The sequence below is a fragment of the Actinoplanes flavus genome, from assembly GCF_017592555.1.
Lineage (GTDB): Bacteria > Actinomycetota > Actinomycetes > Mycobacteriales > Micromonosporaceae > Actinoplanes > Actinoplanes flavus.
Window position 1 is genome coordinate 382,664 of the sequence record NZ_JAGFNS010000001.1, and the last position, 52,397, is coordinate 435,060.

Here is a 52,397-nt window from a genome sequence, read left to right on the forward strand (position 1 = left end):
GCGGGGGGGGCCCCCCCCCCGGCCCCCCCCCCCCCCCCCCCCCCCCGGGCCGCCCCCCCCCCCCCCCCCCCCCCCCCCCCACGGGGTGGGGCAGCGCCCACGGGATGGGGCAGCGCCGATAGGCGCGGTGACTCCCGGGGGCGCGGTGAGGGTGAGTGGGCAGCTCAGCCCGGCGGGGGCGGCACAGGCTGGAGCCGCGGTCAGGTCGCGTGGCAGGGCGGGACGGGGAAGGTGCGGTCGGGGGCGGCCTCGCGCGTACCGGTCAAAGGGTTTTGCGGGGTCTCGGTTGGCAGCGAGGGCAACTGAACGAGGAGCGGTTCATGAAGTGCTCGCGGCGGATGATCGCGCCGCAGCGGTGGCAGGGCTCGTTCTCGCGGCCGTAGGCGTTGAGGGAGCGGTCGAAATAGCCGCTCTCGCCGTTCACGTTGACGTAGAGCTCGTCGAAGCTGGTGCCGCCGGCCACGATGGCCTCGGACAGGACGTCGCGGACGTGGCCGAGCAGCCGCCCGACCGCGGGGCGGGTGAGCTGGTCGGTGGGGCGGGCGCCGTGCAGTCCGGCACGCCACAGGGCCTCGTCGGCGTAGATGTTGCCGATGCCGGAGATCAGGGTCTGGTCGAGGAGCGCCCGTTTCACCTCGGTGTGGCGGCCCCGGATGCGGGCCGTGAACGCCGCGTCGTCGAAGAGCGGGTCCATCGGGTCGCGGGCGATGTGGGAGATCTCGGCGGGCAACTCGGCGCCGCCCTCGGAGACCGACAGGCCGCCGAAGGTGCGCTGGTCCACGAAGCGCAGCTGCGGGCCGCCGTCGGTGAAGGTGAAGCGGATCCGCAGGTGCTTCTCGTCGGCGGCCTCGGCGGGCTGCATGAGCAGCTGGCCGCTCATGCCGAGGTGGCCGACGATCGCGTCGCCGGAGTCGAGCGGCAGCCACAAATACTTCCCGCGGCGGGAGATGTCCAGCACGGTCCGGTCGGCGAGCACCGCCGAGAAGTGGGCGTCGCCGGGCAGATGGCGGCGGATGGCCCGGGGATGCAGCACCTCGGCGGTGGCGATGGTGCGGCCGGTCACCCACTTGGCCAGGCCCATGCGGACGGTCTCGACCTCGGGAAGCTCGGGCACTGGCGGTGTCCTTTACAACGTGTACGGCCAGACGGTCACCAGGTAGGCGCCGTAGTAGAGACCGAACAGCGCCCAGGCGGCGATCGACAGGACCGCGACCCGGGGGCGGGCGCGGGCGGCGGCCACGACGGCCGGCAGCAGCGTCAACAGTACGGGCAGCAGCAGCCGTGGCTTGGAGTGGTAGAAGCCGGCCTGCCCGTAGACGAGGATCATCGCCACCACGCCGTAGACGACCAGCGGCGGCCACGGCTTCCCCGCCAGTGCCACCCCGGCCGCCACGAGGGCCGCCAGCAGGATGAACGCGACGCTGAGCGGGATCCAGCCGTCGCCCTCGCGCAGCGTCGTCCAGAGGAACTTCCCGGTGCTCTCGCCGTAGTCGAACGAGGTGCCCCACCCCGCCGTCTGGATCTTGAACCAGGCGTCCAGCTCGCCCACCCGGTAGGCGACCCAGCCCAGGTAGAGCGGCACCCCGGCGAGCGCGGCGGCCGCGGCGGCCAGCGGCTTCCACTTCGGCCGGTCGCCGTCGCGGAGCGCGAGCAGGGCGGCCACGGCGAGCCCGAGCGCGGCGGCGGCGCCGGTCGGCCGGGTCAGCGCGGTGGCCAGGCCGAGCAGGCCGGCGGCCCACCACACCCGGCGGTGCGCGGCCACGAACATGCCGGCGACCAGGGCGATGAAGAGACTTTCCGAGTACGCCATGGACAGCACCACGGACGCCGGCGCCGTGAAGCAGATCGCCACCAGCGCCCATCCGGCCCGCTTGCTGTAGAGGCTGGTGCCGAGCAGGTGCAGCGCGATCGCGGCGGCGATCGAGGCGAGCCAGGCCACGCCGAGCGCGGCCGAACGGGGTTCGATGCCGATCGCGGCGCCGGCCCGGATGAGGATCGGGTAGACCGGGAAGAAGGCGAGCTCGTTGCCCTCCAGCTGGCCGGTGTCGCTGTAGGTGTAGCCCTCGGGGTAGCCGTCGACGGCGACCCGGAGGAACCAGCCGGCGTCCCAGACGAGGAGGCGCTCCCAGACGGTCCTCGGCTGGTCGGTGGCGCCGCCCAGCCAGGCGATCATGATGAGCTGGCCGACCCGGGTGAGGGCGAGGATCCCCACCGCGGCGAGGACCCCGTTCCACCCGCCCGCTTTATCCCATAGGGCGGACTCTTTCGTCTCTTCTTCCTCCGCTATGGCGGTCACGACTCGGTCTTCTCGGCCTGCTCGGTGAGCGTCCGCCACGCCGCCGCCGCGGCCCGCTGCTCGGCCTGCTTCTTGCTGCGGCCCTCGGAGCCGCCGTAACGCTCGCCGGCCACCACCACCCAGGCCGTGAAGGTCTTGGCGTGATCCGGGCCGGAGTCCTCGATCTCGTAGTCCGGCACGCCCAGGCCGAGCGCCGCGGTCAGCTCCTGGAGGCTGGTCTTCCAATCCAGGGCCGCGCCCCGGCCGGCCGACTCGGCCATCAGCGGATCGAACAGCCGGTGGATCACCTCACCGGCGATCTCCAGGCCGTGCTCCAGGTAGATGGCGCCGAGCAGGGCCTCCAGCGTGTCGGCCAGGATGCTCGCCTTGTCCCGCCCGCCGGTGGTCTCCTCACCCTTGCCGAGCAGCAGGTGCGGGCCGAGCCCGGCCGGGCCCAGGCCGCGGGCCACGTCGGCGAGCGCGTGCATGTTGACCACGCTGGCCCGCAGCTTGGCGAGCTGCCCCTCGGGCAGATCCGGGTGGTTGTGGAAGAGCGCCGACGTGATCACCACGCCGAGCACCGAGTCGCCCAGGAACTCCAGGCGCTCGTTGGTCGGGAGACCCCCGTTCTCGTACGCGTACGACCGGTGGGTCAGCGCCCGTTCCAGCAGCTCCGGCTTGAACGGGACACCGAACGCCTCCTCGAGTGGCTCGGTGGACGGACGACGGCGCTTGTCAATCATGCGATACCTCGCTGTACCTCAGCAGATCGGCGATCGCCGCGACCGAGGCGCGGCGGTGCAGGTCGGCCGCGAGCGCGATGCCCGCGGCGAGATCCGGGCCGGCGGCGGCGCCGTGGCAGACCACGACCGTGCCGGACACCCCGAGCAGCAGCGCGGCACGGGGTGGCGGAGTCTTGTCCGGGGAGGGTGGCCGGGTCAGGGCGTACGCCGTCTCCAGGCCTTTCAGAAGCACGTTTCCGGTGAAACCGTCGGTCACCACCACGTCGGCGGCGCGGCCCAGGACGATGTCGCCGCCCTCGACCAGTCCGGCGTAGCGGGCGCCGCCGGGCAGCGGCAGATCGACGAGCAGGTTGGGCAGGGCGCGGCGCAGGCGGTCGCCCTTGCCGGGCTCGGTGCCGATGGTGAGCAGGCCGACGCGGGGCGCGGGGACCCGGTGGACGACCGCGGCGTACGCGGCCCCGAGCCGGGCGTGCCAGGCGAGGGTCTCCTCGTCCGGGTCGACGCTGGAGCCGACGTCGAGCAGGACCACCCGGCCGGCCACGGTGGGCAGCACGGCGGCCAGGGCCGGACGTCGAATGCCGGGCCAGCGGCCCAGCTCGCGGGCGGCGGCGAGAACCGTGGCCCGGGTGTCGCCGGCGGAGACCAGCGCGTCGGCGCGGCCCTGGGCGACGGCGGCCATCGCGCCGTTGACGGTGTCGGTGGGCGTGATGGCGGTGGTGATCCGGCGCCGGTCGCCCGGTTTCAGGGCGGCGAGCACCGCGTCGGCGGCATCGGCCGGACCGACGAGAGTCAGGTGGAGGGACGGATCGGCCCGGCAAGCGCGCAGAGCGCCGTCAACCACGACGGCGGGAGCCTGGTCCCCGCCGAGGAGGTCGACGGCGATCCGCGCGGTGCCCGGCTCCCCGACAGTGCGCTGTCCGGGAGCCGTGGCACCGGTGGTTCGCCACCGCTCGGGCACGACCCGCCCGATGATCGGGCGAGTCACGCGCGACGTCAGACCTCGAGGACCTGACGGCCGTTGTAGGTGCCGCAGACGCCACAGGCGGCGTGCGGCAGCTTCGGCGACTTGCACTGGGAGCAGGCCGCGGTAACCACCGCGGTCGCCTTCCAGTTCGCCCGGCGCGAGCGGGTGTTGCTGCGCGACATCTTGCGCTTGGGGACGGCCACGGTTCCTACTCCTCGTTTTTTGACAGATTGCGCAAAGCGGCCCAGCGGGGGTCGACTTCCCCATGGCTGTGATCAGCCGGGAGGTCGTCGAAATGCACCCCACACTCGGGGCACAACCCTGGGCAGTCCGGCCGGCAGAGCGGATTGGTCGGCAGAGTCAGGACGATCGCGTCCCGCACCGCCGGCTCCAGGTCGAGCAGGTCGCCCTGCATCCGGCCGACCTCGTCCTCGTCGGTGGTCTCCTCCGTGGTGCTGTCCGCGTAGGCGAACAGCTCCGCGATCGAGACCTCGAACGACTTGTCGATCTCGTTGAGGCAACGCCCGCACTCGCCGGTGAGCGAGCCGCTGACGGTGCCACTGACGTAGACCCCCTCGGAGACCGACGTCAGGGTCGCATCGACCGTGAGATCGGAGCCCTCGGGGACCGAGATCAGCTCCAGGCCGAGGTCCGCCGGGGCCGGCACCACCCGTTTCAGGGCACGCGTCGCACCAGGCTGCCGGGGGAGCTTCGTCGTGTCGACGACCAGCGGCTGCCTGGGGTCCAGGTGACTCTGCGGTGACTTGGGCATCGTGATTCCTCAGCCATGGTAGGCCGACCGAAAACATTACCTGAGCTTGTCGGACGTCGTCGAATCGGGCTGCGGTCAGAACGGCAACGGGCGCTCGGCATCCTCACCCTGGAAGGTACCGATCTCGCGGAGCGCGTGCATCTTGTCACGTCCCCGCTCGATCGACGCCAGCGCCCGGGTCAGGAACTGCTCGAAGTTGGCCAGCGCGGTGTCGACGTAGTCGTCGACCTCCTCACGCAGACGCTGCGCCTCGGTCCGCGCCTCGGCGATGATCCGGGCGCCCTCGTGCTCGGCCGAGACGGTGATCTCGTTCACGGAGACGAGCCGGGCGTGCTCCGTCTCACCCTCGCTGACGATCCGGTCGGCCTCGCGGCGGCCGGCGTCGACGATCCGGTCGCGCTCGTCCAGGACCGCGGCCGCGCGGCGCAGCGCCTCGGGCAGTTCGGAGCGGAGGATCTCGAGGCGGTCGATCATCTCGGCGCGGTCGAACATGAAGTTCGTCCGGGACATGGGTACGGAGCGCGCGTCCTGCACAAGGTCGATGATCTCGTCGATGCGGTCGAGCGGATCCACCGTGCCTCACTCCCGTCGTCGAACCGCCACCCAGCGTGGTGCGATCACGTTACTTCGCCGCCGCCTAATTCTGCTTCAACCGACCCACGAGGCGGGCCAGCACATTGTCGGGAAGGTAGGAGGAGGCGTCGCCACCCCACTTGACCACGTCTTTGACCAGGCTCGACGACAGGAACGAGTAGAGCGGGTTGGTCGGCATGAACAGGGTCTCCACACCGGAGAGCCCGATGTTCATCTGCGCCATCTGCAACTCGTAGTCGAAGTCGCTGACCGCGCGGAGCCCCTTGACGACCACGGCCGCGCCCTGGTCCCGGCAGAAGTCGACCAGCAGGCCGTGGAAGGACGCCACCCGGACGTTGCTGTACTGCGCCGTCGCCTCGCCGAGCATCTCGAGACGCTCGTCGATGGTGAACAGGCCGGTCTTCGACTGGTTGATGAGGACTCCGATGATGACCTCGTCGAAGAGCCGGCTGGCCCGTCCGATGATGTCGAGGTGCCCGTTGGTGACCGGGTCGAAGGAGCCGGGACACACCGCTCGTCTCATGATCGGCGACCGTACCAAAGCGTGGTCTCGCCATAACGCCGGGTACGGTCGCCCGCCAGACCGTCCACCCAGCTCAACGGTCCACCCCGGGTGGACCGCTCGAAGATCACCACGGCGCCGGGCGCCAGCCAGCCGTTGGCCACCAGTTCCTCCTGGACGGTGTCGATCTCGTCGTCACCGAGCGCGTACGGCGGGTCGGCGAACACCACGTCGTACGGCCCACCGGCCGGCGGGTCGCCGAGGACCTGCACGACCTTGCCGGTGACCAGCCGGGCGGCCGAACCGACCCGCAGGGACACGATGTTGTCCCGCACCACCCGGGCGGCCTTGGCGTCCGACTCGACGAGCAGCGCGTGGTCGGCGCCGCGGGACAGCGCCTCCAGGCCGACGGCGCCGGATCCGGCGTACAGGTCGGCGAACCGCGAGCCGGACAGATCGGTCATCGTCTCCAGTGAGCTGAAGAACGCCTCCCGCACCCGGTCCGATGTGGGCCTCGTGTGCGCGCCGGACGGAGCGGACAGCCGACGGCCGCCGTGCGCACCCGCGATAATCCTGGTCATCAAAGGGGACGCTACTTCACCACCCGGCGTGAGCCACCTTCGCGTGAACAATTCCCTCGTCACGGGCACGACGCGCGACGATACGGTTCCGTTCGGTAAAACGAAGATCACAGATCTGCAACAAGCTCCTTAGCGAGCGCTGAGACGTTTCTTTGATCTCCTGGAATGGCTAGGGTCGGGCAGCCGCGGGGTTAGGCGTCGTCTCTGGATCGGTTTCCATCCACCAGCGACAGTCGGCCGCCTCCCACGCGCTCCCGAACCCCTTTCACAGGAGAAGGCGTGAACCTGTCTAAATCCCCGCTCCGCCGCGTGGCCGGTCTGGCTGCCGGCGCCGTCCTCGGCCTGGCCGGAGTCGCGGTGGCCGCCTCCCCGGCGTACGCCACCGACAGCGTCATCGGTTACTCGACGGACTGCGACACCAAGACCGGCGACTGGGTCGTCACCTGGACCGTCACCGGTAACGCCCCCGACGGCGTCGAGAAGTTCCGCTTCAACGCCGTGAAGGCCGAAGAGGGCAACCCGGTCAAGGAGGTCGAGCTCCCCGACTACGAGGTCGGCAAGGAGTACGACACCAACAAGGCGATCACGGCGACCCAGCGCGTCAGCGGCGACAAGAACTTCGCCCGTCTGGGCGTCGAGGTCGAGTTCGACAACGGGCACAAGGACCTCCCGCGCGAGAACACCGCGACCTTCGAGGGCACCTGCGACAAGGACAAGGAGGAGCCGCCGGCCTCGCCGTCGCCGTCCTCCCCGTCGCCGAGCCCCAGCCTGCCGTCCGAGGAGCCGGAGATTCCGGACGACCTGCCCGGCGAGCCCGAGCCGATCTTCGAGCTCACCTGCGACACGATGACCATCGGGTTCGACAACCCGAAGGACAGCCTGCCGATCAAGCTGGGCTACGAGACCAGCAAGGGCGAGAAGCGCGAGCGCACCATCGCCCCCGGCACCAAGGGCTCGGAGACGTTCTCCGCCAAGGAGGGCTTCTTCGTCAACCTGACGATCACGGTCACCTACGAGGGCGAGACCTACTCGGAGACCGTGAAGGTCGACTACGTCGAGCCCGCGGGCTGCGAGGACGACAGTGAGGAGCCGGAGCTGCCGCTCACCGGCGCCGCCGCGGGTGGCATCGCCGGCGGTGCCGCCGCGCTGCTGGCCATCGGTGGTCTGCTCTTCGTCATGGCGCGTCGCCGCAAGGTGAAGTTCACCGCCTGATCCACAGCACCATGAAAGGGCGCGTCGACTGCGGTCGGCGCGCCCTTTCCGTTACCGCCCGGCCCACTCCGGGAAAGAACCGTCCGGGCGCGGTGGATAGTCGTGAACGGCCACCACCGCGCCCACCTTCAACCCGCCGTAGATGTGCGGGAACTGCCGTCCGTCCGGCTCCGGTGGGACACCGTCCTCCCAGACGACCGGCACGTCGAGAAGCTCCTCGTCGATCTCCAACAGCAGCAGATCGGTACGCCCGCGGAAGAGCAGCGTGGCCGGGACGTGCACCCAGTCCGCCGGGGAGCAGTGGATGAAACCCTCCGGCCCGACCGGGACGAAGCCTTCCGTGGTGGCCTTGGCCCACGCGTCGCGAGGGCAGAGATGAAAGATCAACCCTTCTCCAGGTACTCGGCGCGATCCTCGTCGACCAGCGCGGCGACCGAGGCCGCCAGCGCCGGGTAACGGGACAGGTCGGGGTCGTCGCCGATCAGCGCGGACGCCTCCGCCCGCGCCTCCTTGATCAGCTTCTCGTCCCGCAGCAGCGACAACAGCCGCAGGTGCGAATGCTTGCCGGACTGCGACGCGCCCAGCACGTCACCCTCCCGGCGCTGCTCCAGGTCGATCTCGGACAGCTTGAAACCGTCCGTCGTCGAGGCCACCGCGTCCAGCCGCTCCCGCGCCGCCGACCCCTCCGCGGCCTCGCTGTGCAGCAGGCAGATGCCGGGCGCCGAACCACGCCCCACCCGGCCGCGCAACTGGTGCAGCTGGGAGACACCGAACCGGTCGGCGTCCAGGATCAGCATCACCGTCGAGTTCGGCACGTCCACGCCCACCTCGATCACCGTGGTCGCCACCAGCACGTCCAGGTCACCGGCCGCGAACCGGCGCATCACCGCGTCCTTCTCGTCCGGCGGCATCTTCCCGTGCAGCATGTCGATCCGCAGACCGTGCAGGTACTGGTCGCGCAGCAGCGGCAGGACCTCGGTCACCGCCAGCGGCGGGCGGCGGGCCGGCTCGGCGTCCTTCGGCGGGGACTCCTCGTCCTCCGGGCCCTCGCCGATCCGGGGACACACCACATACGCCTGATGGCCGGCCCGAACCTCCTCCTTGATCCGCTGCCAGGTGCGGTTCACGTACGCCTGGTTGTCGCCGGGGACGACATGCGAGGCGATCGGCGAACGGCCGCGCGGCAGCTGAGACAGGACCGAGGTCTCCAGGTCGCCGTAGACCGTCATGGCCACCGTGCGCGGAATCGGGGTGGCCGTCATCACCAGCACGTGCGGTGGCCGGGCCGCCTTGGCGCGCAGCGCGTCCCGCTGCTCCACCCCGAACCGGTGCTGCTCGTCCACCACCACCAGGCCGAGATCCTTGAAGTCGACACCCTCGTACAGCAGAGCGTGCGTGCCCACGACGATGCCGGCACGCCCGTCCGCCACCTCGGCCAGCGCGGCACGCCGGGCCGCCGCCCCCAGCGACCCGGTGACCAGCGTCAACCGGGTGCCCTCGGGATCACCGTCCAGCTCACCGGCCCGGCCCAGCGCGCCCAACTGGGCGCTGATCCCGCGGAAATGCTGGGTGGCCAGGACCTCGGTCGGCGCGAGCAGGGCGGCCTGCCCGCCCGCGTCCACCACCTGGAGCATCGCGCGCACCGACACCAGCGTCTTGCCGGAACCCACCTCACCCTGCAACAGCCGGTGCATCGGATGCGGCCGGGACAGGTCGGCCGCGATCTCCTCACCCACCTGACGCTGACCCTCGGTCAGCTCATAGGGCAGACCGGCGTCGAACCTCGCCAGCAACCCGGCCTGCACGCGAGGCCGGGCGGTGCCGGGAGCCGCGGCCGCACGTGCCCGGCGTTGCACGAGCGTCAACTGTACGGCGAAGGCCTCGTCCCACTTGAGACGGTGCTTCGCCCGGTACAGCGCCTCCTCCGAGCTCGGCCGGTGGATCTCCCGCAACGCCGTGCTGATGCCGGTGAGGTTCCGTTTCGCCCGCACCTCGGCCGGCATCGGGTCCGGCGGCGGCTCGAACGTGTCCAGCAGCGTCCGCACACACTTGGCGATCACCCACGTCGGCACCGCCTGCGCCGCCGGGTAGACCGGGATCAGGGCGCCCGCGAACTCCTCGATCTCGGCGGCCGCGTCGTCCTGCGTGGCGTCGGCGCTGAGCAGCTGATAGGCCGGGCCGTTCAGCTGGCGCTTGCCGCGGAACTCGGTCACCTTCCCGGCGAACAGCCCCCACACACCCTTGCGCAGCTCCCGCTCCCGCCACGCCTGATTGAAGAAGGTGCAGGTCAGCGTCGCCCCGGAGCCGTCGCCGATGGTCACCTCGAGCATGTTGCCGCGGCGCTGGCGCATCGGCTTCACATTGATCCCCTGCACCTGGCACAGCAGGGTGACCTGCTCGTCCACCTTCAGGCTGCGCAGGTCGGTGTGCTCGCCGCGCTCGTCGTACCGTCGGGGGAAGTGGTAGATCAGATCACCGGCCGTATGCAGATCGAGGTGATCCGCCAAGGCCTTCGCGGTCTTCGCACCCAGAACCTTGGTCAGCGGGGTGTCCGTGGTGGTCATTCGACTCCTGCCAACAGGTGGTACCGGGGCTGGCCGCCGGCGTAGCACTGCAACTCGATGAACGGCCAGGTGCGGTGCACGTGGCCACGCAGATCCGCCTCCAGGCCCGGCGGGGCGGCCGCACCCAGCACCAGGGTGACCAACTCCCCGCCCCCACCCAGCATCCGGTCCAGCAGGCGGTGACTCACCTCGGTCAGGTCGCCGCCGATCACGTGCACCTCGCCGTCGACCAGGCCCAGCAGGTCACCCGCCCGGCACGGGCCGGCCACCGTGAGAGCGTCCCGCTGCGCGGTGCAGACCTCGCCGTACCGGCAGGCGCCGGCCGCCTCGGCCATCGCGATCACATCGTCGGCGAACGGGCGCTGCTCGTCCCGCACCGCCAGCGCGGCCAGCGCCTGCACCGGCGAACGGGTCGGCACCACACTGACACGGACGCCAGCGGCCTCCGCCTCCCGCGCGGCCGAGACGGCGACCGCCTGCGTGTTCGCGTCATTGGGCAGCAGCACCACCGAACCCGCGCCGGTCGAGTGCACAGCCGCCAGCAACTCGGCGGTGGACGGATTACGGTCCACGACGACGGCGCCCTCCGCCTCGAAGAGAGCCGTCAGCCCGTCCCCGGCCGCGACCACCACGGCGGCCCGCCGATCAGGGCCGGGACGGTGGCCCACCAGCGGAGTCACCCGGATCCGGAACGGACGGCCCGCCTCGACACCCGCCTCGATCGCCGGGCCGACGTCGGTGACGTGGACATGCACGTTCCACGTCGGGGGGTCGCCGTCGCCGGTGCCCACGACGACGAGAGAGTCACCCAGGCCGTCCAGGATGCCGCGCAGCCGGGACACGGCCTCCTCGGTGGCCTCCAGCAGGTATTGCACCTCGAACCCGTAACCGGCGCACTCGTCCTCGTGGGCCGGGCCCCCCCAGCCTTCGCCTCTCCAGACCGCGCGGCCCTCACCTGCCCGGCCGAGCTGGCCTTCGCCTGCCGTTTGCCCCTCACCCGCCCGAACCGCGTGCCCCTCGCCTACCCGAATCGCCTGACTCTCGCCTGCCCGATCCGCTTGCTCATCGCTTGCCCGAACCGCCTGACCTTCGCCTACCCGGGCCGCGTGCCCCTCGCCTACCCGAATCGCCTGATCCTCGCCTACCCGGGCCGCGTGCCCCTCGCCTACCCGGGCCGCGTGCCCCTCGCCTACCCGATCCGCTTGCTCATCGCCCGCCCGAACCGCCTGGCCCTCGCCCGCCCGAACCGCGTGCCCTTCGCCTGCCCGGGCCGCTTGCCCCTCGCCTACCCGATCCGCTTGCTCATTGCTTGCCCGAATCGCATGGCCCTCGCCCACTCGGGTCGATTGCTCCCCGTTTGGTTCAATTGCCTGATCATCGCCCATCCAGGCCGTCTGGCCCGGATATTCCTGACCTGCCGGGGTCTCTCCCGCCCGGACCGCCTGGTTCTCGCCCGCTGGAACCGCCTGGGCTGTGTTCTCCCGGCCCGGCCATCGGTTCGGATCTTCCTGAACCACCGGGCCGCTGCGAACCAGCGGCTCAGCGGTCGACGCCGGGCCGCCGATCGGGGCGGCCGGCGTGGTGCGGACGGCTCGATCCGGGTCCGCCGGATCGCCGCTTCCGGAATCAGACGATGCCGGGCCGTTGGCGACCACCGCGTGTGCGCCGCCATGAGCGGTCACCTTTTCGCCGCTGGGCACCACCGAGGGGGCATCGCCACCAGGCACCACCGAGGGCGCATCACCACCGGGCACCGCCGGGGGCGCATCACCACCGGGCATCAGCGGACGCGTGTCGCCGCCAGACACCACCGGACGCGTGTCGCCGCCAGACACCACCGAACGCGTGTCGCCGCCAGACACCACCGGACGCGCATCACCATCGGACACCACCGGACGCGTATCGCCGCCAGACACCGCCGGAGGCGCGTCGCGGCCGGCGACCACCTCGACCAGGGCGTCGAGCAGGAGGCAGAGGCCGCGTCCGCCGGCGTCGACCACGCCCGCGCGGGCGAGCACCGGCAGCTGCTGCGGGGTGCGCTCGAGCGCCTCGGCGGCGGCCCGCGCGGCCGCCCGGGCCACGGTGGCCAGGTCGTCGGACCTGGTCCGCCCGGCGCCCTCGGCCGCCGCGGCCACCACCGACAGCACGGTGCCCTCGACCGGACGGGCCACCGCGGCGTACGCGGCGTCCGTCGCCGTCCGCAAGGCGCGGGCCAGCTCACCGCCGCGCACCGCGACAGCGGCCGCGAAGGCGTCGGCCATGCCGCGCAGAATCTGCGAGACGATGACACCGGAGTTACCCCGGGCGCCGAGCAGGGCGCCACGGGCCATCCGGCGCATCAGCCGGGCCACCGCGGTCGTGCCCTCCGGCCCCGGCTCCGGATCCACCGGACCGGCCACCGCCTCGTGCGCGGCCGTCAGGGTGAGGACAAGGTTGGTGCCGGTGTCACCGTCGGGCACCGGGTAGACGTTCAGATCGTCGATCTCACGCTGATGCGCCCGAAGTGCCTCCAGCCCACCATCGCACCAGCGGCGTACCGCGGCGGCATCGAGGGTCTCCAGCACGCGAAAATCGTACTTGCGACCCCCGACAATCGCGGGGCACGCACGCTGGCCGGGGGCGATTGGCTCCCCCGGCCGGGGATCGGGTAACCTTGCCGGGTTGCCTGGGCGATGCTTGCTTTCCCTGGGCGCCTCCAGTTTCTGGATCAGATGAGTTCCGGTTGCTGGATCAGGTCAGTTTCGTATCAAACCCAGGAGTATCCCGTGGCTAGCGTGTGCGACGTCTGTGGCAAGGGACCGGGCTTCGGCCACAACGTGTCCCACTCGCACCGGCGGACCAACCGCCGCTGGAACCCGAACATCCAGTCGGTGCGCACCCCGGCCGGTGGCGGGACCACCAAGAAGCTCAAGGTCTGCACCTCGTGCATCAAGGCCGGCAAGGTCGTCCGCGCCTGACCGAGCCTTTCTGGCTGACCGAATAGCCGCTGAACCCAGGGTTCAGCGGCTATTCGCTGTTCTACCGCCATCGGCACCGTCCGCCGCACCACCACCCATCGGCACCACAGCCCTCTGATCGCGTGGCCAGCCTCTACCGAGCGCCCTCTCCACCTGACAGCTCCCAAGCAACACCATCGCCGTCAGCAGGCGCCCCACACCCGAAAACTTCCAAGCACTGCCCACGTCACCACACAACCGGCGGAAAACCCCACCGCGCACCCACCACAGCGCCGACCAGTCGTCGTCGTAGTGGTCCGCCATCAGTAGGCCGCCCCGCGCCTGATAAACACCCTCAAACGGCAGCCCACGACACCACACCGCCCGCTCAAACCCCACCGCCATCAGTAGGCCGCCCCGCACCCGAAAACACCCTCAAACGGCAGCCCACGACACCACAGCGCCGGCGGAAACCCCACCGCCATCAGTAGGCCGCCTCGGGCCTCGGAACAACCTCCACTGGACATCACCCGTTCACTGGCTGGGCCCCACCGGACTCGGTCATCCACAGGAGGACCCCGCCGGGAACGGATATCCACAGGGACGGTGGAATTCGTTCGTTCGGTGCGGCCGGGAACGGCAACCTTTCGGCCATGTCCGCCGAGACCGATCCCCCGCTGCGGGAGCTGCTGGCACGACAGGCCGGCGTCCTCAGCCGCTCGCAGGCGCTGCGACATCTCTCCGCCCGAATGGTGGAACGGCGTCTCAGTTCGCGACGTTGGCAGGCCGCACATCGCGGCATCTATGTCGCCCACACCGGCCCGATCGGCCGCGACGCCCGGCGGTGGATCGCGGTCCTGAGCACGGGCGAAGACACGCTGCTCGGTGGCCTGTCCGCACTCGAGACCGTCGGATTCCGTGGTTTCCTCACCGATCGAATCGATGTGCTGGTTCGGGCCGGGAAGACACCGAGCGGTCCCCCGAACGGGGTCGTCGTTCACCGCACCGGCATCCTGCCCGGCTCGGACATCCACCTGATGGGCGGACCGCCGGGAACCATGCCGGCCCGGTCGCTCGTCGACGCCGCCCAATGGGCGATCTCCGATCAGCGAGCCTGGGCCATCATCGCGGCCGGATTCCAGCAACGCCTGGTCTGCGCCGATGACGTCCGGACAGTTCTCACCCGGATGTCCCGCGCCAAACGCCGGTCATTGATCTCCGAGGCGGTCACCTGGTCCTCGGGTGGAGTGCACTCGACGGCCGAAGCCGATTTCCTCCGCCTCTGCCGCCAGGCCGGGCTCCCCGAGCCGCGCCTTCAGCATGCCCGCCGAGGCGCACACGGGCGCCGCAACTACCTGGACGCGTATTTCGAGGAATCCAGGGTGCACGTCGAGATCGACGGTGGCCAGCACATGGACGTCGAGCATTGGTGGGCGGATATGCGCCGTCAGAACGAGCTGTGGATCCCCGGCGATCGCCTCCTCCGCTTCCCGGCCTGGGCGGTCCGCCACCGCCCAGCCGAGATAACGGCCCAACTCCGCGCCGCCCTCCGCCCCATCCCGTTCTTGAACGCTTCGCCCCCCTCTCCCGGCAGCAAAAGCCTCAAGATCCGAAAAGCAAGCGTAAGCACGACCCGCCGAACATCCCCCCACCAGATCTTGGACGACTCACCACCTACCGCGGTCGTCAGACGTCCAAGATCCACGGCAGAAGGGGTGAGCAGGACGCTCGCCGAAAGGCCCGCCGCGCCGCCGCAGCAGCAACACTCGCCAACACTCGCCGCCGCATGCCGATCTTGGACGTTCGCCCACCGCGTCCGGTGGCAATCCGCCCAAGATTCACGGCGCAACGAGAAACACCGCACGTGCCCGCCCAACCCCATCGGATCTTGAACGCTTCACCACCGCAGCGGGTGGCAAAACGTTCAAGATCACCGATGTTGGGTTTGGCTGACCCGACGCGGCACCGGACTGCGGGCGGGGGCGGCTTCCGCCGCGCCAGGCGCGGCGCGGGGCCCGGCGCGAGACGCGGCGCGAGATCCGGCGCGAGACGCGAGGCCCGGCGCGAGACCCGGCGCGAGACCCGGCGCGAGGCGCGAGACGCGAGACGCGGCGCGAGACGCGAGGCCCGGCGCGAGACCCGGCGCGAGACGCGAGACGCGGCGCGAGACGCGAGACGCGGCGCGAAACGCGAGGACCGGCGCGTCCAACACAGCGCACCGCGTCCAGCGAGGCACGCCGCACTCGACGCAGGACGCGCGGCGTCCAGCGAGGCACGCCGCGTCCGACACAGCGCACCGCGTCCAGCGAGGCACGCCGCACTCGACGCAGGACGCGCGGCGTCCAGCGAGGCACGCCGCGTCCGACACAGCACACCGCGTCCAGCGAGGCACGCCGCGTCCGACACAGCACACACCGCGCCCAGCGCGGCAGCCCCTGTTCGGCGCAGGGCACCCGGCGTCCAGCGCAGGGCACGCGGCCTCCAACACGAGGCACGCGGCGTTCGGGTGGGGTGGTTGGGCTACAGGGGCTTGGCGTAGGAGAGGACGTCCGGGTAGCCGGCGTAGTAGCCGAAGTCGGGGATGCGTACGTAGCCGGCGGACTCGTACAGGGCGATGGCCTCCGGCTGGCGGTCGCCGGTTTCCAGGATCATGCGTTTGCAGCCGGCCGCCGCGGCGGAGGCCTCTACGGCGGCGAGCATGCGGCGGGCCACGCCGCGGCCCCGGGCGGCGCTGGTGGTGAACATGCGCTTGAGTTCGGCGTCGTCGCCGTGTCGTCGCCAGCCGGCGCTGGCGATCAGCCGGTCGTTCTCGACGGCGACCAGGAAGTCGCCGTTCGGCGGGGTGAAGTCGGCCGCCGTGATGGGGGTGTCGTCGCCGCTGCCGCCGTACCGGTCGGAGAGGTCTCGCAGGTTTTCGGCGACGAGGGTCTGGACCGCCGGGTCGCCGAAACCCGCGGATTTGATCTTGATGTCCTGCACGCCGGCAAGACTAATCGAGGTCAGCGGAAGTGGTCCCAGCCCGTGCCGCCGGTCCAGGGCTTGCGGTCGACGGTGACGTCGGTGCCGTCGAGCACCGAGCCGATCACCCGCCAGTGTTCGGGGAGGGTCACCCCGGGTGGGAAGGTGGCGGCGAGCGGGTGGTCGTCGCCTCCGGCGAGGAGCCAGACGTACGGGTCGACGCCGAGCGCCTTGGCCGCGTCCAGCATCTGGGTGGGCGGCTCGAAGGAGTCCCGCCGGACGTCGATCCCGACCGCGCTGGCCTCCGCGATGTGCCCGAGGTCCTGGAGCAGCCCGTCGGACACGTCGATCATGGAGGTGGCGCCGAGCCGGGCCGCCTCGGGTCCGGCCGAGTACCGGACGTCCGGCCGCCGGTACGCCTCGACCAGCAGTTTCGGCGTCCGGAAGCCGCGGGACAGCACGGTGAGGCCGGCCGCCGCGTACCCGATCCGCCCGCACAGGGCGACCACGTCACCGGGCCGGGCCCCGTCCCGCCGGACCGGCGCCACCCCGCCCAGGTCACCCAGTGCGGTGACGGCGATGGTGAGCGTCGGGCTGGCCGAGGTGTCCCCGCCGACCACGGTCGCCCCGACCAGCCCGGCTTCGGCGGAGAGGCCGTCGGCGAGCCCTTCGGCCCAGGTGACGTCGAGCCCGGTCGGTACGCACAGCGCCACCAGCAGGGCGGTCGGGGTGGCGCCCATGGCGGCGATGTCGGCGAGGTTGGCGGCGGCGGCGCGGCGGCCGACGTCTTCGGGCCCGCACCAGTCCCGGCGGAAGTGGCGTCCTTCGACCAGTACGTCGGTGGAGGCGACCACCCGTCCGTCGGCGGCACGGACCACCGCGGCGTCGTCGCCGGGGCCGAGCAGGGTGGCGGTTCCGGAGCCGAGCCGGGAGACGATTCGGCCGATCAGCCCGAATTCACCGGCCTCTGCGATGCTCACGTCTAAGTCCTTCGATGGTGGCGACCCGCTGCCGGGCCGCTTCGTACGGTAGTTTCACGACCGGGGATCACCGACGAACTGGCGGATAGGAGTCGATCGTGGTCCAGGCATACATCCTGATTCAAACGGAGGTCGGGAAGGCGCGTGACGTGGCCGCCGCGATCGAGAAGATACCGGGGGTGGTGCGTGTCGACGCCGTGACCGGTCCGTACGACGTGGTCGTGCTGACCGAGGCGCACACCGTGGACGAGTTGGGCGGTCTGATTGTGAGCAAGGTCCAGTACGTGCCGGGCATCACGAGGACGCTCACCTGCTCCGTGGTAAACCTCTGACATGGTGGACCTCGAGACCGCGAAGATCGAAGACGCTCCGGACCGGACCCGCCGGGCCGCCGCGCTGTGGGCGACCGCTGTAGCCGTACCGGTGACTTTGATCGTAGGTCTCGTGGCCTTTTTCTCCTTGATTCCGGAGAAAAAGGATGAACCGGCCAAAGTTCCGCAGGCGATCCCGAGCACCCCGGTGCTCGTCGACGCCCCGCGGCTGGACGAGAAGACCGCTCAGGTCTGCCTCGCGGTGACCTCCCAGCTGCCCCCGAAGATCCGGGATCTGGAGGCACGCAGGGTCTCGGCCGGCCCGGAACAGAACGCGGCCTACGGCGAACCCGCGGTGATCGTCTCCTGTGGCGTCCCGCAGCCGGCCATGTGCACGACACTCGGCGACACGACCCCGGGCTGCGTTCCGTTGAACACCGAGCTGCTGTTCATGGACAACGTGTGCTGGTTCGGGAAGAACGACGGCGGCACGGCCGTCCTCACCACGATGGACCGTGAGGTCCCGGTGCGGGTGACCGTGCCGCCGGCGTACCAGAGCCCGGCGCAGTGGGCCAACGAGTTCTCCGAGACGATCGTGAAGACCGTCAAGTCGAAGCCCGAGGGCGCCATGCCCAGCGGCTGCGCCTGAGACCTAGTGCAGCCCGGTCCCCCGGTGCAGGGCGGTCCGGATGAGACGGTCCACCACCTTCGGGTACTCCAGGCCGGTGGCCGCCCACATCTGCGGGAACATCGAGGTCGGCGTCATGCCCGGCATGGTGTTGATCTCGTTGAGGAAGATCTCGCCGTCCGCCGTGACGAAGAAGTCGACGCGCGCCAGCCCGGCACAGTCCAGCGCGGTGAAGGTCCGCAGCGCGAACTCCCGCACCCGGCGGGTCAGCTCCTCCGGGAGCGGCGCCGGAATCGTGTAGCGGCTGCCGACCAGGTACTTCGTCTCGAAGTCGTACCAGTCGGCGTCGTCGACGTGGATCTCGGCGAGCAGCGACGCCTCCGGGGCGCCACCGGCCTCGCCCTCCAGCACCCCGCACTCGATCTCGCGGCCCACGATCGCGGCCTCGACCAGCACCTTCGGGTCGATCTCACGGGCCGTGGCGATGGCCGCCTCCAGGTCGGCCCAGTCGCTGACCTTGGTGATGCCGGTCGACGACCCGGCCCGGGACGGCTTCACGAAGACCGGCAGGCCGAGCCGCTCCTTGTCGGCCTCGGACAGCGACGTCCCGGCGCGCAACACCGCGTACGGCCCGACCGGGATGCCCTCGGCGGCCGCCAGCTTCTTGGTGAACTCCTTGTCCATGGCCGCCGCCGACGCGAACACGTTCGCGCCCACGTACGGGATACCGGCCATCTCCAGCATGCCCTGGATGGTGCCGTCCTCGCCGTACGCCCCGTGCAGCACCGGGAACACCACGTCCACACCGGCCAGCTCGGAGACACCCTCGGCCGGGTCGCGCACGATCAGCTCGGTCGCCGTCGGGTCGGCCGCGAACACCACGGCGCTGCCCGACTCGGCCGTGATCTCCGGCAGCCGGCGGTCGCTGATCGCCAGCTGGGAGGCGTCACCCGAGGCGAGGACCCAGCGACCCTCACGGGTGATTCCGACGGGCAGCACCTCGTACTGATCCGGGTCCAGGGCGCCCAGGATCGCACCGGCGCTGACACAGGAAATGGCGTGCTCAGTGCTGCGACCACCGAACACGATCGCGACGCGGGTCTTGCGGGGGGACGTCACTCTTCTCTGCGCCTTCCAGCTAGCGGGCATGCCGGGGGTGACCCTACTCTGCGTAAGCCAGATTCGCCGATGGTGGCGGCACCCGTCAAAGACGTGCAAGGCAGGGAGGACGAAGCGTTCATGGCTCCAGCACTCCACGTGATCGCCGGACCCGGTCCGGGGCAGCTGGCGACGATGGCTCATCCGGCCGACGTGCCGTGGTCACCGCAGGAGCTGAGCGCGCTCGCCCGGGCCGGGGTCGAGGTCCTGGTGTCGTCCGCCGAGCCCGGCCCGGACACCGCGGGCATCGAGGTGGTGCCGTTCCCGATCTCCGACGGAACCGCCACCCGCGACGAGGCCAACCGGGTGGTCGCGCTGGCCGTCCGTCTCGCCCGGGAGGTCCGCGCGGGCCGATTCGTGGTCACCCAGTCGGCATCCGACAACGGCCGGTCGACGCTGCTGGCCACCATGACGCTCGCCCTGCTCGGCATCCGCCCCGGCGAGGCGCTGCGCCGCACCGGCCCGTCCGGCACGGCCATCGCCCCCGACTGGCTCCACGACTTCGTCGCCACACACGGCTGATCGGCCGGCCGCCGGCTCCCGTCACACCTTTCAAACCCGTTTCCGGTACGCGGTGAAAAGCCCCGCCGAACCCACCCCGTCCCGCCGTTCAGCTCAAGCTAGGCCGTGGTGAACGTCTGGGGCAGGGCTCCGGCGTCCCAGAGCGAGTCGAGGTGGGCCAGGAAGCCGGTCAGGCTGCGCTCCAGGGCGCGCCGCTCTTCGGCGGGGAGTGTGGCCAGCGGATCGGAGAAGATCAGGCCCTCCGGGTGCCTGGCGCGGGTGCCCACGAACTTGTCGCAGGCTCCGCACCAGACGTAGCTGACCAGGGTGGGCCGCTTGGCGTTGGCCGGCGTCGTGAAGTAGGCGCGCAGCCGCCGCTGCCCGCAAGCCGGACAGTTCCGCTCTCCCGGATCGGCGAAGAAGCTCTCCCCCTGGGTGAGCGCCGCCACCTCGTCACCGCTGAAACTGCTCCAGGCCGTCACGACAGGACAAACGCACGGTCGCGAAGGACGGCCGGGCGGCCGGGAACGGCGGCGGGGACAAGGGCCGGACGGCCGGGAGCGGCCGTCACGCCGACGCGTCCAGGGCGGCGGTGATGTCGGCGAGCAGGTCGACGGTGTCCTCGATGCCGCAGGAGAACCGTAGGAAGCCGGGCGGCGTGTCGTCACCCCACTGGGCCCGCCGGTCCGCCGTGCTGTGCACCCCGCCGAACGACGTGGCCGCGAACACCAGCTTCGCCGCCGACAGGAACCGTCCGGCCCGCTCGGCCGACCCCAGGTCGAACGACACGATGCCGGGCACCCGCCGCATCTGCGCCGAGGCCACCGGGTACGACGGGTCGCCCGCCAGCCCCGGCCACCGCACCCCGGTCACGTCGGTACGGGAGAGCAGCAGCTCGGCGACCGCGGCCGCGTTGGCGCTCTGCCGGGCCAGCCGCAGGTCGAGCGTCGCGATGGACCGGTGCGCCAGCCAGGAGTCGAAGGCGCCGGGCACCGCCCCGGTCTGCTTGCGCCACGTCTCGACCTTGGCCAGCAGTTCCGGATCACCGGCCGACACGTAGCCGAGCAGCACGTCGGAGTGCCCGGTCAGCGCCTTGGTCCCGGACGCGACCACCAGGTCGGCGCCGAGCGCGAGCGGCGTCTGCCCGAGTGGCGTGGCGGTGGTGTTGTCGACCGCCACGAGCGCACCGGCCTCGTGGGCGGCGGCGGACACGGCGGCCACGTCGCACACGTCGAGACCGGGGTTGGCCGGCGTCTCCAGCAGCACGAGCCGCACCCCGGTGAAGTCCGGGTACGGTCCGGCGGTCGGCACCAGGATCGTCTTCACACCCAGGTCACGGAGGGTGCCCTCGGCGAATGCCCGTACCGTGAAATAGCCGTCCGCCGGCAACGCGACCGTGTCGCCGGTGCGCAGCACCGCGAGCAGCAGCGCCGTGATCGCCGCCTGGCCGCTGGCGAAGACCAGCGTGGGCGCGCCCTCCAGGGAGGCGATCGCCGCCTCCAGGGCCCGCCTGGTCGGGTGCTCGGTGCGGGCGTACCCGTTCTCTCCCGGCCCGGTCATCGGGTCCAGGTGGTAGGGCGCCGCGAACACCGGTCCCGGGAGGAACGGCTCACCGACCACCGGAGCGGGCAGGCCGGCGTGCACCGACCGCGTGCCGTCGGAGAAGGAGTCCGAAAACGAGGGGCTCACTCGGGTTTCATCTCCCGTGTCATCAGCAGTTTCACCGCGACCCGCGGGTCCACGCCCTCGTGGCACACCCGCTCGACCTGTTCGACGATCGGCATCTCCACGCCGTTCGCCCGGGCCAGGTCACGGATGGACAGGCAGCTCTTGACGCCCTCGGCGGTCTGCCGGGTGGCGATCTGCGCCTGTTCCAGGGAGTCGCCGCGGCCCAGGTGCTCGCCGAAGGTGCGGTTCCGGGCGAGCGGCGACGAGCAGGAGGCGACCAGGTCGCCGAGGCCGGCCAGGCCGGCGAAGGTGAGCGGGTCGGCGCCGAGCGCCACGCCGAGGCGGGCGGTCTCGGCCAGGCCGCGGGTGATCAGCGAGGCCCGGGTGTTGTCGCCGAGACCGATGGCCACGGCCATCCCGTACGCCAGGGCGATCACGTTCTTGCAGGCGCCCCCGAGTTCGCAGCCGATCACGTCGTCGCTGGTGTAGGGGCGGAAGTAGGGCGTGGCGAGGGCGTGCTGGACCTGCCGGGCACGGCTCTCGTCGGAGCACGCCACCACGGTCGCGGTGGGCTGCCCGGCGGCGATCTCGGGGGCCAGATTGGGCCCGGAGACGACCACGACCCGGTCCGGGGCGACACCGGCCGTCTCCACGATGACCTCGCTCATCCGCTTGAGCGTGCCGAGCTCGATGCCTTTCATGAGGGAGACCACGGTGGCGTCGCCGGGGAACGCGCCGGCCCAGTCGGCCAGGTTGCCGCGCAGGGTCTGGGAGGGCACCGCGATGGCGATCAGCTCGGCGCCGGTGACGGCCTCTTTCAGGTCGGTGGTCCCGGTGACGGTCGGCCCGAGGCGGATGCCGGGGAGCGAGCCCTCGTTGGAGCCCTTCTCCCGGATCTCCGTGGCGACCGCCTCCCGCCGCGCCCACATGCGCACCTCCGACCCGGCCTCGCCGAGCACCTTGGCGAACGCGGTGCCCCAGGATCCGGATCCGATGACGGCCGCCTTCATGGCGCATCCTCCGAGGTCGTGGCCCGACGCACGGGCCGGTCGTAGAGCGCCGGCGGTTCGCCGTCGCGGATCTCAGCGAGCAGGTCCCGGATGCCCAGCATGATCGCCTCGGTCATCTCCTCGAGCACCGCCCGGGTGGGTTCGACGCCGGCCCACCGGCTGAGGTCGATCGGCGCGCCAGTGGTCACCGTGACGTGCGCGCGGCGCAGTTTGAGCTTGTTGGTACGCGGGTCGAAGATCGTCTGGGCGCCCCAGTTGGCGATCGGCACCACCGGGGCGCCGGTCAGCAGCGCGAGCCGGGCCGCGCCGGTCTTGCCCCGCATCGGCCACAGGTCGGGGTGCCGGGTCGTCGTCCCCTCCGGGTAGATCACCACGGCACCGCCCTCGCGTAGCGCCTCGACCAGTGTGTCCAGCGACTTCACCGCCTCCACACTGCCCCGTTCGACCGGGATCTGCCGGGTCTTGCGCAGCAGGAAGCCGATCACCGGCACCTTCCAGACGCTGGCCTTGCCGAGGAACCGCGGCCACCGGCCGGCCCGCCAGACGTAGTGCGCGACGACCAGCGGGTCGAAGTGCGACACGTGGTTCGGGACGAGGATCACCGGCCCGCCGGCCGGGACGTCGTTCATCCGGTGCCAGGTCTTGCGGGTGAGCACGGTCATCACCGGGAGGACCAGCACCACCGCTAGACGCTGCCAGAAACCGAGCTTGAGCTGTGCCACGGCATCCCCCGTCCCTTGATCGGCGACGCACCTGCGTTCACCTGCGACGAAATCATGCCCGCTCCCGCCCGGTGGAACCAGGCAGGGGTCGAACAGCCGCGTCGCAGGTGACGGACACCCCAGGCGCGGCGGCCCGCTCGCGGCGGGACGGAGCCGCCGGGTACGGCAGACTGGCCGGGTGGTGGTGCGGAGTTGGACGGTGGTCATCCCGGTGAAGCGGCTGGGTCTGGCGAAGACGCGGCTGCGCGGAGCGGTTCCGCCGGACCGGCACCCGGATCTGGCGCTCGCCATGGTCCGCGACACCGCCGCCGCGGTGCTGTCCGCCACCGCGGTCGCCGGGCTGATCGTGGTGACCGACGATCCGGCGGTCGGCGGCGCGGTCCGGGAGCTGGGCGCCGAGGTGGTGCCCGATCCGGGTGGCGGGCTGAACGCGGCGATGCGGTTCGGCGCCGATCAGGCGGCCGGGCTCGGCGCGTACCGGGCGGTGCTGGCCGGTGATCTGCCCGCGCTGCGCCCGGAGCAGCTGGACGAGGCGCTGGGCCGGGTGTCGGCCCGCAGCTTCGTGCCGGACGCCGCGGGCACCGGGACGGTGTTGCTCGCCGCGCCGCCCGGGCCGGCGCTGGACCCGCGGTTCGGCGGCCCGTCGGCGGCCGCGCACGCGGCCAGCGGGGCGGTCCGGCTGGTCCGGAAGTGGCCCGGTCTGCGCCAGGACGTGGACACCGCCGCCGACCTGGACGCGGTCCTCACTCTGGGTGCGGGCCGCCGGACCTGTGAGCTGTTGCGTGATCTCGGACTCACCACGGAGTGCGCGCCGGCCGCCTGAGGCGGGTAGCGTGCGATGTCATGCAGGGCACGATCGCGACCTTCGACCCGCAGACCCGCAGCGGCTCGCTGTTGCTCGACGACGGGACGCCGCTGGTCTTCGGCCCGGAGGCGTTCGACCGCTCCGGGCTGCGGCTCCTCCGCCTCGGTCAGCGGGTCACCATCGAGCCGGACGAGACCGGAGCGGTCCGCCGGGTGCTGATTCCCGGAGTCGCCTGAGTTGATCATCCGCTAGTTCGTTTCACGTTCCGCCGAAAGCGGCGATGATGGACCCATGCAGACCCCGCCCCGGACCCCCGAGACCCGCCGGCGTGGCCCCAACGGCCGCTTTCTGCCCCGGCCGGAGCAGACAGAGGCGCAGCCGATCGAGGCCCCCGATCCCGCGACCGCCCCGGAGCCGGCCGCCACCGAGCTGGTGGTGACCGAGCAGGCCGCCGCCGCGGAACCGGTGAGCCCGGCGGCCGTGGCGGAGGCGGTGATCACCGAGCGCGAGGTGTCCGAGCTCACCGGGAGTGAGATGGTCGCCGACCTGAACGACGACGAGGACGACGAGGACGCCGACGAGACGCCCGGCTACCTGCTGCCCGAGGACCGGTTCCACAACCGGGAGCTGTCCTGGCTCGATTTCAACGCCCGGGTGCTGGCCCTGGCCGAGGACCCGGGGACGCCTCTGCTGGAGCGGGCCAAGTTCCTGGCCATCTTCGCCAGCAACCTCGACGAGTTCTACATGGTCCGGGTGGCCGGCCTGAAGCGCCGGCTGAGCGCCGGCCTGCCGGTCCGCGGCGGTGACCGGTCCCCGCTGCGGCACCAGATCGAGATGATCACCGAGCGGACCGCCGACCTGGTCACCCGGCACGCCGCCTGCTTCGCCGACGAGGTCCGGCCGAAACTGGCGGCGGAGAGCATCGAGCTGGTCTCGTGGAAGGAGCTGGACGCTGCCGAGCAGGGGCGGCTGCGGACCTTCTTCCGGGAGCAGGTCTTCCCGGTCCTGACGCCGCTCGCCGTCGACCCGGCGCACCCGTTCCCGTACATCTCGAGTCGTTCGCTCAACCTGGCGGTGGCGCTGCGCTACCCGGAGGGCGACTCGCCGGAGCTGTTCGCCCGGGTCAAGGTGCCGAACAACGTGCCCCGCTTCGTGACCGTGCAGAACGACAGCCGCGGCGTGCGCTTCCTGCCGGTCGAGGAGCTGATCGCCGTACATCTGAATCAGCTCTTCCCGGGCATGCAGATCCTGGAGTGGCACCTGTTCCGGGTGACCCGCAACGCCGAGCTGGAGGTCGACGAGGACCGCGACGAGGACCTGCTCCAGGCCCTGGAGCGGGAGCTGGCGCAGCGCCGGTTCGGTCCGCCGGTGCGGCTCGAGGTGGCCGCGTCGATCAGCGATCACGTGCTCGACCTGCTGGTCCGCGAGCTCGACATGGACAGCCAGGACGTGCTGCGGGTGCCCGGTCTGCTGGACCTGTCGGCGCTGTGGCAGGTGTTCGGCGAGTGCGACCGCGACGATCTCAAGGACCGCCCGTTCGTGCCGGCGACCCACCCGCACCTGGCCGACGGCGAGGTGCCGCGCAGCGTGTTCAACCGGCTGCGCGAGTCGGACATCCTGGTGCACCACCCGTACCACTCGTTCTCCACCAGCGTGCAGCGGTTCGTCGAGCAGGCGGCGGCCGACCCGAACGTGCTGGCCATCAAGCAGACGCTGTACCGGACGTCGGGCGACTCCCCGATCGTGGACGCCCTGGTCGACGCGGCGGCCGCCGGCAAGCAGGTGGTGGTGCTGGTCGAGGTGAAGGCCCGGTTCGACGAGGTGGCCAACATCGCCTGGGCACGGACCCTGGAGCGGGCCGGCTGCCACGTGGTCTACGGCCTGGTCGGCTTGAAGACGCACTGCAAGACCGCCCTGGTGGTGCGGCAGGAGGGCAACCAGATCCGCCGCTACTGCCACATCGGCACCGGCAACTACCACCCCAAGACCGCCCGCCTGTACGAGGACTTCGGCATGCTGACCGCCGACCCGGAGGTGGGCGCCGACGTCACCGACCTGTTCAACGTGCTGACCGGATACAGCCGGCAGACCACGTACCGGCGTCTGCTGGTGGCGCCGCACGGCGTCCGCAAGGGCCTGCTGGAGCGGGTCGACGAGCAGGCCCGGATCGCCCGGGAGGGCGGCGAGGCGCTGGTCCAGTTCAAGGTGAACTCCCTGGTCGACGAGAAGACCATCGACGCGCTGTACCGGGCCTCGCAGGACGGGGTCAAGGTGGATCTGATCATCCGGGGCATGTGCGCGCTGCGGCCCGGCATCCCCGGCCTGTCGGAGAACATCCGGGTCCGCTCGATCGTCGGCCGGTTCCTGGAGCATTCGCGGGTGTTCCGGTTCGGTCCCGGGCCGGACGCCGAGTACTGGATGGGCTCCGCCGACCTGATGCACCGCAACCTGGACCGCCGGGTGGAGGCGCTGGTCAAGGTGACCCTGCCGTCGGCCCGTGAGGAGCTGCGGCACGTGCTGGAGTTCTCGATGGGCGAGCAGACCGAGGGCTGGGACCTGGACGCCGACGGTGTCTGGCACCGCAGCGCCGGCACCCCCGGCCGTCCTCAGGTGCACCTCCAGGCGGCCATGCTGCGCCGGATCATCGGCAAGAAGCAGCACTGATGCCGGCTGGTTCCACCGGGGCCGTGGAGCGGGCGGCCGGCGGGGTGCTCTACCGCCGGGCCACCGCCGGCCTCGAGATCTGTGTGGTGCACCGGCCGCGGTACGACGACTGGAGCCTGCCCAAGGGCAAGCTGTCCGACGGTGAGCCGCCGCTGGTCGCCGCGGCCCGGGAGGTCGAGGAGGAGACCGGTACCGCCGGGATACCGCAGTTGCGGCTGCCCGACGTCGACTATCCGCTGCCCGGCGGGCGGCCGAAGAACGTGGCGTTCTGGTTGATGCGGGCCGGTTCGGACGGTCCGGTGCGGGACACCGACGAGGTCGACGAGCTGGCCTGGCTGCCCCTGGAGGAGGCGGCCGCTCGCCTGACGTACGCCGATGAACGCGACCTCCTGGCGCATGTCGCCGCGCTGCCGCCGGTGACCGCGGTGATCGCGCTGGTCCGGCACGGCCGGGCCGGGGAGCGTAAGAAGTGGGCCGGCCGTGACGAGCTGCGGCCGATCGATCCGGTCGGCGCGAAGCAGGCGGACCGGATCGCCGACCTGCTCACCCCGTTGCGACCGCGGCGTCTGGTGGCGGCGCCGCCGCTGCGCTGCGCCCAGACGCTGGAACCGCTCGCCGCGGCGCTCGGCGGTCAGCCGATCGTGCGGGACAGCGCGGTCGCCGAGCCCCCGAGCCCGGACCGGTTGCCGGCCCGGCTGGCGGCGGCCCGGTCCCGGCTGGCCGAGCTGCGCGCGCACGAGCGCGTGGTGGTGTGCAGCCAGGGCAAACTGATGCCGCAGTTGCTCGCGTCGCTGCACGGCGACGACGCCACCGAGCGGTTCAGAACGCCGAAGGGCGACGGTTGGCTGCTGACCTGGTCCGGCGACCGGCTGCTGGGCGCGTCCCGGCTGTGACGGCACGGCCCGGCGGGTCCACCCGCCAGAGGCCGATCTGGTCGCCGGTCAGCCAGCGGGCCCGCCACAGCTCGTCGCGGCGGGGTTCCCAGTCCCGGTGCGGCAGCAGGGCGAGGCGCCAGCTCAGCACCCCGGCCAGGTACCACCCGTAGAGCGGGACGACGCCCAGCCATCCGTCGAGCCGCCGGTACGAGCACCACGGCGCCGCCCAGCAGACCGCGATCCCGGACCATCCGCAGGTGATCAGCCAGTCCAGCACCGGCCACCCGGTACGGTCCTCGGCCAGGTCGCCGAGGGTCCACCCGGGTACGACCGCGACGGCGAACAGCGCCGCCGCGACGGTGGCCCGGGCGGTCAGCCCACGGGGTCTCGATCGGTCCATGCCCGGACCGTAGGCCGCCGGAACCGGGTCGCGCGGCCACACGGAAAAGGCGTCCACCCAACGGTGGACGCCTTTTCGTCGCCTCTGCTCAGCGGGCCTTGCGTGCCGAGGCGGTGCGGGCCCGGGCCGGTGCGGCGGCCGGGGTGGCGGTCTTGCGGGCGGTCCGCTTGGCCGGGGTGGCCTTCGCGGTGGTCGCCGTCTTCTTCGCGGGCGCCGTGGTGGCCTTCTTGGTGGCCGTCTTCGTGGCCGGCGCCGTCTTGGTGGCGGTCGTCTTCTTGGCGGCCGTGGTCTTGGCGGTGGTCGCCTTGGTGGCCTTGGTGGCGGCCGTCTTCGTGGCCGCCTTCGTAGCCGTCTTGGTTGCGGTCGTCTTGGCAGGCGCCGTCTTGGTGGCGGTCGTCTTCTTGGCGGCCGCGGTCTTCGCGGTGGTCGCCTTGGTGGCCTTGGCGGCGGCCGTCTTCGTGGCCGCCTTCGTAGCCGTCTTGGTTGCGGTCGTCTTGGCAGGCGCCGTCTTGGTGGCGGCCGTCTTCTTGGCGGCCGCGGTGGTCGCCGTCTTCTTGGCGGCGGTGGCCGCCTTCGCCGGCTTTCCGCTCGCCACGAGTTCGCGGAATGCGCTGCCCGCCTTGAAGACCGCGACCGACGTCTTCTTCACCTTGACCGGCTCACCAGTCCGCGGATTTCGCGCGGTGCGCGCATTGCGTGCCCGCTTCTCGAACGAACCGAATCCGGTGAGCGCGACCTTGTCACCCTTGGCAACGGCGTTCTGCACCTCACTGATGAACGCGTCCAAAGCCAGGGTCGCCGTCTTCCTGTCTCCCAGCCTGCCGGCGAGCGCCTCGATGAGCTCGGCCTTGTTCACGATTTCCTCCTGGACGTGACGTGAGAACTGGCCCGTCGAAGGCCATTCTGCGCGCACGGTATGCCCTGTGACCCGGTTACAGAAACATTCAGGGGAAAAATGCGTTGTGTCCCAACGAATTCGCCCCTGCCGGGTGACCCGGCAGGGGCAAATTGGCGAAGAGGAACTAAAGAACGACGGCCGGCTTGAAAGCGGGGCGGCCCTTCTCGTACGCGGTAATCGCGCCTTCGTGCCGCAGCGTCAGTCCGATGTCGTCGAGGCCCTCCATGAGGCGCCAGCGACTGAAATCGTCGATCGGGAACCCGTAGGCGGCGTCGTCCACCCGGACCACCCGGCCCTCCAGGTCGACGGTGATCTCCTTCTCCGGCTCGCTCTCGGCCAGGTCCCAGAGACTCTCCACGATCTTCTGGTCCAGCTGGATCGGGAGCAGGCCCTCCTTGAGGGAGTTGCCGCGGAAGATGTCGCCGAAGCGGGAGGCGATGACCGCCTTGAAGCCCCAGTCGCGCAGCGCCCAGACGGCGTGCTGCCGGGACGAGCCGGTGCCGAAGTTCGGTCCGGCGACCAGGATGGTGGCGCCCGCGTGGGCCGGCTTGTTCAGGACGAACGAGGGGTCCTCACGCCAGGCGTTGAAGAGCCCGTCCTCGAAGCCGGTCCGGGTGACCCGCTTCAGGTAGACCGCCGGGATGATCTGGTCGGTGTCCACGTCGGAGCGGCGCAGGGGCATGACCTTGCCGCTGTGGGTGACGAACTTGTCCATGACTGATGTCTCCCGGCTGGTCAGAGGTCGGCGGGGGCGGCCAGCCGGCCGACCACGGCGGTGGCGGCGGCGACCTGCGGCGAGACCAGGTGGGTACGCCCGCCCTTGCCCTGCCGGCCCTCGAAGTTGCGGTTGGAGGTGGACGCGGCGCGCTGGCCGGGGCTGAGCGTGTCCGGGTTCATGCCCAGGCACATGGAACAGCCGGCGAACCGCCACTCGGCGCCCGCCTCGGTGAAGACCTTGTCCAGGCCCTCGGCCTCGGCCTGTTCACGCACCTGGTACGAGCCGGGCACGATCATCATGCGGACGCCGTCGGCCACCTTGCGGCCGCGGATCACGTCGGCGGCGGCGCGCAGGTCCTCGAGCCGGCCGTTGGTGCACGAGCCGACGAAGACCACGTCGACCGGGACCTCGCGGAACGGGGTGCCCGGGGTGAGGTCCATGTACGCCAGCGCGCGCTCGGCGGCGGTGCGCTCGACGTCGTCGAGGAAGTCCTCCGGGCTCGGCACCACGCCGTTCAGCGCCGCGCCCTGGCCCGGGTTGGTGCCCCAGGTGATGAACGGGCTGATCTGCGAGGCGTCCAGGATGATCTCGGTGTCGTACTCGGCGTCCGGATCGGTGACGAGGGTCTTCCAGTACTCGACCGCGGCGTCCCACTGCTCGCCCTGCGGGGCGTGCGCGCGGCCCTTCAGGTACGCGAACGTGGTCTCGTCCGGCGCGATCATGCCGGCCTTGGCGCCCCACTCGATCGACATGTTGCAGATCGTCATCCGGCCCTCCATGGAGAGCTTGCGGATGGCCTCGCCGCGGTACTCCACGATGTGGCCGTTGCCGCCGCCGGTGCCGGTCTGCGTGATCAGGGCGAGGATCAGGTCCTTCGCGGAGACGCCCGGGCCCAGCTCGCCGACCACGGTGACGGCCATCGTCCGCGGCTTGGCCTGCGGCAGCGTCTGGGTGGCGAGGACGTGCTCGACCTCGCTGGTGCCGATGCCGAAGGCCAGCGCGCCGAACGCGCCGTGGGTGGCGGTGTGCGAGTCGCCGCAGACGATCGTCATGCCGGGCTGGGTGAGACCCAGCTGCGGGCCGATCACGTGCACGATGCCCTGGTTCACGTCGCCCAGCGGCCGGATCTCGACACCGAACTCGGCGCAGTTCTTCCGCAGCGTCTCGATCTGCGTGCGCGAGGTGGTGTCGGCGATCGTGAACAGCTCACCGCGCTTGGTGTTGAACGCGGGATCCGCATACCCGGTCGGGGTGTTGTGGTCCTCCGTCGCGAGCGTGAGGTCGGTCCGGCGAACCGGCCGGCCGGCCATCCGCAGACCGTCGAAGGCTTGCGGGCTGGTGACCTCGTGCAGCAGGTGCAGGTCGATGAAGAGCAGGTCGGGCTCGCCCTCGGCCGTGCGCACCACGTGGTCATCCCAGACCTTCTCGGCCAGGGTCCTGGGTTTCCCGCTCTGGGGAGTGACTCCCACCATCTGGACATCCTAAATTCTGGAATGTATGTTTCGGCTTGTGGGACACAGTATGAGCGGTGTAGGCGTTCTCGACAAGGCGGTAGTCATCCTCGCCGCGTGTGTCGACGGCGCCAGCCTGGCCGAACTCGTCGAGCGCACCAAGCTGCCGCGGGCGACCGCACATCGCCTGGCCCAGGCTCTGGAGATTCATCGGATGCTGGTCCGGGACACTCAAGGAAGATGGCGTCCAGGACCGAGATTGGGCGAGTTGGCCAATGCCGCACCGGACGTTCTGCTGACCGCCGCCGAGCCCCTGCTGTCCGCACTGCGGGACGCGACCGGCGAGAGCGCTCAGCTCTACCTGCGGCGGGCCGATGAGCGCATCTGTGTGGCCGCCGCCGAGCGCGCCAGTGGTCTGCGCGACACCGTGCCGGTCGGCTCGGTGCTGCCGATGGTCGCCGGTTCGGCCGCCCAGATCCTGCTCGCGTGGGAGCCGCCGGAGGCGGTGATGCCGCTCCTGCCGCGCTGCAAGTTCACCGGCCGCACCCTGGCCGAGGTGCGCCGCCGCGGCTGGGCACAGAGCGTCGCCGAGCGTGAGCCGGGTGTGGCGAGCGTCTCCGCGCCGATCCGCGACCGGACCGGCCGGGTGATCGCGTCCATCTCGATAAGCGGTCCGATCGAGCGACTGGGCCGCCGCCCCGGTGAGCGCCACGCGATGGCCGTCGTCCGCGCCGGCCAGCGCCTGTCCGGCCTCTGATTCCCCCTTCTCTCACCCCTCCGCCCCGTCCGCCCCGCCTTCGAGCGGGGCGGCTTCGTTTTCCCGCCTCGCCTCCGGCGAGAGTCCCCGGCCTCGCCTCCGGCGGAAGATCGCGATGTGTGGATAGGCTGCCGCCGTGCGGCTCTTCGGGCAGGGCGATCGGCTCTTCGGGCGCGACGCCGAGTGCGCGGTCCTGGACGGACTGCTCTCCGGGGCGCGATCCGGGCACAGCGCGGCCCTGGTGCTGCGCGGCGAGGCCGGCGCGGGCAAGACCGCCTTGCTTCGGTACGCGCTGAGCACGGCGACCGGCGCACCGGCCGGCAGCGCCGCGGTCCTCGTCATCAGCGGCGTCGAGGCGGAGGCCGGGCTGCCGTACGCCGGGCTGCACCGCCTGCTCATCCCGCTCCTGCCGGAACGCGGCCACCTCCCGCCCGCCCAGCGCGCCGCCCTCGAGGTGGCCTGCGGCCTCACCGACGGCCCCACCCCCGACCTCTACCTGGTCAGCCTCGCGACGCTCACCCTGCTGGCCGCCGCGCCCCGGCTCTGCGTCGTCGACGACGTGCACTGGCTCGACCCGGACTCGGCCCGCGCCCTCGCCTTCGTGGCCCGCCGCCTGCACGCCGAGGGCGTCGTCCTGCTGTTCGGCCAGCGGGTGGCCGCCGAGGATCCGGGGCCGCTCGCCGGCGTGGCGGTGCTGGAGATCACCGGCCTGGCCAGCGGCGACGCCGTGGCGCTGCTCTCCGACGTGGTCACCGGCGACCTGGACCTGGGCCTGGCCGAGCACATCGCGGAGAGCACCGGCGGCAACCCGCTGGCCCTCACCGACCTGGGCCGGGAACTCACCGCCGAGCAGCTGCGCGGCGCGTCCCCGCTGCCCGACCCGGTGCCGATCGGCAGCCGCCTGGAGGCGCACTACTCGGCGCGGGTCAGCGGCTACCCGGAGGCCGCCCGGACCTGGCTGGTGCTCGCGGCGGCCGGTGCGGGCGCCCGCCACGAGCATCTGCTGGCCGCCGCCGGGCTCCTGGCGGTACGGCCCGAGGACGCCGCGCCCGCCGAGTCGGACCGGCTGGTGTCCGGCACGCCGCCGGTGGTGTTCCGGCATCCCCTGGTCCGCTCGGCGGTCTACGGCGACGCCCCGGCCCCGAGCCGCCGCGCCGCGCACGCCGCCCTGGCCGCCGCCATCACCGGTGACGCCGACCGCCGGGCCTGGCATCTGGCCGCCGCCACCGCCGCGCCGGACGAGACGGTCGCCGCCGAGCTGGAGCGCCGTGCCGACCGGGCCGGCGCCCGTGGCGGGCACGCCGCCCGGGCCACCTTCCTGAGCCGGGCGGCCGAGCTGACCCCGGACGAGACCGTCCGCACCGGACGCCGGGTGGAGGCGGCCGCCGCCGCGATGGCGGCCGGCGCGCCGGCCCGGGCCCTGCTGCTTCTGGAGACCGCCGACGACGATCACCTGTCCGGGGCGGCCCGCGGATCGGCGCTGCTCACCCGGGCCCTCGCCACGGTCAACACCGGCGCGCCCACCGCGTTGCGGGACGCCACCGCGCTCTGCCTGGAGGCGGCCGGCGCGTTCGGCGCCGACCACGGCCGGGCCCGGCGGGCCGCGGTGCAGGCCGTCGACCACGCCATCGGCGCGGAACACCTGTCGTCGGTGAGCGAGACCACGGTCGCGGCCGAGGCCGCCCGGCTCGCCGCCACCGATCCGGACGGGCTGGACGGGCTCCTGCTGGCCGCCTACGCGTCGTTCATCCAGGACGGGTACGCCTCCTGCGTACCCCTGCTGCGGCGGGCCGTCGCCGCGATCGCCGACCCGGCCCTCCCGGACGAGACGCTGCGCCGCCGGTTCGTCGTCGGGATCAACTACTGCAACCTGCTCTGGGACGACGACACCAAGCTGGTGCTGCTGGACCGGGCCGAGGCCGCCGCCCGGCGTACCGGCGCCCTGCACACGCTGGACCTGGTCCACTTCGTCGGCGCGATGACCGACGCGGCGCTGGGCCGGCTGCGGCACGCCGACCGGCACGACGCCGCCGGGCAGCGGCTGCGCCGGTCGATCGGCATCACCGCCGAGCAGGAGCAGGTGTGGCGGCATCCCGAACTGGTGGCCTGGCGTGCCCCGGACGGCTTCCGGGAGACGGTTCCGCAGGCGCTGCGGGTCTTCGAGATGCTGCACATGGGCGGCATGCACGCGGTCACCCGCCTCGCCGTGGCCGGTCTGGAGATCGCCGGCGGCGCCTATCCGGCCGCCCGTGAGCTCCTGCTGGGCATCGCCGACCCGGGCCGCCCTCGCCGGTACGCCTGGGCCCTACCCGATCTCGTCGAGGCCGCCCTCCGGTCCGGTGACCGCGCGACGGCCGAACAGGCCTGCGCCGACCTGACGTCGGCCGCCGGCAACAGCGGCACACCCCGGGCCCTGGGGCTGCTCGACCGGTCCCGGGCCCTGCTGGCCGCGCCCGGGGAGGCCGAGGAGCACTACCGCGCCGCCGTCGAGCGGCTCGCCGCCACACCGGCGTACGGCGACCTGGCCCGGGCCCGGCTGCTCTACGGCGAGTGGCTGCGGCGGCGCCGGCGCCGGCGTGACGCCCGGGACCAGCTCGCCACGGCGCTGGAGATGTTCGAGGAGGTCGGGGCCACGGTGTTCGCCGGGCGCGCCCGGGCCGAACTGGGGGCGACCGGGGAGAGCGTGCGCTCACCCGTACCGAGGGAGAGCGAAACGGCCCTGACCCCGCAGGAGGCCGCCGTGGCCCGCCTGGCCGGCGCCGGGGCGACGAACGCGGAGATCGCCGCGCCCCCCTCTACCTGAGTCCCAGCACGGTCGACTACCACCTGCGGAAGGTGTTCCGGAAGCTCGGCGTCACCTCGCGGCGGCGGTTGCGCGGCGTGTTGCACGACTGACTACGAGTTCCACGGGATTCGCCGGTGGGCGCGTTCCCACCAGGATCGTAGGACATGAAGCCGATCGTTCTGGTACACGGATTCTGGGTCACGCCGCGCAGCTGGGAGAACTGGGTCGCCCACTACGAGGCCAAGGGCCATCAGGTGATCGCGCCCGCCTACCCCGGCTTCGAGGTCGAGGTGGAAGCCCTCAACGCCGACCCCACCCCGATCCTCGACGTCACCGTGCCGCGGATCGTCGCGCACCTGGAGGAGCAGATCCGGGCGCTGCCCGAGCCGCCGATCATCATCGGTCACTCGGCCGGCGGCGCGTTCACCCAGATCCTGCTGGACCACGGGTACGGCGCGGCCGGCGTGGCGATGAACTCGGCGCCCACCGAGGGCGTGCGGGTGGTGCCGCTGTCCCAGGTGAAGTCCACCTTCCCGGTGTTGAAGAGCCCGGCGAACCGGCACCGGGCGGTGCCGCTGACGCTGGAGCAGTGGACGTACGCGTTCACCAACACGTTCACCGAGGAGGAGTCGAGGGCCCTCTACGAGCGGTACGCGATCCCGGCCAACGGGGGCATCCTGTGGGGCAGCGTGCTCGCCAACTTCCAGCCCGGCCACCAGGACACCTGGGTCGACTACCACAACGACGAGCGGGCGCCGCTGCTCTTCGTCTCCGGCTCCGAGGACCACATCATGCCGCCCGAGGTGCAGCGGTCGAACCACAAGCACTACAGGTCCAGCACGGTGACCGAGATCCGCGAGTACGAGGGCTACGCCCACCTGCTGCCTGCCCAGAAGGGCTGGGAGCAGATCGCGGACGAGGTTCTGGACTGGGCCCTGCGGCACGCCCGGTGAACGACCTGCGGATCACCCACATCGGCGGCCCCACCACCCTGATCGAGCTGGCCGGGGTGCGGCTGCTCACCGACCCGACCTTCGACGAACCGGGCCGGCGGTACTCGTTCGGCCTCGGCACGTCCTCGGTCAAGACGGCCGGCCCGGCGGTGGCCGCCGGTGAACTCGGGCCGATCGACGCGGTGCTGCTCACCCACGACCACCACGGGGACAATCTGGACGTCGCGGGCCGGGCGCTGCTGCCGTCCGTGCCGGTGGTGCTGACCACGGTGAGCGGGGCCCGCCGGCTCGGCGGCAACGCCACCGGGCTGGCGCCGTGGCGGACCGCCCGGGTCGGTGAGATCGAGGTCACCGCCACCCCGGCCCGGCACGGCCCGCCGCTGAGCCGGCCCCTCGTCGGCGAGGCCGTCGGGTTCGCCCTACGGCCGCCCGGCAGCTCATCGGTGATCTGGATCTCCGGGGACACCGTGCTGTTCGGCGGGGTCCGGCAGGTGGCGGCCCGGTTCACCGTCGACACCGCGATCCTGCACCTCGGCGACGTCCGGTTCGGGCTCACCGGCCCGATCAGCTACACCATGAACGGCCGGGACGCGGCCGGCCTCGTCGAGTCCCTGCGGCCGCGGAAGGTCGTGCCGGTCCACTACGAGGGCTGGTCGCACTTCCATGAGGGGCGCGCCGGTGTGGAGGCCGCCTTCCCGCCCGGCACCCTGACCTGGCTCACACCCGGAGTGCCCACCACGGTCTGAGCCCGGCCACTCTCCACAAAGCAGAGCGGCCCGCACCTTGATCGGTGCGGGCCGCTCTCGCTGTAGTCCCGAAGGGATTCGAACCCTCGCTACCGCCTTGAGAGGGCGGCGTCCTAGGCCGCTAGACGACGGGACCCCATATTCGCCTCCGGCTTTCCCCGGCGGCGCGCTGAACTCTATCAGCCCGCGGCCCGCAGCCGAAATCGGATATCCACCCACCTCAGAGCCCCGCCCCGACTCCCTCCGGCCGGCTCCCGCACTACCTCAAGGCGCGCTCCAGCCCTGACAACCCGGCTGGATCTCCCCGGCTGGCTCCCAGGGCTGTCTCGAGACACGCGTGACAACCAGCTGGATCTTCACGGCCGGCTCCCCGGGCTGACTCAGCCCCTCCGAAACAGCCCTGGGAGCCGGCCGGGCTGGTGCGGGTGGGTGGGCTCTGGTCGTACCGGGAATGGGGCCGGGAAAGCGAAACGGCCCGCATCCGGAGATGCGGGCCGTTTCCGATGTAGTCCCGAAGGGATTCGAACCCTCGCTACCGCCTTGAGAGGGCGGCGTCCTAGGCCGCTAGACGACGGGACCAGAACGTGCTGTTTCACTGCTTCCAGCACTGCCCTCCCGGAGGAGGGCCGCGCTGGGGTACCAGGACTCGAACCTAGACTAGCTGAACCAGAATCAGCCGGGCTGCCAATTACCCCATACCCCATTTGGCCCGGCTTGCCGCGCCGGAGAGAACTTTACCCGAGCCCCTCCGGCCCGCCAAATCGGGTCACCCGAATAGATCAGCGTGATGCCGGGCCCACCGCGCGTAGGTGGTCGCGGGACGGCCGAGGAGATCGGCGACCGTCGACACCGCCTGCTGGGGATGTGCCGTGAGCTGGGCGAGCCCGTCCAGGTACCACCGCCCGTACTCCCCCATGGCCAGCTCGAACTGGGCGACCGCCGCCTCGCCGGTCAGCTCGACATAGCTGAGGTCCCGGCCGAGCCCCTCGGCCAGGGCGGCGACCTTCTCCGGACGGCTGAGCGCCTGGGGACCGGTCAGCTCATAGGAGTGGCCCTCGTGACCGTCGCCGAGGATCACCTCGGCGGCGACCGCGGCGATGTCCTCCTGGGCGACGGGCGCGTTGACCGCGCCGGGATAGGCGTCGCGCACCTCGTCACCGGCCCGGATCTGCGCGGCCCAGATGGTGGCGTTGGCCATGAACTCGCCCGGCTCCAGATGGGTGAAGGGCACGCCGCTGGCCTCCACGCCGTCCTCGACCGACTGCCAGTGGTCGCCCTTCGCGCCGGCCATGTCGACGATCCGGCGCACCCCGGCCTCCGCGGCCATCCGGCACACCTCGAAGACGGTGGCCGGATCGGGCGCGAGATACACCACGTCGGCGCCGGTCAGGGCGGTGGCGACCGTCGCCGGCCGGCGGAAGGAGCCGCGCACCACCTCGACGCCGGGCGGCAGCGCGGCTCGCTCCGGGTCGACGGTGAGCGCCCGGACGTCGTCCGCGCCCCGGGCCAGCAACTCGTCGACGACCATCCGGCCCACGTTTCCGGTGGCGCCGGTGACAAGGATCTTCATTCTCGTACCCCCTACGGAAACTTCTTTCCCGTAGGGTATACGGAATCATGGAGAACTACCCCCTGCTGTGGCGCGGAAATCTGCCCGCGAAGAAGGCCGCCGGGCGCCCGCCGCGGCTCAGCGTCGACGCGGTGGTGGCCTCGGCCATCCGGATAGCGGACGCGGACGGCCTGGAGGCGGCCTCGATGGCGCGGGTGGCGGCCGATCTGCGGGTGGCGACCATGACGCTTTACACGTACGTGCCGTCCCGCTCGGTCCTGGTCGATCTGATGGTCGACCAGGTGCTGCTGACCCGGCGGCTCGGCGCGACCACGGAGGGCTGGCGGGAGCGGGTGGCGGTGTTCGCGGCGCGGACCCGGGAGATGTTCGTGGCGCACCCCTGGCTGACCGAGGTGTCGCTGGTCCGGCCGCCGCTGGGGCCGGGCACGATGGCCGAGCGGGAATACATGATCGCCACGCTGAGCGGCCTGGGCCTGCCGGTCGCGGAGATCAACCGGGCGGCGATCACGGTGACGGCGTACGTCTACGCGTTCGCCCGGGAGGCCGGTGAGGACGCACGGCTCAGCCGGGTCAGCGGGCAGTCCACCGAGTCGTGGTGGTCGGAGCGCGGCGAGTTCTGGGAGAAGTGGTTCGACGTGGCGGCGTACCCGGCGATGACCGCGCTGTGGAACGCGGGCGGCTTCGAGGACCAGGCCGCGTTCGACTACGGCCTGGCCCTGCTGCTGGACGGGATCGAGCGGTCAGTCGAGTGACACGACCGGGTTCCGCAGCTCGCCGATGCCCTGGACGCTGACCGAGACGGTGTCCCCCGGCACGATCCGGCTGACCCCGGCCGGCGTGCCGGTGAGGATGATGTCGCCGGGCAGCAGCGTCATGACGTGCGACACGTAGGAGATCAGGGCCGGGATGTCGAAGACCATGTCCTTCGTACGCCCGATCTGGCGGACCTCCAGGTTCTGCGGGTCCTGGCCGACCTCGCAGCGCACCTCGACGTCGCTGACGTCCAGCCCGGTGACGATCCACGGGCCGATCGGGCAGAACGAGTCGAAGCCCTTGGCCCGGGTCCACTGCGGGTCGCTGCGCTGCAGGTCACGGGCGGTCACGTCGTTGCCGCACGTGTAGCCGAAGATCGCCTTCTCGGCGCCGGCCCGGTCGACCCGGCGGGCGCCGGCGGCCCCGATCACCACGGCCAGCTCGGCCTCCTCCTCGACCTGGCTGGTCACCGAGGGGATGCGGATGGCGTCGCCGGGGCCGATCACCGAGGTGGACGGCTTGATGAAGATCAGCGGCTCCGTGGGCACCTCGTTGCCCATCTCCTTGGCGTGGTCGGCGTAGTTGCGGCCGATTCCGATCACCTTGCTGGAGAAGATCGGGGCGAGCAGCCGGACGTCGGCCAGGGCCCACCGCTGCCCGGTGAAGCGCACCTCGTTGAAGGGCAGGCTGTCGATCTCGGCGACCGTGAGGCCCGAGGAGCCGTCGCCCTCGACGACACCGAACGACACTCCACCGGCATGAACAAAGCGGGCGAAACGCACGGGTAATCCCATCTGTAGCGGTGCTGGCGCCCGGCCGGGTGTGAGGGCCGGGCATTCCCCTACAACCTATGCCGATCGGGTTTCCGCACCGAGCCGCGGGAACGGCTCCAGGGAGAACACCACCTCCACCGGCACCTCGAAGTAGGTGCAGATCCGCAGGGCCAGGTGGAGGCTGGGACTGAACTCGCCGCGCTCCAGGTAGCCCACCGTCTGATAGTGCACCCCGAGAGCGTCGGCGAGCTGCCGCCGCGTGATGCCGCGCTCGGCGCGCAGCATGGCGATCCGGTTGAACGTGACCTCGCTGCCCATGGCTCCCTCAGACGGTCATCCGGGTCATCGCCCGCTCGCGCCGCGCCGCCACCGCGGAACCGGACTCACGGCGGGCCATCCGGCGCAGAATGCCCGGCGCCAGCACCAGCCCGGCCACCGACCACGCCACCAGCACCCCGGCCGTCTGCGGGTGGCGCCAGGAGCCGCCGATCTCCGCGGCCGCCAGGGCATCCGGCAGGAAGGCCGATCGCAGGCCCAACCCTAGCCAGTAGACCGGGAACACCTGCGCGACGCCCTGCACCCAACCGGCCAGCGCCGTGACCGGGTAGAAGATGCCGGAGACCACGGTGAGACCGATGATCGGCAGCATCATCAGCGACGCCTGACGCGGATTCTCGAAGAGCGCACCGAGCACCGCGCCCAGCGGCATGGTCGCCAGGAACGCCAGCGGCACCAGCCAGAGCAGGACCAGCACCCCGTCGGCGCCCACGGTCAGGCCGTCCACCAGGAAGAGCCCGGGCACCACGACGAACAGGCAGCTGACCACGGCCACCCCGGCGACCAGCACGATCTTGCCGATCAGGTAGCCGGTCATCCCGTTCGGTGTGGCCTTGGCCCGCAGCAGTGTGCCGTCCTCCCGGTCCATCGTGAGGTACTGCATCATCGTCATGAATCCGCTGATCACGATGAGCATGGCGACCGAACCGACCAGGCTGTGCGCGCCCAGCCCGAACGTGGTGCCGGGAATGGTGCTGTCGCGCATCCAGATGAGCGCGATCACCAGGAAGAAGGCGGGCAGGAAATACCCGAACAGGTCGGTCCCGCTGCTCATGCTCTGCCGCAACTCGATCAGGCCGCGCCGCAGGCCCAGCCCCACCACCCGCATCATCGCGCGCCCCCCTCGGCGTCCCGGACCAACTTCATATACGTCTCCTCGAGGCTGCTCGGCCGCACCTCCAGGTCACCGATCGCGTCGCCGTGCTGGCGGAACAGCTCCCGCACGAAACCGGTCGCGTCCGCCGCCGAGTGCACGAACCGCTGCCCCTCCCGCGTCCAGCGGATCTCCGTCTCGCCGGCCACCTGCCGGGACAGCTCGTCGGCCGAGCCGTCCGCGACGATCCGCCCCTCGGCCAGGATCAGGATGCGGTCGGCCAGCTTCTCCGCCTCGTCGAGGTCGTGCGTGGTCAACATGATGGTGGTCTCGTCCACGTCGGTCAGCCGGTGCACCAGATCGTGGAACTCGCGCCGCGCCTCCGGGTCGAAGCCGACCGTCGGCTCGTCGAGGAAGAGCAGCTCGGGGCGCCCGACGATGCCGATCGCGACGTCGAGGCGGCGCCGCTGACCGCCGGACAACCGGGCGATCCGGGTGCCCGCCGACCCGGTCAGCCCCACCACCTCGAGCAGCTCGTCGACCGGCCAGGGGCGCGGCCGGTCGGCCGTCGAGAACTCCGTGTAGTAGCCGCCGAGATGGTGCAGCAGCTCCCGGACCTTCCACTTGCTGTGGTCCCGCCAGGATTGGAGCACCACACCGAGCCGGGCCCGCCACTGCTCCGCCCCCTGCTCCGGGTCGGCGCCGAGCACGCGCACCCGGCCACCGGACCGCCGGCGGAAACCCTCCAGGATCTCGATCGTGGTCGTCTTGCCCGCGCCGTTGGGCCCGAGCAGGACGAGCACCTCGCCGGCGGACGCCGTGAAGTCGACGCCGGCCAGCACTTCCTTGTCGCCGTAGGACATGCGGAGATCGCGGACCTCGATGACCGGCTCCGCCCCCGGCGTGTCGGCCACGGCGCCCGCGGCCAATACCGATCCCGTCATGTCGAGCACACTATCAAACTCGTAGTACATGTACTACACATCAGCGTACGTCTTTAGTGCCACTTCTCGTGGCGGAACTCATTCGCGCCAAACGGTGATCGTGTTGATCGCCTTGGCTAGATACATTGGTGCGATGGGGATCAAGCAGGTGAGGGCACTCACCACCACGCTGCCCTCGGTCACCTGGATTCCCCTCGCCCGGGCGCACTCCGAGCGCGCCGACCAGATGACCGCGGGCCACCGTGCCCGTCGCGCGACGGGCGACAAGCACGCCATCGAGGACTTCCTGTACGACTACTACGGGACCCGCCCGTCGCTGCTGCGCCGCTGGCATCCCGGAGTCGGCACCGGCCTGTCCCCGGCCCCCGACGGCCTGGCCGAGCACGCCGGCTGGAAGTTCTACCTGACGTACGAGGACGGGGTCGTCACCCTCGACCAGGACGCGTTCATGCACGCCCGCGCCGAGAGCGTCCGCTACATCCACGGCCTGCTCACCGCGACCGCGTCCCGCCCGGTCTTCTCCGGCTGCTTCGGCCTGCACGAGTGGGCCATGGTCTACCGCGACACGGAGCACCGCCACGAGCTGCCGCTGCGCCTCGGCCAGGAGGGCACCGACCAGGTGGTCGAGCAGCACACCATCCGCTGCACCCACTTCGACGCGTTCCGGTTCTTCACGCCCGAGGCGGTCGGGCTCAACCGGTTGCAGCCCACCCGCGCCACGCAGGTCGACCTGGACCAGCCCGGCTGCCTGCACGCCGCGATGGACGTGCACAAGTGGGCACAGAAACTCGGGCCCGCCGTCCCGGGCGCGCTGGCCCTGGACTGCTTCGCCCTGGCCGGCGAGATCCGGCTGCTGGACATGCAGGCGAGTCCGTACGATCTGACGTCCTACGGCCATCCCCCGGTCAAGATAGAGACCGCGGAGGGCAAGGCGGAGTATGTGGCTCGCCAGCGGGAGCTGGCCCGCCGGGCGGCCGGCCTGCGCAGCCGGTTGATCCGTGTCTGCGAGGCCCTGCTCGGGCCGGAGGCCGCTGCTCAGAACCGCGAGGCCGTCGCCCCTTTCAACCAGCGCTGATCGGGGAGGACCCGGCTCGGGTGGCTCCGCGCTGAACCACCCGAGCCGAGCCGGCGGCCGTGTCGGAGACCGCCTCCAGCCGGCCCGTCACTGGGGACGCACTCCACGTGGGCCGCGGCTGGGGCCCGGCCTGGCTGCCACAAATCGGGTAGTAGCCACCAGGCCGGACCTGACGGTGAGCGTACCGCCAGTTGCCCGGCGACGGGTAGTCCCATGACACGTGGTAAGTACCCTAACGGGTGAGCAGGTGGGAGCGCAGGGCCGCCAGCTCGTCGTCGGTGAGACCGATCTCCTTGGCGTAGGACTCGACCGATCCGTGCAGCTCACGGAGGTCGTCGAGGAACAGGTGCATGGCCTCGGCCGGGGAGTCGAACATGTGGTCCTTCCCCTGGACCGACTCCGGGCTGACCCGCAGGATGGACGCGGTCAGCCGGCGCATCGCCTCGGTGGTCAGCGCGTAGTCGGCGGCGATGTCCTCGTCGGACACCCCGAGCAGCGACAGGGTCAGAGCGCACACCGTGCCGGTCCGGTCCTTGCCGGCCATGCAGTGCACCACCACCGGTGCGGCCTCCGCGTCGGCGATCAGGCGCAGCGACCCGGCGATGCCCTCCCGGCCGTCCTCCGCGAAGTTGAGGTAGCGGTCGGCCAGCCAGCGCGCGCGCACCGACTCCTCGGGCTGCTCGATCTCGTCCCAGTCCACGTGCCGGAGGACCAGGTTGCGGTAGTCGACGCGGTGCGACTCGGCGACCCGGCCGAACTTCTCCACCTCGGACGGGCGCCGCAGGTCGATCACGGTCCGGACCCCGAGGGAAGCGAAGGTCTCGGCGTCCTCCTCGTCCAGGCTGTGCAGCGCGTCGGCCCGGAACAGCCGCCGCCAGCGCACCCGGCGCCCGTCGAGACCGGCGTAACCGCCCACGTCGCGGAAGTTGAACGCCCCGGAGAAGGTCAGGTTTCGTGAGTACTCTTCGGCCACCACGCCCCCAACCTATCCGGCGGCGCCGATCGCCTCACCGGTCGATTTCGTCACTCTTGCCGGTACGTTGCGTCTCAGCTATTGGATTTCCGGCATCGGCTGCGGTAGGCCGTGGCATGCTTCCACCCGTGACCCACTCCGTGCTGATTATTCGCACCTGGCGCGCCGGCTGACCTCTCGCCGACGCGCAGACCTCCCGCATCCGCGGGGGGTCTTTTTGTTGTTGCTGTGGGTGACCGACCGAAAGGACATCCCCTGATGGAGTACCAGGTGTTCGACACGACGCTGCGCGACGGTGGGCAGCGCGAGGGAATCAGCTACACGGTCGCCGACAAGCTCGCCGTCGCGCGCCTGCTGGACGAGTTCGGAGTGGGCTTCATCGAGGGCGGCTGGCCCGGCGCCATGCCCAAGGACACCGAATTCTTCGAACGGGCGAAAACCGAGCTGGAGCTACGGCACGCGGTGCTCGTCGCGTTCGGCGCCACCCGCAAGGCCGGCGTGGACGTGGCCGACGATCCCCAGGTCAAGGCGCTGCTGGACGCCGGGACCCCGGTGGTCTGCGTGGTCGCGAAGTCCGACATCCGGCACGTCGAACGGGCGCTGCGCACCACCGGCGACGAGAACCTGGACATGGTCCGGGACACCGTCCGGCACCTGGTCGCCAACGGCCGCCGCGCCTTCGTGGACTGTGAGCACTTCTTCGACGGCTTCCGGTACGACCCGGAGTACACCGCGAGCGTGGTGAAGGCGGCCATCGAGGCGGGCGCCGAGCGGGTCGTCATGTGCGACACCAACGGCGGCATGCTCCCGTCGATGGTCACCAAGGCGATCAACGAGGTGGTCGAGCGGACCGGGGTGACCCCGGACCGGCTCGGCATCCACTGCCAGAACGACACCGCCTGCGCGGTCGCCAACACGGTCGCCGCGGTCGAGGCCGGGGTCAGGCACTTCCAGTGCACCGCCAACGGGTACGGCGAGCGCCCCGGCAACGCCGACCTGTTCGCCACGGTCAGCAACCTGCAACTCAAGCTCGGGCTGAAGGTCCTACCGGACGGATGCCTGGAGAAGGCGACGCGGGTCTCCACCGCGCTCGCCGAGATCGCCAACATCGCCCCCGACACCCACCAGGCCTATGTCGGGGCCGCCGCGTTCGCCCACAAGGCGGGCCTGCACGCGAGCGCGATCAAGGTGGATCCGCTGCTCTACAACCACATCGACCCATCGGTCGTCGGCAACGACATGCGGATCCTGGTAACCGAGATGGCCGGCCGGGCCAGCATCGAGCTCAAGAGCCGTGAGCTCGGACTGGACCTGGCCGGCCACCCCGACACCCTGTCGAAGGTGACGCAGCGGGTCAAGGACCTGGAAGCCGAGGGCTGGTCCTTCGAGGCCGCCGACGCCTCCTTCGAGCTGCTGGTCCGCAACGAGCTGCCCGGCGTGGACGTGGCGAGGCCGTTCGCCCTGGAGTCGTACCGGGTGCTGGTCGAGCACCGCGAGGACGGCGCGGTCATCTCCGAGGCCACCGTCAAGGTCCGCGTCCGCGGCGAACGGGTGATCGCCACGGCCGAGGGCAACGGCCCGGTCAACGCCCTGGACGAAGCGCTGCGCACCGCCCTCGGCAACCACTACCCGCAGCTGAAGACGTTCGAGCTCTCCGACTTCAAGGTGCGGATCCTGGAGGGCAGCCACGGCACCAACGCGATCACCCGGGTGCTGCTGGAGACCAGCGACCACAACCGCGAGTGGACCACGGTCGGGGTCCACGAGAACATCGTCGAGGCCAGCTGGACAGCCCTGGTGGACTCCCTGACCTACGGTTTGGCCCGAACGTCCTCTCCTGCCTGACGCTGTGCCCGGGCGGCCGCGCTGATCAGTTCGATCGCGGCCGCCCCCGGCATCGGGTCCAACCGGCTGCCGTCGCGCAGCCGTAGCGCCACGCTGCCGTCCGCGGCCTCCCGGGCGCCGATCACCGCGAGGTACGGGACCCTCCGGCACTCCCGGATCCGGGCGCCGACCGAGCCCTCGTGCAGCACCTCCACCCGCAGCGCGGCGGCCTGCGCGGCGAACTCGCGGGCCGCCTCGTCCTGGTCGGCGCCGACCGGCAGGACCGCCAGCTGGACCGGGGCGTACCAGACCGGGAACGCGCCGCCGTGCACCTCGATCAGGTGCCCGAACAGCCGCTCCATCGACCCGGCCAGGCTGCGGTGCACCATCACCGGACGGGACCGGCCGCCGCTCGCGTCCGCGTACTCCAGCTCGAACCGCTCCGGCTGGTGGTAGTCGACCTGGACGGTGGCGAGGGTCCACTCCCGGCCGGACGGATCGACCACCTGAACGTCGATCTTCGGGCCGTAGAACGCCGCTTCGCCCGGCGCCTCGGCGTACGAGATCCGCTCCCCGGAAAGCGCGGCGCGCAGCAGCCCCTCGGCCCGCGCCCACATCGCGTCGTCGCCGCCGTACTTCTTCCCGGGCCCGCGCAGCGACAGCCGGTAGGCGACCGGGCCCACGCCGAGCGCGGCGTGCGCCTCGCGCATCAGCCGCAGCACCCCGGCCACCTCGGCGCTCGCCTGGTCCTCGGCGCAGAACACGTGCGCGTCGTTGAGCAGCATCGACCGGACCCGGGACAGGCCGCCGACGACCCCCGAGCGTTCCGCCCGGTACATCGGTCCCAGCTCGGCGATCCGCAACGGCAGTTCCCGGTACGAGCGACCGCGCGCCCGGAAGATCAGGGCGTGATGCGGGCAGAGGCTGGGACGCAGGACCAGCTCGTCCTCACCGGCCCGCATCGGCGGGAACATGCCGTCGGCGAAGTTGTGCCAGTGACCGGACAACTCGTACATCCAGCGCCTGCCCAGCGCCGGGGAGTAGACGTGCCGGTAGCCGGCGCGGCGCTCCAGCTCGTACAGATAGGACTCGACCTCGTGGCGGGCGGCCGCGCCGGCCGGCAGCCAGAACGGCAGGCCCGCGCCGATCAGCGGGTCGGAGTCGAACAGGTCCAGCTCGCGGCCGAGCCGGCGGTGGTCTACGGACATCGTGGGTCTCCTCGAGAAACTCCGGACCCCGGAACGACACAGCCCCGGGCAGGTCGCCCGGGGCCGTGGTCGTCGCTGTCAGCTCAGCGCGATCGGACGCCGGGACATCCCGGCGTGGTCGTGATCGAGCTCGGCATCATGCCCACGAGGTTAGGCGGCGCCGCCGCGCGCGGCGAGCCAGTTTTCGGCGAGGAGCTGGTAGAGGTAGTGGTCCTGCCAGTCGCCGGCGATCCGCAGGTAGCGCGGGGCCATGCCGAAACGCTGGAAGCCGTTGCGTTCCAGGACCCGCTGCGACCGGACGTTGTGCAGCAGTGTGCCCGCCTCCAGCCGGTGCAGGCCGTAGGTGGTGAACGCCTGCTCGGCGACCGCGGCCACGGCGGCGCCCGCCACCCCGCGCCCGGCGACCGCCGCGGCCACCCAGTAGCCGAGGTTCGCCGACTGGAAGGGGCCGTGCACGACGTTGGAGAGGTTGACCCGGCCGACGATCCGGCCGTCCTCGACGATCGCGTGCGGCAGCGCGTTGCCCTGGCGCAGCGTGTCGGAGATGATCTGCCACTGGCCCGCGGTGGTGTAGAACTCCTCCGGCCGCTCCGGCTCCCAGGGCGCCAGGTGCTCCCGGTTGGCCCGCACCAGGACGGCCAGCTCCTCGGCGTCCGCCGGGCTGATCAGACGGATGATGATCATGCGGCCGGCACCGTCACCCAGGCGATCACCGCTCGGTGATCCGACTCGGCCACCGGGAACACTTTCACGTCCTTCACCCCGATCCGCTCGTCGACCAGCACGTGGTCGATGGTGACCGGTGGGATCGGATCCCCGTCGTACGGCCCCCAGCTGCCCACCAGGCCCGCACCGACGGCGTCGGCGGCGTCCCGGTAGCCGGTGCCGATCAGCTCGCGCAGCCGCCGGTGGTCGAGCGTCGCGTTGAAGTCGCCCATCAGGATCTTCGGCAGCCCGCCCTCGGCCGGCACCTGCTCCCGCAGATCGGTGGACCAGTCGGGGATCAGGTCCCGGTCCGACGGGGCGAGCGGGTGCACCGACTCGATGTAGACCGTCCCGGCGCCCGGCACCTGGACGGCGGCGTGGGCCTGCTGGAAGCCGCCGGTGTTGCGTTTGGCGGCCTGCTCGGCGAACGGATGGCGGGAGTAGAGGCCGGAGCCGCTCGCGCCCCACTCCGGGGCGAACTGGCGGTACGGCAGGATCTCCTCGAGACCCGCCAGCCGCAGCGCGTTCTGCCCGCGTTCGGTGAACTCCTGCACGGCCAGCACATCCACCCGCTGGTCCCGGACCAGCTTCACGACCGCTTCCGGGTCGGCGCCACTGAACAGCAGGTTCGTCGTCATCACCCGCATCTCGACGCCGCTGGACGGGCCCCGGTCCGAGTCCGGCAGGGCGCGCGGCACCACGGCCACCGCGAAGCCGAACGCGATCAGGGCCGCCACCGCGGCGGCCGCCCACCGGCGGGCGATCAGCGACGCGGCGAGCGGTATCAGCGTCCACACGGCGACGTACGGCGTGAACGCCAGGAGCATGACCCAGTAGCCGGCCTCCCACCCGAAGGTGCGCCCCAGCAGCCAGACGGCCGCCGGGATCAGCGACAACCAGAGCAGGACGGTGAGAACGATGCGGCGGCGGCGCCGGGCCGGGCGGACCGCCGGCGGCGCGTCGGTGATCGTCATGGCGGCGACGTTATCCGTCCACCGCCACCGCCCGTCGCCAACGCGCTCCACGTCACATCCCCGGCGACACCGGCCCGGGGCCGTAGGGCCCCGGGCCGGCGCGGCGTCAGACCTCGGCGTCGGCCAGGTCGCCGAACTCGGCCAGCTCGTCCCGGATCACCGCGCCGTCGCCCTCGACGACCAGGGTCAGCCGGTCGGTCGACAGATGGTCGGCGGCCGCCTGCGACACCCGCTCGACGGTCGCCTCCAAATACTCCCGGCGCAGCGTCTCGTAGTAGTCGTCGGGCAGGCCGTGCACCACCAGGGAGGCCAGCGCGCCGGCGATCGCGCCCGGCGTCTGCATCTCCACCGACAGCTGGCCGGCCCGCCAGGAACGCGCCACCTCCAGCTCCGCCTCGGTCACCCCCTCGGCCTCGGTACGCGCGATCTCGCCGAGGGTGTCCCGGATCGCCGGGGCGGTCACCGCGGTCTGCACCCCGGCGGCCACCTCGAAACGGCCGGACCGGCGGGTCATCGCGTACGAGCCGCGGATGCCGTACGTGTAGCCCTTCACCTCGCGGATCAGGTGGTTCAGCCGGGACGTGAAGGCGCCGCCCAGCACGGTCGCGGCCAGCGTCATCGGCACGTAGTCGGGGGTCGCCCGCTCCGGCGCCCGGTGCCCCAGCCGCAGCGTCGACTGCACCGAACCGGGCCGGTCCACCAGAATCGTGCGGCGCCGGTCCGGCAGCACCACGCCGAGCGGCCCGGCCGGCTCCAGCGGCTCCCCCGAGGTGCCCTCGAAGGCGGCCTCGGCGAGCGCGTCCAGATCCAGCCCGTCCAGGTCACCGGCGACCAGCAGCACGCCCGGCCGCAGCAGCCACGCCTCGTGGAAGGCCAGCACGTCCTCCACCGTCACCGCGGCCACCGAGGTGGGGTCGCCGTGCAGCGGGCGGCTGTACCGTCCGTCGGCGCCGAACAGGTCGCCGCGCAGGGCCGCGTCGGCCCGCGGGCCGGGCTGCGCCCAGTCCATCCGCAGCGCGGTCACCTCGTCGTCGCGGACCCGGGCCACGTCCGCCGGGTCCAGCTTCGGGGTCCGGGCGGCCTCGGCAGCCAGGCGGACCGCGCCGGCCAGCAGCGGGCCGGGCGCCGACACGCCGACCCGGAAGGCGTCCCAGTCCACCGACGGGGCGAGCTCCGCGCCCAGACCCTCCAGCGCCAGGGCGTACGCCGCCGAGTCCCGCTTGCGGGTGCCCTCCTCCAGCGACTTGGCGAGCACCGTGGCGGTGCCCTCCCGGCCGGCGGTCTCCCGGGCCGCTCCGGCGTCCAGCAGCAGGACGGCGCTGGCCAGGATCTGACCCGGCAGATGGGCGGCGATCACGGTGCCGCCGTGCGCGGAGATCCGGCGGACGGCCGGGAACGCGTACGGACGGGCGGCGCCCGGGGCCGGGCGGGACGTGACGAGGGTCATGACGGCTCCCCGGGAAGGTAGGTGAGGGTGACGCGGGACTCGGGGCGCAGCACTTCCTTCGCCGCCTCGGTGACGTCCTCGGCGGTGATGGCCAGCCACTGCGCCAGGCGCTCGGCGGCCGCGGCCGGGTCACCGAACTGGGTGGCGTACCGGCCGAGGGTGTCGGCCCGGCCGCCGGCCGTGGACACCTGCCGCCACCAGGCGGTGGTGAGCAGCGCCTTGGCACGGTTCAGCTCGTCGTCGGTGACCGGCTCGTCGATCAGGCTGCGCATCACGTCGGACAGGCCCGCCTCCAGGGTCTCCAGGGAGACGCCGTCCTTGGCGGTGGCCGTGACGATCAGCGGGGCCGGGGCGTGTGCCAGGTCGACGCCGTACGCGCCGATGTAGTCCGGCTGGGCGATCCGGGCGCCGTCGGCGAGGCGCTGGTAGAGGCGGCTGCCCCGCCCGTTGCCGAGCACCGTGGCGAGGACGGTCATCGCGTCGTACCCCTTGGTGCCGAACGGATAGGTCCGGTGCGAGAGGTAGATCCGCGGGGCCGGCACCGCGGCCGTCACCTCCTCCCGGGCCGGTTCGGGGGCCGGGCCGGGCAGTGTGCCGTCCGGCGCCGGCGGGATGTCCGGCACCGCGGCGATCGCCCCGAAATACTTCTCCGCCAGGGCGAACACCTCGGCCGCGCCGGCGTCGCCGACGACCGTGAGGACCGCGTTGTTCGGCGCGTAGTACTGCTGGTGGAACGCCTTGAAGGTGTCCAGGTCCGCGGCGTTCAGGTCCTCCATCGACCCGATCGTGGCGTGATGGTACGGATGGCCCGGCGGGTAGAGCAGCGGCAACAGGCGCAGCCAGGCGTCGCCGTAGGGCACGTTCTCGTACCGCTGGCGCCGTTCGTTCTTCACCACCTCGCGCTGGTTGTCCAGCGTCTCCTGGGTGAGCGCCGGAACCAGGCCGCCCATCCGGTCCGCCTCCAGCCAGAGCGCCAGCTCCAGGTGCTCGGAGGGCATGGTCTCGAAGTAGTTCGTCCGGTCCGGGTTGGTCGTCGCGTTCAGCGAGCCGCCGTTGCCCTGCACCAGCTTCATGTGCTCGGTCTTCCGAACGTGCTGCGACCCCTCGAACATCAGGTGCTCGAAGAGGTGCGCGAACCCGGTCTGGCCCGGCGGTTCGTGCCGGGAGCCGACGTCATACCAGAGGTTGACGCAGACGACCGGCGCCGTCCGGTCCTCGCTGACGACGACGCGCAGGCCGTTCGCGAGCCGCGTGGTTTCGATGGGCCACGGATAACCGGTCGTGGCGACCGGTGCGGTTGGTGACGTCACCCGACCAATCTTGCCCTGTCGCGGACGGTTCCGGCGCGGCCGGACATCAATCTCGATGGCGCGTGATCACCGCGGGTGCGATGCTGGGCGCCGTGTTCGAGGACGTGTCCCGGGGAGAATGACCAGATGGCTGACGTATCGATCCGGCCCGGACTGGTCATCCCGGAGGCCGAGCTGAGCTGGCGGTTCTCCCGCTCCAGCGGCCCCGGCGGCCAGGGCGTGAACACCACCGACTCCCGCGTCGAACTGTCCTGGGACCTGGCCGGCTCCGGCGTGCTCTCCCCCACGCTGCGCGACCGGGCCGTCGAACGGCTGGGCAACCGCCTGGTCACCGGCGTGCTGACCATCACCGCCTCGGAACACCGCTCGCAGCTGCGCAACCGCGAGGCCGCCGAGGCCCGGCTCGCCTCCGTCGTGGCCGCCGCCATCGCTCCCCCGCCCCGCCAGCGCCGCGCCACCAAACCGACCCGGGGCTCGGTCGAACGGCGCATCGCCGACAAGAAGCGCCGGGCCCAGGTGAAACGCGGCCGGGGCGGAGATTTCGACTGACGTCACTCGACCGGGTGACTGGCGACTAGTGTCATGAGGCTACTAGCCGTACGCTAAGCCCCATGCCGTCACACCTGCACGAAATACTCATCGAGATGTTTCGGGGACGGCCCTCCCTGGCCGCGGAGCTGCTCGATGGCCCGCTGCACGGAGATCTCCCCGAGTACGACGAGGCGCACCTCTCCTCAGCCGAGCTGACGGATGTCGCCCCCACCGAGTACCGCGCCGACGCGGTGATCACCCTGACCCGATCGGGTGACATCGTTCTCGCGGTGGTGGTCGAGGTCCAACGCCGGGCAGACGCCCAGAAACGGCGAAGTTGGCCGGCCTATGTCGCCACCCTCTACGCCCGCCTGGGCTGTCCTGTCGCTCTCCTCGTGCTGTGCCCCCAACAATCGGTGGCTGACTGGGCCATGCGGGACATCCGTCTCGGTCCGCCCGGCTCGCAGGTCACCCCGGTGGTCTTCGGCCCGGCGCAGACCCCGCTCATCACCGATCCCGCGACCGCCCGGCAGATGCCTGAGCTGGCCGTGTTGTCCACCCTCGCCCATGCCGGCGAGGCCGACCCCACCCCTCTGTTCAAGGCCCTGTTCTCTGCTCTCGACGTCATCGAAGCCGACCGCGCAGCTCTATACCATGACTTCATGCTCACGGCGCTGCCGGCCGCGACCCGCAAGCTCCTGGAGGAATTCATGACCACCACGGATCACCCGTACAAGAGTGACTGGGCCCGACGGCAGTTCGCCGAGGGCGAGGCCACGGCGATCCTCACCGTCCTCGCGGCTCGGGGGCTCGAGATCTCCGATGAGGCTCGCACCACGATCACCGGCTGCACCGACCTCGATCAGCTCACCGAGTGGATTCGCCGAGCCGCGACGGCGGAGCGGGTGGAGGATCTGGGGCTGGAAAGCCGCTAGGCAGCGCGTCAGCCCGGCGGGGGGGGGGGGGGCGGGGGGGGGGCGGCCGCCCCCGGGGGGCGGGGGGGGGGGGGGGGGGGGGGGGGGTGGGGGG

At 71.7% G+C, this 52,397-nt stretch carries 54 protein-coding genes and 3 tRNA genes; 20 read left to right on the plus strand and 37 right to left on the minus strand.

Annotated features, from left to right (window positions below):
* Positions 1-262 precede the first annotated feature (262 nt).
* The 9 genes from mutM to rsmD all read right to left on the minus strand — a co-directional run bounded on the left by mutM (position 263) and on the right by rsmD (position 6,431).
* Positions 263-1,114, minus strand: a complete 852-nt coding sequence (mutM, locus tag J5X75_RS01745) for a bifunctional DNA-formamidopyrimidine glycosylase/DNA-(apurinic or apyrimidinic site) lyase (RefSeq protein ID WP_208465377.1) — start codon at positions 1,112-1,114, stop codon at positions 263-265.
* 12 nt (positions 1,115-1,126) lie between these two features.
* A complete protein-coding gene (locus J5X75_RS01750) occupies positions 1,127-2,296 on the minus strand; it encodes a mannosyltransferase family protein (protein ID WP_208465379.1) in 1,170 nt (389 codons plus the stop codon).
* Positions 2,293-3,018, minus strand: a complete 726-nt coding sequence (gene rnc, locus J5X75_RS01755; protein WP_208465381.1) for a ribonuclease III — start codon at positions 3,016-3,018, stop codon at positions 2,293-2,295. The genes J5X75_RS01750 and rnc overlap by 4 nt, the downstream gene beginning before the upstream one ends.
* Entirely contained in the window at positions 3,011-3,976 is a 966-nt protein-coding gene (locus tag J5X75_RS01760; RefSeq protein WP_307797900.1) for a phosphate acyltransferase PlsX, read from the minus strand. The genes rnc and J5X75_RS01760 overlap by 8 nt, the downstream gene beginning before the upstream one ends.
* Before the next feature lie 35 nt (positions 3,977-4,011).
* Positions 4,012-4,185, minus strand: a complete 174-nt coding sequence (gene rpmF / locus J5X75_RS01765) for a 50S ribosomal protein L32 (protein WP_043527495.1) — start codon at positions 4,183-4,185, stop codon at positions 4,012-4,014.
* 5 nt (positions 4,186-4,190) lie between these two features.
* Positions 4,191-4,754 (minus strand): YceD family protein, encoded by a 564-nt coding sequence (locus tag J5X75_RS01770; protein WP_208465383.1) that lies wholly within the window; start codon positions 4,752-4,754, stop codon positions 4,191-4,193.
* 75 nt (positions 4,755-4,829) lie between these two features.
* The gene (locus J5X75_RS01775) at positions 4,830-5,327 is read right to left on the minus strand and encodes an ATP synthase subunit B family protein (protein ID WP_208465384.1); all 498 of its coding nucleotides are present in this window, start codon (positions 5,325-5,327) and stop codon (positions 4,830-4,832) included.
* 64 nt (positions 5,328-5,391) lie between these two features.
* Positions 5,392-5,871, minus strand: coding sequence for a pantetheine-phosphate adenylyltransferase (gene coaD, locus J5X75_RS01780; RefSeq protein WP_188119493.1), 480 nt, complete (start codon positions 5,869-5,871; stop codon positions 5,392-5,394).
* Positions 5,868-6,431, minus strand: a complete 564-nt coding sequence (rsmD, locus tag J5X75_RS01785; protein WP_208465385.1) for a 16S rRNA (guanine(966)-N(2))-methyltransferase RsmD — start codon at positions 6,429-6,431, stop codon at positions 5,868-5,870. The genes coaD and rsmD overlap by 4 nt, the downstream gene beginning before the upstream one ends.
* A gap of 279 nt (positions 6,432-6,710) precedes the next feature.
* Here rsmD and J5X75_RS01790 point away from each other — a divergent pair, with 279 nt between their 5' ends.
* Complete coding sequence (locus tag J5X75_RS01790) at positions 6,711-7,643, plus strand: LPXTG cell wall anchor domain-containing protein (RefSeq protein ID WP_208465386.1); 933 nt, start codon at positions 6,711-6,713, stop codon at positions 7,641-7,643.
* A 51-nt stretch (positions 7,644-7,694) separates the two neighbouring features.
* Here J5X75_RS01790 and J5X75_RS01795 read toward each other — a convergent pair whose 3' ends face one another.
* Genes J5X75_RS01795 through J5X75_RS43855 form a run of 3 tightly spaced genes read right to left on the minus strand, consistent with a single transcriptional unit; the run spans position 7,695 to position 12,771 of the window.
* Positions 7,695-8,030, minus strand: a complete 336-nt coding sequence (locus J5X75_RS01795; RefSeq protein ID WP_208465387.1) for a DUF952 domain-containing protein — start codon at positions 8,028-8,030, stop codon at positions 7,695-7,697.
* Entirely contained in the window at positions 8,027-10,207 is a 2,181-nt protein-coding gene (gene recG, locus J5X75_RS01800; protein WP_208465388.1) for an ATP-dependent DNA helicase RecG, read from the minus strand. The genes J5X75_RS01795 and recG overlap by 4 nt, the downstream gene beginning before the upstream one ends.
* The gene (locus J5X75_RS43855; RefSeq protein ID WP_307797886.1) at positions 10,204-12,771 is read right to left on the minus strand and encodes a DAK2 domain-containing protein; all 2,568 of its coding nucleotides are present in this window, start codon (positions 12,769-12,771) and stop codon (positions 10,204-10,206) included. Before J5X75_RS43855 ends, recG begins: the two co-directional genes overlap by 4 nt.
* Positions 12,772-12,972: 201 nt before the next feature.
* On the opposite strand from J5X75_RS43855, the gene rpmB reads away from it, so the two are divergent.
* Together rpmB and J5X75_RS01825 are read left to right on the plus strand one after the other, a co-directional pair.
* Positions 12,973-13,164: a 50S ribosomal protein L28 gene (gene rpmB, locus J5X75_RS01820; protein WP_026207002.1), complete on the plus strand. Its 192-nt coding sequence runs from the start codon at positions 12,973-12,975 to the stop codon at positions 13,162-13,164.
* A gap of 632 nt (positions 13,165-13,796) precedes the next feature.
* Positions 13,797-15,035 (plus strand): putative endonuclease domain-containing protein, encoded by a 1,239-nt coding sequence (locus J5X75_RS01825; protein WP_208465390.1) that lies wholly within the window; start codon positions 13,797-13,799, stop codon positions 15,033-15,035.
* Between the two features lie 628 nt (positions 15,036-15,663).
* Here J5X75_RS01825 and J5X75_RS01830 read toward each other — a convergent pair.
* Both J5X75_RS01830 and J5X75_RS01835 read right to left on the minus strand, forming a co-directional pair.
* Positions 15,664-16,122 carry a GNAT family N-acetyltransferase gene (locus J5X75_RS01830; RefSeq protein ID WP_208465392.1) on the minus strand — a complete coding sequence of 153 codons (459 nt, stop codon included), beginning with the start codon at positions 16,120-16,122 and terminating at the stop codon, positions 15,664-15,666.
* Positions 16,123-16,142: 20 nt separating this feature from the next.
* A complete protein-coding gene (locus tag J5X75_RS01835) occupies positions 16,143-17,081 on the minus strand; it encodes a thiamine-phosphate kinase (RefSeq protein WP_208465393.1) in 939 nt (312 codons plus the stop codon).
* A 98-nt stretch (positions 17,082-17,179) separates the two neighbouring features.
* Here J5X75_RS01835 and J5X75_RS01840 point away from each other — a divergent pair, with 98 nt between their 5' ends.
* Positions 17,180-17,413: an Lrp/AsnC ligand binding domain-containing protein gene (locus tag J5X75_RS01840; RefSeq protein WP_014447186.1), complete on the plus strand. Its 234-nt coding sequence runs from the start codon at positions 17,180-17,182 to the stop codon at positions 17,411-17,413.
* A gap of 1 nt (position 17,414) precedes the next feature.
* A complete protein-coding gene (locus tag J5X75_RS01845; protein ID WP_208465395.1) occupies positions 17,415-18,041 on the plus strand; it encodes a DUF3515 domain-containing protein in 627 nt (208 codons plus the stop codon).
* Between the two features lie 3 nt (positions 18,042-18,044).
* Here J5X75_RS01845 and J5X75_RS01850 read toward each other — a convergent pair whose 3' ends face one another.
* The gene (locus J5X75_RS01850; RefSeq protein WP_307797887.1) at positions 18,045-19,139 is read right to left on the minus strand and encodes a D-alanine--D-alanine ligase family protein; all 1,095 of its coding nucleotides are present in this window, start codon (positions 19,137-19,139) and stop codon (positions 18,045-18,047) included.
* Between the two features lie 120 nt (positions 19,140-19,259).
* On the opposite strand from J5X75_RS01850, the gene J5X75_RS01855 reads away from it, so the two are divergent.
* Entirely contained in the window at positions 19,260-19,700 is a 441-nt protein-coding gene (locus J5X75_RS01855; RefSeq protein WP_208465399.1) for a hypothetical protein, read from the plus strand.
* A 98-nt stretch (positions 19,701-19,798) separates the two neighbouring features.
* Here J5X75_RS01855 and J5X75_RS01860 read toward each other — a convergent pair whose 3' ends face one another.
* The 4 genes from J5X75_RS01860 to J5X75_RS01875 form a co-directional block, all read right to left on the minus strand.
* Positions 19,799-20,161 (minus strand): hypothetical protein, encoded by a 363-nt coding sequence (locus J5X75_RS01860; RefSeq protein ID WP_208465401.1) that lies wholly within the window; start codon positions 20,159-20,161, stop codon positions 19,799-19,801.
* Between the two features lie 85 nt (positions 20,162-20,246).
* The gene (locus J5X75_RS01865; protein ID WP_208465403.1) at positions 20,247-21,368 is read right to left on the minus strand and encodes a cystathionine gamma-lyase; all 1,122 of its coding nucleotides are present in this window, start codon (positions 21,366-21,368) and stop codon (positions 20,247-20,249) included.
* Positions 21,365-22,357: an NAD(P)H-dependent glycerol-3-phosphate dehydrogenase gene (locus J5X75_RS01870; RefSeq protein ID WP_208465404.1), complete on the minus strand. Its 993-nt coding sequence runs from the start codon at positions 22,355-22,357 to the stop codon at positions 21,365-21,367. Before J5X75_RS01870 ends, J5X75_RS01865 begins: the two co-directional genes overlap by 4 nt.
* Positions 22,354-23,079, minus strand: a complete 726-nt coding sequence (locus tag J5X75_RS01875; protein ID WP_208465405.1) for a lysophospholipid acyltransferase family protein — start codon at positions 23,077-23,079, stop codon at positions 22,354-22,356. Before J5X75_RS01875 ends, J5X75_RS01870 begins: the two co-directional genes overlap by 4 nt.
* 181 nt (positions 23,080-23,260) lie before the next feature.
* Between J5X75_RS01875 and cofC the strand changes: the two genes are divergently transcribed.
* The 4 genes from cofC to J5X75_RS01895 all read left to right on the plus strand — a co-directional run bounded on the left by cofC (position 23,261) and on the right by J5X75_RS01895 (position 27,441).
* Entirely contained in the window at positions 23,261-23,902 is a 642-nt protein-coding gene (gene cofC, locus J5X75_RS01880; protein ID WP_208465681.1) for a 2-phospho-L-lactate guanylyltransferase, read from the plus strand.
* Between the two features lie 20 nt (positions 23,903-23,922).
* Entirely contained in the window at positions 23,923-24,120 is a 198-nt protein-coding gene (locus J5X75_RS01885; RefSeq protein WP_208465406.1) for a cold-shock protein, read from the plus strand.
* 298 nt (positions 24,121-24,418) lie between these two features.
* The gene (locus tag J5X75_RS01890; protein WP_372450831.1) at positions 24,419-26,548 is read left to right on the plus strand and encodes an RNA degradosome polyphosphate kinase; all 2,130 of its coding nucleotides are present in this window, start codon (positions 24,419-24,421) and stop codon (positions 26,546-26,548) included.
* Positions 26,548-27,441, plus strand: a complete 894-nt coding sequence (locus J5X75_RS01895; protein ID WP_208465408.1) for an NUDIX hydrolase — start codon at positions 26,548-26,550, stop codon at positions 27,439-27,441. The genes J5X75_RS01890 and J5X75_RS01895 overlap by 1 nt, the downstream gene beginning before the upstream one ends.
* Here J5X75_RS01895 and J5X75_RS01900 read toward each other — a convergent pair.
* The 4 genes from J5X75_RS01900 to leuC form a co-directional block, all read right to left on the minus strand.
* Entirely contained in the window at positions 27,368-27,823 is a 456-nt protein-coding gene (locus J5X75_RS01900; protein WP_208465409.1) for a hypothetical protein, read from the minus strand. The two genes, J5X75_RS01895 and J5X75_RS01900, sit on opposite strands and share 74 nt — an antisense overlap.
* A gap of 88 nt (positions 27,824-27,911) precedes the next feature.
* A complete protein-coding gene (locus tag J5X75_RS01905; protein WP_208465410.1) occupies positions 27,912-28,679 on the minus strand; it encodes an HU family DNA-binding protein in 768 nt (255 codons plus the stop codon).
* Between the two features lie 166 nt (positions 28,680-28,845).
* A complete protein-coding gene (leuD, locus tag J5X75_RS01910; protein ID WP_208465412.1) occupies positions 28,846-29,436 on the minus strand; it encodes a 3-isopropylmalate dehydratase small subunit in 591 nt (196 codons plus the stop codon).
* Between the two features lie 20 nt (positions 29,437-29,456).
* A complete protein-coding gene (gene leuC, locus J5X75_RS01915; protein ID WP_208465414.1) occupies positions 29,457-30,911 on the minus strand; it encodes a 3-isopropylmalate dehydratase large subunit in 1,455 nt (484 codons plus the stop codon).
* Between the two features lie 49 nt (positions 30,912-30,960).
* On the opposite strand from leuC, the gene J5X75_RS01920 reads away from it, so the two are divergent.
* From J5X75_RS01920 to J5X75_RS01935, 5 genes are all read left to right on the plus strand, one after another.
* The gene (locus tag J5X75_RS01920) at positions 30,961-31,647 is read left to right on the plus strand and encodes an IclR family transcriptional regulator (protein ID WP_014447202.1); all 687 of its coding nucleotides are present in this window, start codon (positions 30,961-30,963) and stop codon (positions 31,645-31,647) included.
* Positions 31,648-31,783: 136 nt separating this feature from the next.
* Entirely contained in the window at positions 31,784-34,450 is a 2,667-nt protein-coding gene (locus J5X75_RS01925; protein ID WP_307797888.1) for an AAA family ATPase, read from the plus strand.
* Positions 34,451-34,473: 23 nt separating this feature from the next.
* Entirely contained in the window at positions 34,474-34,542 is a 69-nt protein-coding gene (locus J5X75_RS43860; RefSeq protein WP_238487232.1) for a hypothetical protein, read from the plus strand.
* A gap of 54 nt (positions 34,543-34,596) precedes the next feature.
* The gene (locus J5X75_RS01930; protein WP_208465415.1) at positions 34,597-35,385 is read left to right on the plus strand and encodes an alpha/beta hydrolase; all 789 of its coding nucleotides are present in this window, start codon (positions 34,597-34,599) and stop codon (positions 35,383-35,385) included.
* Positions 35,382-36,131: an MBL fold metallo-hydrolase gene (locus J5X75_RS01935; protein WP_208465416.1), complete on the plus strand. Its 750-nt coding sequence runs from the start codon at positions 35,382-35,384 to the stop codon at positions 36,129-36,131. The genes J5X75_RS01930 and J5X75_RS01935 overlap by 4 nt, the downstream gene beginning before the upstream one ends.
* Positions 36,132-36,194: 63 nt before the next feature.
* On the opposite strand, the gene J5X75_RS01940 is transcribed toward J5X75_RS01935, so the two are convergent.
* From J5X75_RS01940 to J5X75_RS01955, 4 genes are all read right to left on the minus strand, one after another.
* A tRNA-Glu gene (locus J5X75_RS01940) sits at positions 36,195-36,267 on the minus strand.
* Positions 36,268-36,637: 370 nt separating this feature from the next.
* A tRNA-Glu gene (locus J5X75_RS01945) sits at positions 36,638-36,710 on the minus strand.
* Positions 36,711-36,762: 52 nt separating this feature from the next.
* A tRNA-Gln gene (locus tag J5X75_RS01950) sits at positions 36,763-36,834 on the minus strand.
* 63 nt (positions 36,835-36,897) lie between these two features.
* Entirely contained in the window at positions 36,898-37,701 is an 804-nt protein-coding gene (locus J5X75_RS01955; RefSeq protein WP_208465417.1) for an SDR family oxidoreductase, read from the minus strand.
* Between the two features lie 47 nt (positions 37,702-37,748).
* Here J5X75_RS01955 and J5X75_RS01960 point away from each other — a divergent pair, with 47 nt between their 5' ends.
* Positions 37,749-38,453 (plus strand): TetR/AcrR family transcriptional regulator, encoded by a 705-nt coding sequence (locus J5X75_RS01960; RefSeq protein WP_208465418.1) that lies wholly within the window; start codon positions 37,749-37,751, stop codon positions 38,451-38,453.
* Here J5X75_RS01960 and J5X75_RS01965 read toward each other — a convergent pair.
* The 4 genes from J5X75_RS01965 to J5X75_RS01980 form a co-directional block, all read right to left on the minus strand.
* A complete protein-coding gene (locus J5X75_RS01965) occupies positions 38,442-39,236 on the minus strand; it encodes a fumarylacetoacetate hydrolase family protein (protein WP_208465419.1) in 795 nt (264 codons plus the stop codon). The two genes, J5X75_RS01960 and J5X75_RS01965, sit on opposite strands and share 12 nt — an antisense overlap.
* 66 nt (positions 39,237-39,302) lie before the next feature.
* Positions 39,303-39,545: a helix-turn-helix transcriptional regulator gene (locus J5X75_RS01970; protein ID WP_208465420.1), complete on the minus strand. Its 243-nt coding sequence runs from the start codon at positions 39,543-39,545 to the stop codon at positions 39,303-39,305.
* Positions 39,546-39,552: 7 nt separating this feature from the next.
* Complete coding sequence (locus J5X75_RS01975) at positions 39,553-40,395, minus strand: ABC transporter permease (protein WP_208465421.1); 843 nt, start codon at positions 40,393-40,395, stop codon at positions 39,553-39,555.
* Positions 40,392-41,321 carry an ABC transporter ATP-binding protein gene (locus J5X75_RS01980; protein ID WP_208465423.1) on the minus strand — a complete coding sequence of 310 codons (930 nt, stop codon included), beginning with the start codon at positions 41,319-41,321 and terminating at the stop codon, positions 40,392-40,394. The genes J5X75_RS01975 and J5X75_RS01980 overlap by 4 nt, the downstream gene beginning before the upstream one ends.
* A gap of 133 nt (positions 41,322-41,454) precedes the next feature.
* Here J5X75_RS01980 and J5X75_RS01985 point away from each other — a divergent pair, with 133 nt between their 5' ends.
* A complete protein-coding gene (locus J5X75_RS01985; protein WP_208465424.1) occupies positions 41,455-42,396 on the plus strand; it encodes a 3-methyladenine DNA glycosylase in 942 nt (313 codons plus the stop codon).
* Positions 42,397-42,628: 232 nt separating this feature from the next.
* Here the strand turns inward: J5X75_RS01985 and J5X75_RS01990 are convergent, their stop codons facing one another.
* Entirely contained in the window at positions 42,629-43,372 is a 744-nt protein-coding gene (locus J5X75_RS01990; protein ID WP_208465425.1) for a tyrosine-protein phosphatase, read from the minus strand.
* Between the two features lie 255 nt (positions 43,373-43,627).
* Here J5X75_RS01990 and cimA point away from each other — a divergent pair, with 255 nt between their 5' ends.
* On the plus strand, positions 43,628-45,214 hold the full coding sequence (cimA, locus tag J5X75_RS01995) for a citramalate synthase (RefSeq protein ID WP_208465426.1): 1,587 nt from the start codon (positions 43,628-43,630) through the stop codon (positions 45,212-45,214).
* Here cimA and thrS read toward each other — a convergent pair.
* The 5 genes from thrS to J5X75_RS02020 form a co-directional block, all read right to left on the minus strand.
* Positions 45,181-46,401: a threonine--tRNA ligase gene (thrS, locus tag J5X75_RS02000; RefSeq protein ID WP_208465427.1), complete on the minus strand. Its 1,221-nt coding sequence runs from the start codon at positions 46,399-46,401 to the stop codon at positions 45,181-45,183. The genes cimA and thrS overlap by 34 nt on opposite strands.
* 150 nt (positions 46,402-46,551) lie before the next feature.
* A complete protein-coding gene (locus J5X75_RS02005; protein WP_208465428.1) occupies positions 46,552-47,085 on the minus strand; it encodes a GNAT family N-acetyltransferase in 534 nt (177 codons plus the stop codon).
* Positions 47,082-48,080 (minus strand): endonuclease/exonuclease/phosphatase family protein, encoded by a 999-nt coding sequence (locus tag J5X75_RS02010; RefSeq protein WP_208465430.1) that lies wholly within the window; start codon positions 48,078-48,080, stop codon positions 47,082-47,084. Before J5X75_RS02010 ends, J5X75_RS02005 begins: the two co-directional genes overlap by 4 nt.
* Before the next feature lie 106 nt (positions 48,081-48,186).
* On the minus strand, positions 48,187-49,527 hold the full coding sequence (locus J5X75_RS02015) for a M16 family metallopeptidase (RefSeq protein WP_208465431.1): 1,341 nt from the start codon (positions 49,525-49,527) through the stop codon (positions 48,187-48,189).
* Positions 49,524-50,837 (minus strand): M16 family metallopeptidase, encoded by a 1,314-nt coding sequence (locus tag J5X75_RS02020; RefSeq protein WP_208465432.1) that lies wholly within the window; start codon positions 50,835-50,837, stop codon positions 49,524-49,526. Before J5X75_RS02020 ends, J5X75_RS02015 begins: the two co-directional genes overlap by 4 nt.
* A gap of 126 nt (positions 50,838-50,963) precedes the next feature.
* Between J5X75_RS02020 and arfB the strand changes: the two genes are divergently transcribed.
* Both arfB and J5X75_RS02030 read left to right on the plus strand, forming a co-directional pair.
* Entirely contained in the window at positions 50,964-51,386 is a 423-nt protein-coding gene (gene arfB / locus J5X75_RS02025) for an alternative ribosome rescue aminoacyl-tRNA hydrolase ArfB (RefSeq protein WP_208465433.1), read from the plus strand.
* A gap of 62 nt (positions 51,387-51,448) precedes the next feature.
* Positions 51,449-52,303: a hypothetical protein gene (locus J5X75_RS02030; protein WP_208465434.1), complete on the plus strand. Its 855-nt coding sequence runs from the start codon at positions 51,449-51,451 to the stop codon at positions 52,301-52,303.
* The last annotated feature ends 94 nt before the right edge of the window (positions 52,304-52,397 follow it).

Excerpts from the sequence above, each read along its gene's own strand:
- rnc (WP_208465381.1), bottom strand. The coding sequence starts at position 3,018 with ATGATTGACAAGCGCCGTCGTCCGTCCACCGAGCCACTCGAGGAGGCG.
- J5X75_RS01770 (WP_208465383.1), bottom strand. The coding sequence starts at position 4,754 with ATGCCCAAGTCACCGCAGAGTCACCTGGACCCCAGGCAGCCGCTGGTC.
- coaD (WP_188119493.1), bottom strand. The coding sequence starts at position 5,871 with ATGAGACGAGCGGTGTGTCCCGGCTCCTTCGACCCGGTCACCAACGGG.
- rsmD (WP_208465385.1), bottom strand. The coding sequence starts at position 6,431 with ATGACCAGGATTATCGCGGGTGCGCACGGCGGCCGTCGGCTGTCCGCT.
- recG (WP_208465388.1), bottom strand. The coding sequence starts at position 10,207 with ATGACCACCACGGACACCCCGCTGACCAAGGTTCTGGGTGCGAAGACC.
- J5X75_RS01825 (WP_208465390.1), top strand. The coding sequence starts at position 13,797 with ATGTCCGCCGAGACCGATCCCCCGCTGCGGGAGCTGCTGGCACGACAG.
- J5X75_RS01845 (WP_208465395.1), top strand. The coding sequence starts at position 17,415 with ATGGTGGACCTCGAGACCGCGAAGATCGAAGACGCTCCGGACCGGACC.
- J5X75_RS01855 (WP_208465399.1), top strand. The coding sequence starts at position 19,260 with ATGGCTCCAGCACTCCACGTGATCGCCGGACCCGGTCCGGGGCAGCTG.
- J5X75_RS01870 (WP_208465404.1), bottom strand. The coding sequence starts at position 22,357 with ATGAAGGCGGCCGTCATCGGATCCGGATCCTGGGGCACCGCGTTCGCC.
- J5X75_RS01885 (WP_208465406.1), top strand. The coding sequence starts at position 23,923 with ATGCAGGGCACGATCGCGACCTTCGACCCGCAGACCCGCAGCGGCTCG.
- J5X75_RS01890 (WP_372450831.1), top strand. The coding sequence starts at position 24,419 with ATGGTCGCCGACCTGAACGACGACGAGGACGACGAGGACGCCGACGAG.
- J5X75_RS01895 (WP_208465408.1), top strand. The coding sequence starts at position 26,548 with ATGCCGGCTGGTTCCACCGGGGCCGTGGAGCGGGCGGCCGGCGGGGTG.
- J5X75_RS01900 (WP_208465409.1), bottom strand. The coding sequence starts at position 27,823 with ATGGACCGATCGAGACCCCGTGGGCTGACCGCCCGGGCCACCGTCGCG.
- leuD (WP_208465412.1), bottom strand. The coding sequence starts at position 29,436 with ATGGACAAGTTCGTCACCCACAGCGGCAAGGTCATGCCCCTGCGCCGC.
- leuC (WP_208465414.1), bottom strand. The coding sequence starts at position 30,911 with ATGGTGGGAGTCACTCCCCAGAGCGGGAAACCCAGGACCCTGGCCGAG.
- J5X75_RS01920 (WP_014447202.1), top strand. The coding sequence starts at position 30,961 with ATGAGCGGTGTAGGCGTTCTCGACAAGGCGGTAGTCATCCTCGCCGCG.
- J5X75_RS01930 (WP_208465415.1), top strand. The coding sequence starts at position 34,597 with ATGAAGCCGATCGTTCTGGTACACGGATTCTGGGTCACGCCGCGCAGC.
- J5X75_RS01955 (WP_208465417.1), bottom strand. The coding sequence starts at position 37,701 with ATGAAGATCCTTGTCACCGGCGCCACCGGAAACGTGGGCCGGATGGTC.
- J5X75_RS01960 (WP_208465418.1), top strand. The coding sequence starts at position 37,749 with ATGGAGAACTACCCCCTGCTGTGGCGCGGAAATCTGCCCGCGAAGAAG.
- J5X75_RS01970 (WP_208465420.1), bottom strand. The coding sequence starts at position 39,545 with ATGGGCAGCGAGGTCACGTTCAACCGGATCGCCATGCTGCGCGCCGAG.
- J5X75_RS01975 (WP_208465421.1), bottom strand. The coding sequence starts at position 40,395 with ATGATGCGGGTGGTGGGGCTGGGCCTGCGGCGCGGCCTGATCGAGTTG.
- J5X75_RS01980 (WP_208465423.1), bottom strand. The coding sequence starts at position 41,321 with ATGACGGGATCGGTATTGGCCGCGGGCGCCGTGGCCGACACGCCGGGG.
- J5X75_RS01985 (WP_208465424.1), top strand. The coding sequence starts at position 41,455 with ATGGGGATCAAGCAGGTGAGGGCACTCACCACCACGCTGCCCTCGGTC.
- cimA (WP_208465426.1), top strand. The coding sequence starts at position 43,628 with ATGGAGTACCAGGTGTTCGACACGACGCTGCGCGACGGTGGGCAGCGC.
- thrS (WP_208465427.1), bottom strand. The coding sequence starts at position 46,401 with ATGTCCGTAGACCACCGCCGGCTCGGCCGCGAGCTGGACCTGTTCGAC.
- J5X75_RS02005 (WP_208465428.1), bottom strand. The coding sequence starts at position 47,085 with ATGATCATCATCCGTCTGATCAGCCCGGCGGACGCCGAGGAGCTGGCC.
- J5X75_RS02010 (WP_208465430.1), bottom strand. The coding sequence starts at position 48,080 with ATGACGATCACCGACGCGCCGCCGGCGGTCCGCCCGGCCCGGCGCCGC.
- J5X75_RS02015 (WP_208465431.1), bottom strand. The coding sequence starts at position 49,527 with ATGACCCTCGTCACGTCCCGCCCGGCCCCGGGCGCCGCCCGTCCGTAC.
- arfB (WP_208465433.1), top strand. The coding sequence starts at position 50,964 with ATGGCTGACGTATCGATCCGGCCCGGACTGGTCATCCCGGAGGCCGAG.
- J5X75_RS02030 (WP_208465434.1), top strand. The coding sequence starts at position 51,449 with ATGCCGTCACACCTGCACGAAATACTCATCGAGATGTTTCGGGGACGG.